This window comes from Brachybacterium sacelli (genome assembly GCF_017876545.1).
Lineage (GTDB): Bacteria > Actinomycetota > Actinomycetes > Actinomycetales > Dermabacteraceae > Brachybacterium > Brachybacterium sacelli.
On the sequence record NZ_JAGIOD010000002.1, the window covers coordinates 227897 to 285567 of the forward strand.

General features: G+C 71.3%; 49 protein-coding genes and 1 tRNA gene (1 of these 50 cut by a window edge). 24 read left to right on the plus strand and 26 right to left on the minus strand.

All coding sequences use genetic code 11. From position 1 onward, the window contains the following. Positions 1-664 precede the first annotated feature (664 nt). Positions 665-3475 (plus strand): ATP-binding protein, encoded by a 2811-nt coding sequence (locus JOF43_RS15180; protein ID WP_209903661.1) that lies wholly within the window; start codon positions 665-667, stop codon positions 3473-3475. 39 nt (positions 3476-3514) lie between these two features. Here the strand turns inward: JOF43_RS15180 and JOF43_RS15185 are convergent, their stop codons facing one another. From JOF43_RS15185 to JOF43_RS15195, 3 genes are all read right to left on the minus strand, one after another. Next, positions 3515-5077, minus strand: a complete 1563-nt coding sequence (locus JOF43_RS15185) for an MFS transporter (RefSeq protein ID WP_209903663.1) — start codon at positions 5075-5077, stop codon at positions 3515-3517. A gap of 37 nt (positions 5078-5114) precedes the next feature. Then, positions 5115-5759 carry an NADPH-dependent FMN reductase gene (locus tag JOF43_RS15190; RefSeq protein ID WP_209903665.1) on the minus strand — a complete coding sequence of 215 codons (645 nt, stop codon included), beginning with the start codon at positions 5757-5759 and terminating at the stop codon, positions 5115-5117. Between the two features lie 392 nt (positions 5760-6151). Further along, positions 6152-6766, minus strand: a complete 615-nt coding sequence (locus tag JOF43_RS15195) for a TetR/AcrR family transcriptional regulator (RefSeq protein WP_209903666.1) — start codon at positions 6764-6766, stop codon at positions 6152-6154. A 129-nt stretch (positions 6767-6895) separates the two neighbouring features. Here JOF43_RS15195 and JOF43_RS15200 point away from each other — a divergent pair, with 129 nt between their 5' ends. Continuing rightward, positions 6896-9313, plus strand: a complete 2418-nt coding sequence (locus tag JOF43_RS15200; protein WP_209903668.1) for a PEP/pyruvate-binding domain-containing protein — start codon at positions 6896-6898, stop codon at positions 9311-9313. Next, positions 9310-10686, plus strand: a complete 1377-nt coding sequence (locus JOF43_RS15205; protein WP_209903670.1) for an MFS transporter — start codon at positions 9310-9312, stop codon at positions 10684-10686. Before JOF43_RS15200 ends, JOF43_RS15205 begins: the two co-directional genes overlap by 4 nt. Positions 10687-10887: 201 nt before the next feature. Here JOF43_RS15205 and JOF43_RS15210 read toward each other — a convergent pair whose 3' ends face one another. Together JOF43_RS15210 and JOF43_RS15215 are read right to left on the minus strand one after the other, a co-directional pair. Further along, entirely contained in the window at positions 10888-11178 is a 291-nt protein-coding gene (locus JOF43_RS15210) for a DUF6036 family nucleotidyltransferase (RefSeq protein WP_209903672.1), read from the minus strand. 251 nt (positions 11179-11429) lie between these two features. Further along, positions 11430-11930, minus strand: a complete 501-nt coding sequence (locus JOF43_RS15215) for a helix-turn-helix domain-containing protein (protein ID WP_209903674.1) — start codon at positions 11928-11930, stop codon at positions 11430-11432. 337 nt (positions 11931-12267) lie between these two features. Between JOF43_RS15215 and JOF43_RS15220 the strand changes: the two genes are divergently transcribed. Beyond that, a complete protein-coding gene (locus JOF43_RS15220; protein WP_209903676.1) occupies positions 12268-13425 on the plus strand; it encodes an MFS transporter in 1158 nt (385 codons plus the stop codon). 55 nt (positions 13426-13480) lie between these two features. Here the strand turns inward: JOF43_RS15220 and JOF43_RS15225 are convergent, their stop codons facing one another. Beyond that, positions 13481-14827 carry a polysaccharide deacetylase family protein gene (locus tag JOF43_RS15225; protein ID WP_209903677.1) on the minus strand — a complete coding sequence of 449 codons (1347 nt, stop codon included), beginning with the start codon at positions 14825-14827 and terminating at the stop codon, positions 13481-13483. Between the two features lie 336 nt (positions 14828-15163). On the opposite strand from JOF43_RS15225, the gene JOF43_RS15230 reads away from it, so the two are divergent. The 8 genes from JOF43_RS15230 to JOF43_RS15265 all read left to right on the plus strand — a co-directional run bounded on the left by JOF43_RS15230 (position 15164) and on the right by JOF43_RS15265 (position 23380). Continuing rightward, entirely contained in the window at positions 15164-16381 is a 1218-nt protein-coding gene (locus JOF43_RS15230; RefSeq protein WP_209903679.1) for a sensor histidine kinase, read from the plus strand. Then, positions 16378-17049 (plus strand): response regulator, encoded by a 672-nt coding sequence (locus JOF43_RS15235; protein WP_209903681.1) that lies wholly within the window; start codon positions 16378-16380, stop codon positions 17047-17049. The genes JOF43_RS15230 and JOF43_RS15235 overlap by 4 nt, the downstream gene beginning before the upstream one ends. Positions 17050-17172: 123 nt before the next feature. Next, positions 17173-18537, plus strand: coding sequence for an acyltransferase family protein (locus JOF43_RS15240; RefSeq protein WP_209903682.1), 1365 nt, complete (start codon positions 17173-17175; stop codon positions 18535-18537). A 51-nt stretch (positions 18538-18588) separates the two neighbouring features. Further along, positions 18589-19719 carry an acyltransferase family protein gene (locus JOF43_RS15245; protein WP_209903683.1) on the plus strand — a complete coding sequence of 377 codons (1131 nt, stop codon included), beginning with the start codon at positions 18589-18591 and terminating at the stop codon, positions 19717-19719. A 184-nt stretch (positions 19720-19903) separates the two neighbouring features. Beyond that, positions 19904-20551 (plus strand): GntR family transcriptional regulator, encoded by a 648-nt coding sequence (locus JOF43_RS15250; protein ID WP_209903684.1) that lies wholly within the window; start codon positions 19904-19906, stop codon positions 20549-20551. A 159-nt stretch (positions 20552-20710) separates the two neighbouring features. Then, complete coding sequence (locus JOF43_RS15255) at positions 20711-22162, plus strand: MFS transporter (RefSeq protein ID WP_209903685.1); 1452 nt, start codon at positions 20711-20713, stop codon at positions 22160-22162. A 55-nt stretch (positions 22163-22217) separates the two neighbouring features. After that, entirely contained in the window at positions 22218-22397 is a 180-nt protein-coding gene (locus JOF43_RS15260; RefSeq protein ID WP_209903686.1) for a hypothetical protein, read from the plus strand. 50 nt (positions 22398-22447) lie between these two features. After that, complete coding sequence (locus JOF43_RS15265; protein WP_209903687.1) at positions 22448-23380, plus strand: aminoglycoside phosphotransferase family protein; 933 nt, start codon at positions 22448-22450, stop codon at positions 23378-23380. Positions 23381-23497: 117 nt separating this feature from the next. Here the strand turns inward: JOF43_RS15265 and JOF43_RS15270 are convergent, their stop codons facing one another. Both JOF43_RS15270 and JOF43_RS15275 read right to left on the minus strand, forming a co-directional pair. Beyond that, complete coding sequence (locus tag JOF43_RS15270) at positions 23498-23815, minus strand: hypothetical protein (protein WP_209903688.1); 318 nt, start codon at positions 23813-23815, stop codon at positions 23498-23500. A 100-nt stretch (positions 23816-23915) separates the two neighbouring features. Then, positions 23916-24377, minus strand: coding sequence for a VOC family protein (locus tag JOF43_RS15275; RefSeq protein ID WP_209903689.1), 462 nt, complete (start codon positions 24375-24377; stop codon positions 23916-23918). A 234-nt stretch (positions 24378-24611) separates the two neighbouring features. Here JOF43_RS15275 and JOF43_RS15280 point away from each other — a divergent pair, with 234 nt between their 5' ends. Further along, positions 24612-26150: an FGGY family carbohydrate kinase gene (locus JOF43_RS15280; RefSeq protein ID WP_209903690.1), complete on the plus strand. Its 1539-nt coding sequence runs from the start codon at positions 24612-24614 to the stop codon at positions 26148-26150. Between the two features lie 129 nt (positions 26151-26279). Here the strand turns inward: JOF43_RS15280 and JOF43_RS15285 are convergent, their stop codons facing one another. Further along, positions 26280-26696: a (R)-mandelonitrile lyase gene (locus JOF43_RS15285; protein WP_209903691.1), complete on the minus strand. Its 417-nt coding sequence runs from the start codon at positions 26694-26696 to the stop codon at positions 26280-26282. Between the two features lie 604 nt (positions 26697-27300). Between JOF43_RS15285 and JOF43_RS15290 the strand changes: the two genes are divergently transcribed. After that, positions 27301-28890, plus strand: a complete 1590-nt coding sequence (locus tag JOF43_RS15290) for an HNH endonuclease (RefSeq protein WP_209903693.1) — start codon at positions 27301-27303, stop codon at positions 28888-28890. 70 nt (positions 28891-28960) lie between these two features. Here JOF43_RS15290 and JOF43_RS15295 read toward each other — a convergent pair whose 3' ends face one another. Both JOF43_RS15295 and JOF43_RS15300 read right to left on the minus strand, forming a co-directional pair. Continuing rightward, positions 28961-29398, minus strand: a complete 438-nt coding sequence (locus tag JOF43_RS15295; RefSeq protein ID WP_209903695.1) for a hypothetical protein — start codon at positions 29396-29398, stop codon at positions 28961-28963. A 96-nt stretch (positions 29399-29494) separates the two neighbouring features. Continuing rightward, entirely contained in the window at positions 29495-30784 is a 1290-nt protein-coding gene (locus JOF43_RS15300; protein WP_209903697.1) for a multidrug effflux MFS transporter, read from the minus strand. Positions 30785-30875: 91 nt separating this feature from the next. On the opposite strand from JOF43_RS15300, the gene JOF43_RS15305 reads away from it, so the two are divergent. Beyond that, positions 30876-31352, plus strand: a complete 477-nt coding sequence (locus JOF43_RS15305) for a MarR family winged helix-turn-helix transcriptional regulator (protein WP_245354569.1) — start codon at positions 30876-30878, stop codon at positions 31350-31352. 178 nt (positions 31353-31530) lie between these two features. Here the strand turns inward: JOF43_RS15305 and JOF43_RS15310 are convergent, their stop codons facing one another. The 4 genes from JOF43_RS15310 to JOF43_RS15325 are packed head-to-tail and all read right to left on the minus strand — an operon-like array spanning position 31531 to position 33932. After that, positions 31531-32079 (minus strand): hypothetical protein, encoded by a 549-nt coding sequence (locus JOF43_RS15310; RefSeq protein WP_209903698.1) that lies wholly within the window; start codon positions 32077-32079, stop codon positions 31531-31533. Continuing rightward, positions 32076-32657, minus strand: a complete 582-nt coding sequence (locus JOF43_RS15315; RefSeq protein WP_245354570.1) for a signal peptidase I — start codon at positions 32655-32657, stop codon at positions 32076-32078. Before JOF43_RS15315 ends, JOF43_RS15310 begins: the two co-directional genes overlap by 4 nt. After that, entirely contained in the window at positions 32654-33319 is a 666-nt protein-coding gene (locus JOF43_RS15320; RefSeq protein ID WP_209903700.1) for a hypothetical protein, read from the minus strand. Before JOF43_RS15320 ends, JOF43_RS15315 begins: the two co-directional genes overlap by 4 nt. 7 nt (positions 33320-33326) lie before the next feature. Continuing rightward, on the minus strand, positions 33327-33932 hold the full coding sequence (locus JOF43_RS15325; RefSeq protein ID WP_209903702.1) for a SipW-dependent-type signal peptide-containing protein: 606 nt from the start codon (positions 33930-33932) through the stop codon (positions 33327-33329). 223 nt (positions 33933-34155) lie between these two features. Here JOF43_RS15325 and JOF43_RS15330 point away from each other — a divergent pair, with 223 nt between their 5' ends. Next, on the plus strand, positions 34156-35253 hold the full coding sequence (locus JOF43_RS15330; protein ID WP_209903704.1) for a Gfo/Idh/MocA family protein: 1098 nt from the start codon (positions 34156-34158) through the stop codon (positions 35251-35253). A gap of 18 nt (positions 35254-35271) precedes the next feature. Here JOF43_RS15330 and JOF43_RS15335 read toward each other — a convergent pair whose 3' ends face one another. From JOF43_RS15335 to JOF43_RS15360, 6 genes are all read right to left on the minus strand, one after another. Beyond that, positions 35272-36153, minus strand: a complete 882-nt coding sequence (locus JOF43_RS15335) for a glycine betaine ABC transporter substrate-binding protein (RefSeq protein ID WP_209903706.1) — start codon at positions 36151-36153, stop codon at positions 35272-35274. Between the two features lie 261 nt (positions 36154-36414). Further along, positions 36415-37371: a glycine betaine ABC transporter substrate-binding protein gene (locus JOF43_RS15340; protein ID WP_209903708.1), complete on the minus strand. Its 957-nt coding sequence runs from the start codon at positions 37369-37371 to the stop codon at positions 36415-36417. A 49-nt stretch (positions 37372-37420) separates the two neighbouring features. Further along, positions 37421-38329: an ABC transporter permease gene (locus tag JOF43_RS15345; RefSeq protein ID WP_209903710.1), complete on the minus strand. Its 909-nt coding sequence runs from the start codon at positions 38327-38329 to the stop codon at positions 37421-37423. Then, a complete protein-coding gene (locus JOF43_RS15350) occupies positions 38326-39642 on the minus strand; it encodes a quaternary amine ABC transporter ATP-binding protein (protein ID WP_342592202.1) in 1317 nt (438 codons plus the stop codon). The genes JOF43_RS15345 and JOF43_RS15350 overlap by 4 nt, the downstream gene beginning before the upstream one ends. A 387-nt stretch (positions 39643-40029) precedes the next feature. Further along, positions 40030-40770: a dienelactone hydrolase family protein gene (locus tag JOF43_RS15355; protein WP_245354695.1), complete on the minus strand. Its 741-nt coding sequence runs from the start codon at positions 40768-40770 to the stop codon at positions 40030-40032. Between the two features lie 45 nt (positions 40771-40815). Next, on the minus strand, positions 40816-42081 hold the full coding sequence (locus JOF43_RS15360) for a calcium:cation antiporter (protein ID WP_377783755.1): 1266 nt from the start codon (positions 42079-42081) through the stop codon (positions 40816-40818). Between the two features lie 502 nt (positions 42082-42583). On the opposite strand from JOF43_RS15360, the gene thiM reads away from it, so the two are divergent. The 3 genes from thiM (at position 42584) to thiD (ending at position 45217) form a co-directional block, all read left to right on the plus strand. Then, a complete protein-coding gene (thiM, locus tag JOF43_RS15365; RefSeq protein WP_209903715.1) occupies positions 42584-43429 on the plus strand; it encodes a hydroxyethylthiazole kinase in 846 nt (281 codons plus the stop codon). After that, the gene (locus JOF43_RS15370; RefSeq protein ID WP_209903717.1) at positions 43426-44181 is read left to right on the plus strand and encodes a thiamine phosphate synthase; all 756 of its coding nucleotides are present in this window, start codon (positions 43426-43428) and stop codon (positions 44179-44181) included. Before thiM ends, JOF43_RS15370 begins: the two co-directional genes overlap by 4 nt. A gap of 106 nt (positions 44182-44287) precedes the next feature. Next, on the plus strand, positions 44288-45217 hold the full coding sequence (thiD, locus tag JOF43_RS15375; RefSeq protein ID WP_209903719.1) for a bifunctional hydroxymethylpyrimidine kinase/phosphomethylpyrimidine kinase: 930 nt from the start codon (positions 44288-44290) through the stop codon (positions 45215-45217). A 134-nt stretch (positions 45218-45351) separates the two neighbouring features. On the opposite strand, the gene JOF43_RS15380 is transcribed toward thiD, so the two are convergent. Both JOF43_RS15380 and JOF43_RS15385 read right to left on the minus strand, forming a co-directional pair. Further along, complete coding sequence (locus JOF43_RS15380) at positions 45352-45531, minus strand: hypothetical protein (protein WP_209903721.1); 180 nt, start codon at positions 45529-45531, stop codon at positions 45352-45354. A 157-nt stretch (positions 45532-45688) separates the two neighbouring features. Beyond that, positions 45689-45958, minus strand: coding sequence for a hypothetical protein (locus JOF43_RS15385; RefSeq protein ID WP_209903723.1), 270 nt, complete (start codon positions 45956-45958; stop codon positions 45689-45691). A gap of 150 nt (positions 45959-46108) precedes the next feature. Between JOF43_RS15385 and JOF43_RS15390 the strand changes: the two genes are divergently transcribed. Beyond that, entirely contained in the window at positions 46109-47572 is a 1464-nt protein-coding gene (locus tag JOF43_RS15390) for a SulP family inorganic anion transporter (RefSeq protein ID WP_209903725.1), read from the plus strand. A gap of 19 nt (positions 47573-47591) precedes the next feature. Here the strand turns inward: JOF43_RS15390 and JOF43_RS23195 are convergent, their stop codons facing one another. Together JOF43_RS23195 and JOF43_RS15400 are read right to left on the minus strand one after the other, a co-directional pair. After that, positions 47592-49676: a S9 family peptidase gene (locus tag JOF43_RS23195; RefSeq protein ID WP_342592203.1), complete on the minus strand. Its 2085-nt coding sequence runs from the start codon at positions 49674-49676 to the stop codon at positions 47592-47594. Between the two features lie 51 nt (positions 49677-49727). After that, positions 49728-49800, minus strand: a tRNA-Arg gene (locus JOF43_RS15400). 76 nt (positions 49801-49876) lie between these two features. On the opposite strand from JOF43_RS15400, the gene JOF43_RS15405 reads away from it, so the two are divergent. Beyond that, positions 49877-51319 (plus strand): nitrilase-related carbon-nitrogen hydrolase, encoded by a 1443-nt coding sequence (locus tag JOF43_RS15405; protein ID WP_209903727.1) that lies wholly within the window; start codon positions 49877-49879, stop codon positions 51317-51319. A gap of 193 nt (positions 51320-51512) precedes the next feature. Next, positions 51513-52160: a copper resistance CopC family protein gene (locus JOF43_RS23020; protein ID WP_209903729.1), complete on the plus strand. Its 648-nt coding sequence runs from the start codon at positions 51513-51515 to the stop codon at positions 52158-52160. A 138-nt stretch (positions 52161-52298) separates the two neighbouring features. Here JOF43_RS23020 and JOF43_RS15415 read toward each other — a convergent pair whose 3' ends face one another. After that, on the minus strand, positions 52299-52502 hold the full coding sequence (locus tag JOF43_RS15415; RefSeq protein WP_209903731.1) for an antitoxin: 204 nt from the start codon (positions 52500-52502) through the stop codon (positions 52299-52301). 163 nt (positions 52503-52665) lie between these two features. Here JOF43_RS15415 and JOF43_RS15420 point away from each other — a divergent pair, with 163 nt between their 5' ends. Beyond that, positions 52666-53523, plus strand: a complete 858-nt coding sequence (locus JOF43_RS15420) for a DeoR/GlpR family DNA-binding transcription regulator (RefSeq protein ID WP_342592204.1) — start codon at positions 52666-52668, stop codon at positions 53521-53523. 107 nt (positions 53524-53630) lie between these two features. After that, positions 53631-57671 carry the 5' portion of a DUF4011 domain-containing protein gene (locus JOF43_RS15425; RefSeq protein WP_209903733.1) on the plus strand. It continues 759 nt past the right edge of the window, so the window shows 4041 of its 4800 coding nt (coding positions 1-4041); the start codon lies at positions 53631-53633; its stop codon lies beyond the right edge, outside the window.

A 57671-nucleotide genomic window follows, 5' to 3' on the forward strand; every position in this document is an offset into this window, starting at 1 on the left:
CGCCTACTGGTACCTCGATCGCCCGATCGGTGTCGACGGGCAGAGTGGTGATGCCGAGGACCGCAGGCCACGTTGACCCGGCCGGGCCAGTGGATGCCATGAGCCATGGCCCCTGGTCACCGCAATACGTTCGTGGCGCGCGCAGTGCCGCGTCTTCACGAAGCTCCGGCCTGTCGGGGAGCATCCGCGTGATTCCACTTCGCACGGGTTCGGAATGTCCGACAACATCCATCCCTCTCGCTCGTCGCGATCCCAGGGCGTGTCCCGTCACGCTGGCTAGCCTCGGGGTCGAGACCGTTCGACTGGAAGGGTCCCTTTCGGGATCATCGTCGGCCCCGGCGAGGGTTCGGTCCAAGGCATCCTCGACGCGATGGGAGCCCCCGGCACTCCGACTCGATTCTGACGGCCTGATACGAGGAGAGTGCCCCAACACCCTGTGGTGTCGGGGCGCTCTTGCGTGTCAGGCGTGCGTCACGGAGACGCTGCCGAGGTCTGCGGCGACTACGCGACCGGAGCCGACGAACATTCTCGGTGTCGGCGCGGAAAGGTCTCTCACGCGGTAGTCGTCGAACCGGATCGACGTGGAACCCGATGTGCCGCCCGCGTTTCTGCATCCCGCGATGCCGACCGGGCAGGGACCCGCCCCGCGGCTTACGATGGGGCCATGCTGATCGAGGTGCTGGGCCCGGTTCGGCTCACCACGGCCGAGGGGGTCCCGGTCAAGGTTGCGGAGCGCAAGCTGCGTCTTCTGCTGGCCGCTCTGGTCACCGCTGAGGGGGAACCGGTCTCCGCCGATGTGCTGATCGACCGTCTCTGGGGTGAGAGCCCTCCGCAAAACCCCCGGAGCGTGCTCCGGGCGAAGCTCTCCCACCTGCGCACGCTCCTCGATTCGGCGCTGCCTGGTGCGCGTGAGCTGCTGGAACGCACGCCCGCCGGATACCGGCTCGCCGTCGAGCCTGATGTCGTCGATGAAGCATGCTTCAGAGTCGCTGTCAGGCGTGCACGGAATCTGAACACTCCCGCGCAGACGGCTGAGGCGCTGCGGAAGGCCTTGAGCATGTGGCGGGGAGAGCCCTACGGTGATGTCCGTGACGAGGTGTGGCTGGAACCGGCCATCGCGGCGTCGACGGAGGCCCGCGGCGACGCGATCGAACTGCTCGTCGAGACGCATGTCGAGGTGGGGGAACCCCAGCAGGTGATCGACCTCGCCAACGGTGCGGTGCACTCATATATCTCCCGGGAGCGGCTGGTCGGGGGAGTGATGCTGAGCCTGTATCAGGTGGGACGGCAGCACGAAGCCCTGCAGCTGTTCGAGGCCTTGCGGTACCACCTCGCCGATGATCTCGGAGCCGATCCGGGCCCCCGGGTTCGCGAACTCCACGCCCAGATCCTTCGCCAGGATCCCGCCCTGAGCCTCTCCGAATCACCGGAGTTTCCCGCCAGCGCCCTGGCCCGCACGAACCTGCCGGCCGAGACGGCACCCCTGATCGGCCGCCGTGACGAGCTCGACCAGCTGGACACACTGCTGGCCTCATCCCGCCTGGTGACGGTGACCGGCATCGGGGGCGTCGGCAAGACCCACCTCGCGCAGCACCTCGCCCGCGCGCGGGCACACGAGTTCGAACGCGGGGTCTGGTTCATCGACCTGACCGAGCTGACCCCCACGCCCTCGGAGCAGCTCGGGTCCGGTGAGCGCATCGCTCTGTTGACGGCATCCGTCCTGAGCCTGCCCCGACGATTCTCCGAGGGCAGCGCTCGTGGCCAGGTCGGTGAGGCGCTGGGGTCGCGAGCGGCGCTGCTGGTGCTGGACAACTGCGAGCACGTCATCACCGAGGTCGCGGCGTTCGTGGCCGAACTCCTCCGTCACGCCGCCGGCGCGCGGGTGCTGGCCACCAGCCGCGAACCGCTCGGGCTGCCGGAGGAGCAGCGGGACGACGTCGGCACCCTCAGCACGGAACCAGGTGATGACGACGAACCTGCGGAGGCGGTGGAGTTCTTCGTCGCGCGCGCTCGCGCCTCGGACCCGGGATTCGTGCTCGACGGGGGCAGCACGGCGACTGTGACCGAGCTGTGCCGGAGGCTGGACGGGCTGCCCCTGGCACTGGAACTGGCGGCCGCACGCCTCCGCGGGCTCACCGTCGACGCCCTCCTGGAACGCCTCAGCGATCGGCTCAACCTCCTGCGCCGTCCCGGCCACGGAGTGCCGCGGCGCCGGCAGACCCTGCGCGGCATGATCGACTGGAGCTGGTCGCTGCTCAGCGAGACCGAGCGCGCAGTGCTGCGTCGCCTCGCGGTCCATCCTGGCGCGATGGGGCTGGAGGCGGCCGAGACGATCTGCGCTCACCCGTCCGAGAACCGCGACAGCACGTCGGCGGAGCGAGCAGAGGTCGTCGACGCTCTCACCAGCCTCGTCGACCGCAGCATGGTCACGATGATCTCCACCCCGGCCGGTGCTCGCTACGGTCTCCTGGAATCGATCGCCGCCTACGCGGGCGAGAAGCTCACGGAGGCCGGTGAACGTGACGCCGTCGCAGGTCGCCACCTGGATCACTATCTCGATCTGGCCCGGCGAGCCGATCGCGGCCTTCGAGGATCTGCTCAGCGCGACTGGCTGATGCGGATGGAGGCCGAACGCGTCCCCGTGCGCCATGCCTTCCACGAGTCCGTCGGCTCCCAGGACGGAGAGCGTGCGGTGGCGCTGGTCCTGGGGACGTTCTGGTACTCCTGGATGAGCGGCAGACAGGCCGACCTCCACGGCGACCTCGCCGCTGCGACCGCGCTTCCCGGCCCCCGGGACAGAGCCTTCGCCTCGGCGACGACCTTGGCCGCGGCGCTCGACCTCGGCGCCGGCGGCGAGGAGGCCCGCGCTCGGGTCACTGCTGCACTGGCACAGTTCGGCGACGATGCGGCGGCACGTGCCGAGGTGCAGTGGTTCGCGGGCATGGCGTACCTCGCGGCGGATCTGCATGACGAGGGCGAGCGACTCGTCGACGACGCCGTGGATCTCCTGATCCGACGCGGTATGGACTGGGAGGCGGCCGTGGCCGCGTGCCAGCGCGACTGGGTCATCGTGATGGACCGCGGCGAGCCGCCCCGGGGACTGCCGGACGGCCGTGACCCCGAAAGCGTGCTGCGCGCCGTCGGCGATCGCGGGTACGGCCTGGCGCTCGTGGTCGGCGTGCAGTACTGCGTCGCCGAGGTCGAGGGCCACGCCGAACGGGCCGCCGACGCGGCGGAACGGGCACTGGAGATCTGCCAGGACATGGGGTTCTGGTCCGAGGCGGCCTACTGGAGGATCGTCGGGGCGATCAGCTCCCTGCGTTCCGGCGACCTGCCGTCGGCGCGCCGCCGGCTGGAGGAGGGCCGCGCCCTGGCCCAGCAGGTCGCGTCCCAGCACGGACTGGGCTTCGCCGACCAGGTCGAGTCGATGATCGCCCGCCCCGAGGGCGACGTCGATCCGCGCCGCAGGCGGTGAGCTCGCGGCCGTGACGGGGTCCTCCGGACGGGGCGATGCCTACGACCGGCGCCGAGCCGTCGTCCCGTCCTCGGCGGGAAGGTCGACGCCCCGCAGTCCCCGCAGGATCACCATGGTGGCCAGGCCGACGACCAGGGCGCCGAGGTAGGCGACGATCGTTCCCCTGGTCAGAGCCACCTGTGTCGCCAGGAGCAGCTCCTGCCCGACCGTGCCGCCGAGGCTCTCGGCGAGCGCCACCGCCCCGCCGGGGCTCTCGCCGGCTGCGTCCACGGCGGGGCGCTCGACCGCGTCGGGGGCGGCGGCTCGCAGCATCCGATGGAAGACGGACATGGTGAGACTGCCCAGGAGCACGATCCCCACCGCCGCCCCGAGGCTCGCCGCGATGTCCTGGATCGCGGCGGCCGGACCGGCCTGCCTCTGCGTCACCGAGGTGACCATGAGCTGCGCGCCCACCACCATCGGCGGGCTCACCCCGAAGGAGACGAACGTCATCCCTACGGCGAGCAGAGGCGTCACCGCCGACGCCACGAGGCAGACCAGGAGGAAGGCAGTTCCCAGCACGGCGATGCCCGTTCCTGCCGTCATCACGGTCGACGGGGCGAACCTGCGCGACAGGGCCGGGGTCAGCGCGGTGGCGATGATCGCGCCGGTCGCCGGGACCGCCAGCACCAGTCCGAGCGTCGCCGTCGGGATGCCCGCGACCACCTGGAGATACTGCACGAGCACGAAATCCACAGCCATGAAGGCGACCTGCGAGGTGACGAAGACGATGGCCAGGACGCGCAGGACGCCTAGGGAGAACAGGTTCAGGTCCAGCAGCGGGTTGTCGATGCGCCGCTGCCGCCGGAGGAACCACCACCCCAGGGCGATGCCGCTGAGCACGGCCAGAGCGTCGGGGACCGAGAGCCCGCGGTCCGCGATGTTCTGCAGCCCGTAGACCCCCAGCATGACCGAGGTCATCGAGATCACCACGCTGGTCATGTCGATCCGATCGGTGGTCCGTTCACCGGTGCGGGGGAACAGCCGCAGCCCTGCGACCAGCGCCACGGCGGCCACCGGGACGTTGACCAGGAAGACAGCACCCCACCAGAAGTGTTCCAGGAGCAGACCGGACAAGGGTGGGCCGAGCGCTCCGCCGACGGAGAAGGCTCCCATCACCACGGCGAAGCCGATGCCGAAATGCTCGGAGCTGCGGAACAGCGAGCGCAGCAGCGCGATCCCTGCGGGGGAGGCGGCCGCTGTGGCCAGTCCGATCAGCACCCGGGCGGCCAGCAGGGTCTCGGCATCGGGGGCGAAGGCGGCCAGTGCCGACGCCACCGCGTACAGGGCCATCGCGCACAGCAGCAGCGCGCGCGGGCCGATGCGGCCGGTGAGCCACCCCATCGTGATCACGAGACCGGCGGCGATCAGCTCTCCGATGTGCACGATCCACAGCAGTTGCGGCGTCGAGGGGGCCAGGTCCGCGGCGATCGAGGGCATCGCGAGGAAGATCGCGGTGAAATCGGTGGCCATCATGAACAACGGCAGTGCGAGCACCAGCAGTGCCGTCCATTCACGCCATGTCGGTGGCGACGTGCTGTGGGGGGAACCGTTCGTCGTCATGCGGGTCAGCTCCTGGAGATCCTCGTACGGAGGGTGGTCACTCGGACTCGACGAAGGGGTACGGGCGGTCGGTGCGGGCCTGCCATAGGGTCTGTGCCCACCAGATGAGCTGGCGGAGGAAGCCGTCGGCGCGAGAGGAGGTGCGTTCGACGTCGAGGGGTCGCCCGTCGTGGTCGAAGCTCTGCCAGAAGTTGGCGAACATGATCGAGTCACGCAGTGGAACGCTGTGGAACTCGGTGAACACACTGCGCAACGCGTCGATGGATTGCAGGCCACCGGTGATCCCGCCGTAGGAGATGAAACCGACCGGCTTGAGCTGCCATTCGGTGTAATACCAGTCGATGGCGTTCTTCAACGACGCCGGGTAGGAGCGGTTGTAGATCGGAGTGACCACCACGAAGGCATCAGCGGGCGCGAGGCGACGCCCGAGGTCGATCACGGATTCCGGTTGCGGTGCGTTCTCGTCGTTGCCGCCTAGCACCACGGGCAGGTCGTAGTCGGCCAGATCGATCAGATCGACCTCGACGTCCTCGTGCGTGCGGGCCTGCTCGGCGATCCACGACGACGGTGTCGGGCAGAAGCGGTCAGCGCGGATGCTGCCCACGATCACTGCGATCCGTACGGGAACGCCCACGGCTCGGTCGGCGGAGGTCTGCTCGGCGGGAAGGGCGCGGGAGGTCATCTGTGGTGACTCCTTCTCAAGATGTCAACGGTCGATACCGATGGTGCGTGCGGTGCGCTGTGCCGACGTACTGGAAACGTTGCGGTCCCGCCGATGGCTGCCTCTCATGCCGTCCGGCCCAGGGCCTGGGCCTGGGAATCGCGGAACGACCACCAGGGCGCTTCGGCGTCGAGCTGCCCCCGTGATGTGCACGGCTCGAGAGGGGGTCGACCACCCTCCGGAGCTCGACGACGAGCCTGCTGCCGACCCGGTGCAGGCTCGGGTCCTGGGGGCCGCGGGTCTGCCGATCCGGGCGCTACCTTTCGAAGACCTGCTGGGTCAGCCGCGCGTGGGTCGGCGACGAGTTCGTCGGCCGGCTGAACGGCGACGGACGGTTGCTGGACCGCACATCGTCATGGCGTCGTGCCGGCGAGGTAGTACTGGATCACCGGTCCGATCCATGACGCGAGAGTCTCCGGGGTCGCGGACGCGAGGGGCTCGAGACCGAGGACGTATCGGCTGAGGGCCAGACCCATGAGATGGCTGCCGATGAGCTCGGCGCGAAGCTCCGGGTCCTCGCCCGAGATCGCAGGGATCAGGTGGGCCGCGATCTCGCGTCGGATGTACTCGGAGAACATCGTCTCCGAGCGCACGTCGCCGGGGGAGCGCAGCAATGCCGCCAGCGGACCCGCGCCCGGCGACGCGTCCCAGCTCTCGACGAAGCGCCTCACGATCCGGCCACCGAGCTCCTCGGGATCGGCGTCCAGAGCCTCGGCGATCTCGTCCAGCGGATTGAGGGGGAACTCCATCGCGGTCACGAACAGCCGCGATTTGCTCCCGAAGAAGTAGTGGACCATCGCAGGATCCACCCCGGCCGCACCGGCGATCTCCCGCACGGTCGCACGGTCGTAGCCGCGCTGCGCGAAGCAGGATCTCGCCGCCTCCAGGATCCGTTCACGGCTCTGAGCGCCGGTGCGCCACCGGCCGCGCCGTCGCGCGGGTCCGCTGTGCTCGGCCGAGGTCTCCATCGCGACGAATCTACCCGGCCGGCGAGGTTCCCACGGCCCGATCCGGCGGGACGTCTTCCGAGGCCCCGGCGGCGTGCTGTACGTTAACTTCACTGTTCGATGAAGTTAACCTCCTGGAAAGGATGTCGCGTGTCCTCCCACACTGTGCAGCTCGGAGCCGGAGCCGCCGATCACGATCTCGTCGGCGGGAAGGCATCGGGGCTCGGGGCGCTGATCGGCCACGGATTCCCGGTGCCCCCCGGATTCGTCGTGACCACCGCCGCCTACCGCGACTCCGTCTCTGCGGCCGGCCTGTCCCACCTCCCCCCGGAGGAGAAGCACCGGCGCATCGCGCAGATGGAGATGGACGAAGGACTCGCCGAGGAGATCCGCGCCGCGTACGCCGCTCTGGGGAGTCCCGCGGTCGCCGTGCGCTCCTCCGGAACGTCCGAGGACCTGGCCGACCTCTCGTTCGCGGGCCAGCACGACACCTATCTCGGGATCACCGGGGAGGACGCGTTGATCGCCGCGGTCCGGGACTGCTGGGCATCGCTGTGGACGCCGCGAGCCGTCTCCTACCGGGAGCGGAGCGGTCACGTGGACGACGATCTCGCTCTGGCCGTCGTGGTCCAGCAGATGGTCGACGCCGAGAAGGCGGGGGTGATGTTCACGGTCGACCCCGTCACCGGCGACCGTCGGCATCTGCTCGTCGAGTCGGTCGACGGGCTGGGAGAAGCCCTCGTGTCGGGAGAGGAGACGGGTGAGCGTCGCACCATCGCCAAGCGCACCCTGCGGCAGGTCGACGGCGCGCCCGCCCTTCCGCGGCAGCGGAGCCTGGTGCGCCTCGGCAAAGCGGTCGAGAAGGCCTTCGACTCCCCGCAGGACATCGAATGGACGTACACCCCGCAGGGCTACCAGCTGGTGCAGGCCCGACCGCTGACGGCCGTGCCCCCGGAGCCGGCGAGGACCTCGCGAGGACGCGGGCGCGGCCCGGACTGGGAGATGGCCATGGACCACATGCCCTACCCTCCCTTCCCGATAGATCAGGACCTGCTGGTGCGGCCCGTCTTCGCAGCGATCCTGCGGGCCCTGCGGTCGGCGGGCCTGTCCACCGTGCATCCCGAGGACGTGCTCACGGAGATCGACGACGGGGTGGTGCAGATCCGACCGCCCGCCCTGCGGCCCCGGGTCCGCGCCGTGCTCGGAGTTCCCCGGGCGATGCCCGCCGTCCTGAGGCATCTGTGCGCGCCGGTCGCGGGGTACCGGGAATGGGTGACGGCCGAGCTGCTCCCCCTGGTGGAGCGCATCGATCGGGAGGACACCAGCCGCCTGGAGGACTCCGACCTGCTGGGCCGGATGGACGTGCTGCTGAGCGCCATCGGAGGCAGGCTGTTCAGCCGATTCGCGCTCCTGCCGCGCGGGGCGATCGCCGAGGCCCTCGCGCTGAGCGGCCTTCGGCGGATCATCGGGCCCGACGAGGCACGACGCCTCCTCGATGACCTGCTCACGGCCGTTCCGTGCGTGACGACACGGTCGAACACGGCGCTCGCCGAGATCGCCGCCATGGTCCGCCGCTCACCCGCCCTGCGCACCATCTACCGGGACAGCAGCACGGACGAGATCCCGAGCCGGCTGCGTGCGTGCGAGGAGGGGCGTGAGCTCGGGGCGCGCATCGAGGAGTTCCTGGCCTCCTACGGGTTCCGGGAGATGTCGATCTTCAGCCTCGGCGTCGCCCCGCTGCGGGAGCGGCCCGACGTCGTCCATGCCATGATCGCCGGGCTCATCGCGGACCACCCGGACCCGGAGTGCTCGGAGACGGAGGACCGCGCGTCAGCTGCTCGGGCCGAGCTCGAGCGGTTCGACTCGCCGGCCGCCCGTCTCCTCCGCGGCCCGATCCTGGCCCTGGTCGGCGTCACGCGCTCCACGATCGCCTTCCGCGAGGACTCCCACTTCCAGCTGGTGATGGTGCTGGCCGTGGCCCGGCGAGTGCTGCTGGAACTGGGCAGACGCGCAGCCGCTCGCGGTGGGCTCGACAGCGCGGAGGACGTGGCGTACCTCAGGAGGAAGGAGCTGGCCCTGCCCCCGCAGGAGATGAGAACCCTCGTCGGGCACCGCCGTGCCGCACGCGAGCGGTCGCTGGAGGGGTACACGATCATCCCCGCCGAGCTGGTGCGACGACGCGGACGCGAGGACGCCGTGGTCGGGGCCACCGCCAGCCGCGGCATCGCCGTCGGGACGGTCCGCATCATCCGCGGCGAGGACGACTTCGCCGCCCTGCGTCGCGGCGAGATCATGGTGTGTCCGTACACCAATCCGACCTGGACGCCCCTTTTCGACCTCGCCGCGGCGGTGGTCGTCGACACCGGCGGGGTGGCGTCGCATGCCGCGATCGTCGCGCGAGAACGCGGCATCCCGGCGGTGATGGGCACCGGCAACGGCACCAAGGCGCTGTCCGACGGTCAGCGCGTCGTGGTCGATGCCGACGAGGGGACGGTGACGCTGGTCCCTACGACGAGCGTCGAGGAACCGGGCGCCGTCCCCTCACCACGCGAGGAACCCACCGGATGACCACGGCCGACGCCGCTGCACCCGCCCCGGTGGGTCGGCCGCGGCTGATCGTCGCGGTGGTCCTGTGCGGCACCGTCGTCGGACCGCTGAACTCGACCATGATCGCGGTGGCGCTGCCGGGGATGGCAGAGCATTTCGCGGTCTCGAGCGCCTCGATGAGCTGGCTGGTCACGGCCTACCTCATCGCGACAGCCGCCCTGCAGCCGGTGGCCGGCAAACTCGGGGACCGCGTCGGTCGACGGCCCATCATGCTGCTGGGATTCGCCCTGGCGTTCGTGGCCTCCGCGCTGGCGGTGATCGCCCCCGCCCTGTGGATGCTGATCATCTGCCGGGTCGGCCAGGCCGTCGCCGGTGCGCTGGTCGCCCCCAATGCCATGGCGCTGATGCGAGCGACGGCATCTCCGGACCGGGTCGGCCGCGCGTTCGGCATCGTGGGCGCCGTGCTGCCGCTGGCGGCGGCCGTCGGCCCGGTCATCGGGGGCGGCCTGGTCGCTTTGGGGAGCTGGCCGGCCATCTTCCTCATCAACCTTCCCCTGACCGGCGCGGCTCTCCTCCTGGGCTGGTGGGTGATCCCTCGCGGCGCCGATCGTGGGAACGCCCCACGGTTCGACGTGCTGGGCGGGGTATGGCTGTCGGCGCTGCTGGTGGGCCTCACCCTGATGCTCGATCTCGGGCCGCACGGCGTGTCCGCGATCCTGGCATGGGTCGTCCTGGCCGCCGCAGCCGCCGGGTTCGTCCTGTACGAGTCGCGACGCGCGGATCCCGTGCTCCAGCCGCGCTTGTTCGCCGTGCGCAGCTTCGCCTCGGCCTCGGCGGGGATCGCGCTGTCGAACCTCGCCTTCTACGTGACGCTGCTGGCCCTGCCGCTGCTCCTGCACGCCGAGGGCCGGACGGAACTCACCATCGGGCTCGTCCTGGGTGCGCTGACCGTGGCCTCGGCGCCGGTGGCGGTGCTGGGCGGTCGCCTGGTGGACAAGGTGGGCCCCCGACGCCCGGCAGCAGCAGGACTCGGGGTGATGACCGCAGGGCTCGTGCTGCTGGCCGTGGGGGCAGGCAGCTGGCCACCGGTGGCCCTCGCGGTGTGTCTGGCCGTCCTGGGCGCCGGTGTCGGACTGTCGATGACGCCGCTCCAGCTGGGTGCCCTGCACGACGTCGCGGACTCCGACACCGGAACGGCGACGGGCGTGTTCTTCGCGAGCCGCTACCTCGGCAGCATCCTCGGGTCCGCGCTGCTGGCCGGCCCGCTGGCGCCGTCACCTCCGGACGGCTTCCTCGTGCTGTTCGTCGTGCTGATCGCCGTGGCGGTTCTCGGTGCCCTCGTATCCCTGCTGCTCCCTGGCACCCCACCCCGAGATGTCTGTGCTCGGCGCTGACGCCCTGTTCTGTCTGCCGGGCGACGGATCGGCAACGTGCGCCACCCGTCGGCATCCGCTCAGCGCGCGGTCGCCGTCTTCACCTTCCACGAAAATGCTGCGGCGTAGACGTAGGGGAGTACTGCTCGGAGAGATGACGGCCTGGCCCGGTCTCACGGCGCGACAGCATCTCTTTTCCTGCTCCGCCCACAGCAACGGCATTCACCAATGGCGGCAGCTCCGTAGAAAACTGGTGACCCGACGTCGGACCTCGGCGTGCTCATCCGGCAGCAGAGCGACTCGCTCCTGCAGAACATCGAGCACGAGAAGATCCTGACTGATGAGCGCCGCCACGAACTCCACGTCCTTCTCGCGTGCGACTCCGAGCTTGGATATCGCGAGATCATACGGATCCAGGAAGCGCGGGTCGGCCGGCTCGGACGATCTGAGCGGCCAGCTGATCAAGCGGTCTCGCCACCCTTTCGGCAGGTAGATCGCCGTGTCGATGTGCACACCTTCGGCGTAGACGCCGTTCTGGCGATGACACAGTGACATCTCACCGATGGCCCCTTCGACGTCGTCGGCTTTGGTGCGGTCCGGATCGTGGAGGAATGCGATGTCCGCCTCGATCTATGCTGTCGCCAGTGGGGGAAGCTCGTCCTCGTCGAAGATGCCCAGGATGGACTGTGAACCGATGACGAGGATGTCTTTATCTCCTGTGATGTCACAGGCGGCCCGCAAAATGTGCGCGAGCTCTTGCCGTTTCATGCCGCCGTGTGCTCGTGGTCCCAGTGCTCGCGGAATGACCGCAGGGCCTGGCGACGCTCGACATCGGAGAGCACACCAGCGAACGGGCTGTTCTGGCGCAGGTCGCTGGAGACCTCGTCCAATCCGGTGAGGACGTCGACGACGACGTCGACGCCGCCGGAGAGTACCTGCTCCCACTGCTCCAGGGAACGCATCGCTATGCCATCGGCGCGGTGCTTCGGCTTCCAGCGCGTGATGTTCTCCGTCGCCATCTGCAGCACCTTCTGAGGGTCGAGCATGAGGTGACCCATGAGCGCGCGGTGCAGCCACAGGCTCTTCTCCTGCTCGCGGGTGAGCTGCGGGTTGAACAGTCGCTGGACCTCGGAGCGTCGGATCCGGCGGTGGGTGCCGGCCTTCGTGCAGACGAGCTCGCCGCGGTCGCAGAGGTCTACGACATGCTGACGCGAGACGCCGAGCAACGTCGCCGTCTCGCCTGTGGTCAGCCAGATGTCGTTCATGGCATCCATCGTATCCTCAAACACCACAAACACAACGGGAGGTGCCGCGGAACGAGGCAAACCATCGGCGAACTGAATGACGTCGTCAGTCAGATCCACATCGGGCCCAGCGAACTCTGTCGCTGACTGACCGCGCTTGGTGCGCACGACCGCACAACGGCCTGACAATGCCGGCGCTCCGGGGTACGTTTGAACCGATCGCGAGCGCCGCCCGGCGCCTCGTCAGTCAAGGGAGTACGGCTCCCGGGTGGGTGGGCATCCTCTCTGGAGGCATGCCGTGTTCGGTGCCTATTCACCTGTCCTGCAGACCCGTCGGGTTCGTCCTCGACTGGTCGCCATGTTCCTCAGCGCAGTGCCGCTGGGCATGCTCTCGCTCACGATCGTCCTCAGTGTCCAGGAGTGGACGGGGACGCTGAGTACCGCAGGATCGATCAGTGCCCTCTTCGGTGCGGGCAATGCGATCGGCCTGAGCGTCCAAGGCCCGCTGATGGACCGAGTCGGCTCACGACGGGTCGTCATCGCGGCAGGCGGCACCTGTACGGCGTCGCTGCTCGGGTTCGGCGTGGCCGGTGCCTTCGGGGGCCCATTGTGGGTCGTGGCCGTCATGGCCGGGGTCGCCGGCGTCTCCGTCCCGGCCATCACGACAGCCGTGCGAGCCTGGCTCTCGCACGCCTTCGTCGACGACACGCTACGGGGTACGTCCTACGCTCTCCTCTCGGCGCTGTTCCAGGGTGCGGTCACGATCGGCCCGGTCCTGGTCTCGCTGTCGCTGCTCCTGCATGGACCCGAGATCGCGGTAGGCCTCGGAGCGCTCATGATCCTGTCGGCGACGATCGTCTTCGCCCTCGTGAGCGACCGGCAGGCACCGCCCGCGGTCATCCGGCCGTTCGTCGCCCCGGACGCACGGGTGGTTCGCTCGCCGGGTCTGTGGACGATCTTCGGTGCCGCGGCCCTGGAGGGTCTGGCGGTCGGGGTGACCGCCGTGGCCATCCCGGGTGTCATGACCGAGGCCGGGATCGCAGCTGTCGCGGGTGTCGCATTCGCGGCCCTGGCGCTGGGGGAGGTGATCGGCGCCCTGGCGTTCGGCGCGCGCACCTGGCCCGGCCGCCGCAGCGCCCAGCTGCCCATCGTGCAGGCCGCCGTTGCCGTGGTCGCTGTGCTCGTCCACTTCGCGTCCGCCCAGCCGTGGCTGCTCGTGCTGGTCATGGTCGGCGCGGGAGTGATCGGCGCACCGGGGTCGATCCTCAGGTCGACGATGCTGGATGACGTCGCTCCTGCTTCGGCCATTGCCCGCAGCTTCGCCCTTCTCGTGGCCATCGGGCTGGTGTCGGGGGCGGCCGGCAACGCGCTCGCCGGGCAGCTGGTCAGCCATACCGGCGTCAGAGACCTGCTGCTCATCCCGCCCATCTTCATCGGGCTGGCAGCCGCGTTGGTCACGACGCGACGCAGCACTTTGGAGGCCGGCCAGACCGCACTTCAGCGAGATCCGGGATGATGCTCCACCTCGCGAGAACCGGTTGATTGCTCTCCGTGTCTCCGCCGCCACGAGCTCACATTCCCGGTCGGGCGTGGTCGATCACCGCGGAGGAGTCGAAGAACGGCTCGAGACTGTGCTCCTCGCCCCGGGCGTTCGCGCGCAGGCGGATCCCGTCGACGTTCATCCGGGACTGGCGTAGGCAGCCGTCGTGCAGCTGCGCCCAGTACTCGGCGGTGCCGTCGACTGTGAAGACGTAGTCGAAGCCGTGGTCGCGCACTAGCCGATAGCGCGGGTCCTCGGGGTCGTAGGGCTCCACACCGCTGAGGTCGGCGCCGAAGGGCAGGATCAGCAGGTCGGTCTCGCCGGTCAGGGGCCGTACCTCCTCGTCCCAGCGGTCGAAGTCCGCCGTCAGCTTCTCGAAGGGGACCTCCGCGATGTCCAGGTGCCCCCAGCTGTGGCTGGCGAGCTCCCAGCCGTCCTCCTTCAGCGCGTCCGCCACCGTCCGCGCCTGCTCCTTCGCCGTTTCCAGAGCCTGCGGATCATCCCCGTACTCGCGTGCCGAGCTGCGATAGCCGAGGATCCCGTTGTACCCGGTCAGGGCCAGGATGCCCTTGCGACCGTGGTAGCTGAAGTCGGGATGATCGGCCAGGAAGTCGTCCAGGAGCGGCACGAGGTCGTAGGAGCCCTCCTGCGTGGTGCCCTCCGCGTCTGTGTACGAGTTGACGATCCGCCCGTCGGCGTCGAGGTGGAGGTCGTCGGCGAAGCCGTCGCCGCTCATGTACTCGTAGTAGCAGACGTCGTCCTGCGAGAGCACGAGCGGCATGCGTCCCTCGGGCAGTGCGAGAACCCGCTGATCCATCGAGCGGTCGCCGGTGCGCTCGCACAGGTCGTGCGGGCTGACCAGCACGTACCCGTCGTCGTAGACGTTCTGGAGAATCTCGGTGAACTCGTCGACCGTGCACATGTAGTCGTCATAGCCCTGCTGCTGCTCGTCACCGCTGAAGGCGCGGGCCGCATCGACGATGAGGCTGTGGAAGAACAGGTGCGAGACCTGCAGGTTGTCCGGCCAGTCGACGAGAGCCTCGCGCGCGGCACGGAGGTCGGTGCGCAGCTCCTCGATGTCCTCGCCCTCGAGGCCCTCGAGGGTCGCCTCGGCGGCATCGGGATCGTGCTGGGCGAGCTGGAGCCGTGCCTGGGTGACTTTCTGCTCGCGGAGCTCCTCGGGGGAGGGGCCCGAGGTCTCCGCGCCGCCGTCGCTCTGGCCCGACCCCTGGCCCGACCCCGGGGACGAGCCGTCGCTCTGCCCCGACCCCTGGGACGAGCCGTCGCCCCTCGTGCAGCCGGCGAGGGCCGTGGCGGCCAGAGCCACCGTCATCGTCCGACGCGGCAGGATCGTCGTCGTGGTCGGTCGTCGTGTCATGGGCTGACTCCCGTCGTGAGAAGGGATCGTCGGAACCGGTGACCCCCTGTCCCGGCGCACTGTTCGTGTCCACGCTGCCGCAGCAATCGACACGACAGATGGCGGACGGGTGAACGATCCGTGTCACGACGTCGTGCGATCCTGAGCGGCCGCTGCTGGGCACCGCGCTGCGAGGTCCAGTGTGTCTCTCCCAGCCCGTGATCAGGTGCCGACGCGCCGTGGGGGAGTGGATGCCCCGTCGGCGCGGCGAGCAGCCGTCCGCTCACTCGGAAGTACCACCGTGCCCCCTACCCGGGGGTGATGCGCCCGCGATCCTCGGCTCCCTAGAGTCATGGGGTGGACCGCACCAGCACTCCTCCCCGGCGACCGCCCTACCGGCGCACCTGGGTGCTCATCGTCCTCATGAGCGTGGCCGTCGCGCTGTTCACGGTGCTGGTGGCGATCCACGCCGCCGGCTACGGGACCCCGGTCCCGTTCGCCATCCCCCTCGGGGCCGCCCTGTGCGCCGCGCCCCTGCTGTCCCTGACCCGGCCTCACCTGGCGATCGCCGTCTTCTGCGTCGCGGCCGTCGTGCTCCCTCTGCTGGGCGCTGCGGATCGTGACATGTCCTGGCCGTGGCCGTGGTCCGTCCCCGCCATGATCGCGTTCCTGGTGCTGGTCCTCGTGGCCACGTCGCTGCACGGGTGGCGCACGGGCCTGGTGGCCTGGTCGGTGATCTCCGCCGGATCGCTGGTGACCGCCTCCCTGGCCCCGGCAGCAGTCGGCCGTGGGGCGACCGGCGTGGACCTGCTGGTGACGGTCTCGCTCGCTGCCACCGCGCTCCTCGTCGGCGTGCTGATCGCCGGCCGCCTCCAGGTGGGCGAGGAGCTCGATCGGGAGCGCGAGAACACCGCTGCGGAGCAGGCACGCCGCCTCTTGGTCGAGGAGCGCACGCGTATCGCCCGCGAGCTCCACGACATCATCGCCCACAGCACCTCGCTCATCCAGGTCCAGGCCTCCACGGCCCGATACCGGATCCCCGCCCTGCCGGGGGAGGCGACCGAGGAGTTCGACGACATCGCCGAGATCGCCCGGGGCTCGCTGACCGAGATGCGGCGCCTGCTCGGCGTGCTCCGCACCGAGGACCACGCCCCGGAGCTCACGCCCCAGCAGGGCATCGACGACATCCCCGAGCTGGTCGAGGGCACCCGTCGGGCCGGGGCCGAGGTCGGACTCTCCATGCCGGTGACCTCCCGCTCCCTGCCGCTCGGTGTGCAGGTCACCGCCTTCCGGATCACGCAGGAAGCGCTGAGCAACGCCGTACGCCACGCCCCCGCCGCAGCGATCGAGGTCCTCCTCGACGCCCCCCAGGACTCCCTGACGATCAGGGTCCACAACGAGGCGGCCGACGGCGCAACGGCGCCGGCGACGACCGGCGGCGGCCACGGACTGCCCGGAATGCGGGAGCGCGCCGGCCTGCTCGGCGGGAGCCTTGAGGCCGGGCCCGACCCGGACGGCGGGTGGACCGTGACGGCCGTGCTGCCGATCACCGGGACCCCGGAGGAGACACCGTGAGCATCACCGTGCTGATCGCCGACGACGCTGCGATGGTCCGTGCCGGGTTCGCGGCGCTGCTGGATGCGCAGGAGGACCTGCGGGTGGTGGGCCAGGCCGCGAACGGCGCGGAGGCCATCACCCGCTCGGCGCGGCTCGAGCCCGACGTGATCCTCATGGACGTGCGGATGCCGGAGATGGACGGGATCGAGGCGACCCGGCGTCTGCTGGGACCCGGGTACCCGGCCGCTCGGGCGCCGCGCGTCCTCATGCTCACCACCTTCGACATCGACGACTACGTCTACGACGCCCTCCAGGCGGGGGCCAGCGGTTTCCTGCTCAAGGACGCCTCGGCGCAGGAGCTCGCCCACGCGGTCCGCGTGGTCGCCGCCGGCGATGCGCTCCTGTCCCCGGGCATCACCCGTCGGATGATCGCGCAGTTCGCCGCGCAGAAGCCCCGACCTCCGCGCGGGGCCGCGGTGATCGCCCGCCTCACGGAGCGCGAGCGCGAGGTGCTCGTGCTGCTGGGGCGGGGGCTGTCGAACCGGGAGATCGGCCAGGAGCTGTTCATCTCCGACCACACCGTGAAGACCCACGTGGGCAGGCTGCTGACGAAGATCGATGCCCGTGACCGGGTGCAGGCCGTGATCCTCGCCTTCGACAACGGACTCGTCGAGCCCGCCCCGTGACTCCCGGTACCGCCGGTCCGGGTCGGCTCACTCCGCGGTAGGGGTCCCGAACCGCTCCTGCGGGCGACGTGCCCTCGGGTTCCGTGCTCCTAACCTCCTCGAGATCACCCCGAGGAGACCCCCATGACCGTCAGCACGACTCTGCCGTCCCGGCCGTCCGGGCCGCCCGCCGCCTCAGCCGCTCCGCCGCCGACGGCCCGCAGCGCCCCGCTGCCCGCCACCCGGGACACCGGCATCGACCTGGTCCGCGCGCTCTGCCTGCTCGCGATCCTCGTGCTGCACGGCCTGCAGGTCAGCGTCACGCTCGGGACGTCGGGGCCGATCCTCGAGTACGCCACACGCGGTGCGTCCTGGTACCCGCCGCTCACCTGGATCCTGCAGGTGATGCCGGTGTTCTTCGTGATCGGCGGCTTCGCGGGTCTGGTGGCGCACCGCCGTTCCCTCGCCAGGGGCGGCACCTCGACCGGATTCGTGGCCGGACGGGTCCACCGGCTCCTGCTGCCCGCGGTGGTGACGATCGGTGCCGTCGGACTCGTTCTCGCGCTCCTGCTCGGCGCCGGGGCCCCGGCCGAGCTGATCGGACAGGTCGGCATGCGCTACAGCGAACCGCTGTGGTTCCTCGGAGTGTTCCTCGCCTGCCAGGCCCTGCTGCCCGCGCAGCTCGCCCTCCACGAGCGGGCACCCTGGGCACTGCTCGCCGCGCTGGCCACGGCGGCCGTGGGGGTGGACGTACTGCGCAGCGCGACCGGACTCGACGCGCTCGGCTACGCGAACCTGGCATTCGTCTGGCTCGCACTGCAGCAGCTGGGGTTCTTCCTCGCCGAGGGACGCCTCGACCGTCTCCCCGTCGCGGTGCGGTCAGCGGCGGGGGTGGCGGCCGTGGCGGCCCTCGTCCTCGCCGTCGCGACCGGTGCCTGGTCCGCCGACCTGATCGCGCACATGAATCCACCGACGACGGCGCTGCTGCTGGTCGGCCTTGCCCAGACCTTGCTGATCTCCCTGCTGCGAGCACCGCTCGTGGCTCTCAGCATCCGTCCGCGCCTCGCCGCCCTCACCCGCTTCGTCACGGCGCACTCGATGACGATCTATCTGTGGAACCTGCCGATGCTGCTGCTCGCGGCGGGAGTCTCCGCGCAGCTCGCGATGCTCGGAGCCGGGGTGCTCCCCGCTCCGCCGAGCCTCGGATGGTGGACGACCCGACCGGCCTGGCTGGTCGTGACCGTACTGCTCACCGCGGGTGCGGGATGGCTGCTCGGCGGGATCGAGCGCCGACGCATGCCGAACACGACGGGCTCCTCCCAGCACGTGCTGCAGGCCGTGCTGCTGGCCCTGGTCGCCGTGCTGCTGATCCTGCTGGCCGGCGCCACCCCTGTCACGGCGGCCGTGGCCGTGGGGCTGGGCATGATCGCACTGCGTCGGATCCGGGCCGGCGGGCACCGGGAGGACAGCTCGAGGACACCGAACCGTCATCCGATGTTCCTCCGATGACCCTCTCGAGGTCCGGCGCGACCGTGCGGCCCCCGTCTACGCTCGTGCGCCATGAGCGGTATCGAGCCGGATCCTTCGCAGGGACGGCACCATTGGATGGATCTGCTGCGGGGCATGGCGATCCTGCTGGTGATCCTCCACCACGTCAGCCTGGTCCAGCAGATCTGGGACGGCGGCACCCCGCACGCGGGAGTGGTGCTGTCGGAGGCCGCGAAGCCGTTCCGCATGCCGGCGCTGCTGTTCGCCTCGGGCATGCTGCTGCCGAGGTCCCTGCGCCGACCAGGCCCCCGCTTCCTCTCCGGCAAGGCCCGCGGTCTGCTGTGGCCATGGCTGCTCTGGTCGGCGATCATGCTGCCCATCATGGGCTGGGAATTCGGCAGGGATCCGCTGTGGTGGATCAACGGCATGTACACCTGGTTCCTGCTGGCACTCTTCCTCTACTACGTCCTCGGCCTCCTGACCCGCTCGATCCCGCCCGGCTGGGTGGCGCTGGCGTGCCTCGTCGCCTGGACCGTGATGCAGATGCTCGGCTCCGCGCTCGAGGACCCGGCCTACCGGCCCGACAAATTCGTGTACTTCGCCGTGTTCTTCTTCGCAGGGGCCGCGCTGCGCCGGGTCGTGCTGGCCCGGACGATGCCGATCGCGCTCCTGGCCCCCGGCGTCCTCCTCGCCCTGGGCTGGGCGGCCTATGCCGCACGGATCGACCGTGCACCGGAGCCCCCGGTCCTCTCGCACCTCGTGGTGCTGATCTCCGTGCTGGTGGCGATCGGGCTCGCCCAGCGCGTCCCGCGGCTGCGCATCGTGCGTGCCCTGGAATGGCTCGGACGTCACTCGATCGTGCTGTACGTCGTGCATCTCCCGGTGATCGAGCTCCTCGCCCGGCACCTGGATCTGCCCCCAGGACGCGCCTCGTTCGCGCTCTATGCGCTGGTGACGTTCGGTGTCTGCGTGCTGGCGGTGCTCCTGCGTCCGATCACCGGCTTCCTCTACACGTTCCCCGCCCTGCGCGCAGCCGAACCGGTCGCGAAGGATCGTCATCCCGGACCGCCGGTGCCCGCTGCTGACCCCCAGATGTCCGAGGCCCCTGTCGCCGCCCCGCTCGGTTCGCCCGCCCCGCTCAGTTCGCCCGCTCCGCTCGGATCGCCCGCTCCGCAGGGCGCCGAGACCGTGCCGCGCCGCTGACGCTCGAGAAGTCCGCAGGCCCGGCCTCGAGTCCGCTGGCCCGGCCCCGACGCCGCCGCCAGAGCGAAGCCTTCCCGGATCGAGCTGCGAGAGCAGCGCCCGGCCATCCAGCAGTGCTGGGTACCCTGGCACCTGCAGCGCCGTCCCCCGCGGCGCGGGAGAGCATGGGCAGGGAGAGCCGTCGATGACGCAGGAGCACCACGCGCCGAGCGCCGCCGACCGGGCATACCGGCAGGTGCGCGAGCGGATACTCGACGGGGAGATCCTGCCGGGCACCATGCTCGGCGAATCCGGTCTGGCGACCCAGCTCGGGATGAGCCGCACACCGGTGCGGGCCGCCTTGTCGAGGCTGCAGGACGAGGGCTGGATCGTCATCTACCCCAAGCGCGGTGCGCTCGTGCGCGGATTGGGTCCGCGCGAGGTCACCGAGCTCGCGCAGACGCGCGTCCTGCTGGAGATCGCAGGCGTCGAACAGGCCCCGTCGGCGGACCGCCCGCGGATCGCGGACCGGCTCGAGGAGATCATCGCGGCACAGCGGTCCGCGCTGGCGGCCCGGGACCTGCGACCCTACGTACGGCTGCTGCTGGCCTTCCATCGCGGCTTCGTCGAGGCCGGCGGCAACCGGGTCCAGCTGGAGCTCTACGACCGGCTGGCCGATCGTCATCGCTTCGCGCTCTCGGCCGATGGGGAGAAGCAGCTGGAGCGGGGCGAGGTGGGCATCGCCGAGCACGAACTGCTGGTCCAGCACTTCCGAGCAGCGGACACCGCGAAGTTCCTGAGCGCGCTGCGAGCTCACGTCTCCGAGACGGGGTCGCCCCGCGAGGCGGACTGAGGGTTCTCACGCACGCGTGATCCCCGTCCGAGAAGGCGACATCGGCTCGAGGTCGGGGGTCGACGACGGCCGTGATCACATCAAGGATACAAGCTGTGTCCGAGTTGCTGCGGCGCCGGACGTGGACAGCGTGGGACGCGACGGCAGACGGGATGACATATGGCACCGATGAAGACCTCGGCCCGGGTGGCGGCGACGGTCCCGGCACGGGACGCTGCGCAGCGACGCACCCTCGCGGTGCTCGTGACCTCGCAGATCCTGGGCACCATCGGCCTCGGCGTCGCCCCGTCGATCGGGATCCTGCTGGCCGGGGAGGTGACCGACAACGAAGCGTGGGCCGGCCTGGCCCGAACCTCCTCCACCCTCGGTGCGGCGCTGCTGGGGCTCCCGCTGGGCAACCTGGCCGCGCGACGGGGTCGGCGCACTGCCCTGGCCACGGGCTGGTGGATCGCCGCGGCAGGCGCCACCCTGCTCGTCGCGGCCGCGCAGTGGCAGCTCGTCCTCCCCCTGTTCCTCGGCCTCCTGATGACCGGCGCCGGCTCCGCGGCGAGCCTGCAGTCCCGCTTCGCCGCGACGGATCTCGCCGCGCCCTCGACGCGAGCCCGCTCGCTCTCCCTCGTGGTGTGGATGGGCGCGATCGGGAACGTCCTGGGCCCGAACCTCGGGGTGCCGGGGGAGGCGCTCGGTGAGGCGACCGGCCTCTCGGTCTATGCGGCCGCCTTCCTCATCGCCGCGATCGCCTCCCTGCTCGCCGGCGGAGTCATCCTCGTGCTCCTGCGGCCCGATCCGCTGCTCGTGCTCCTGCGTCGCCAGGCCGTCACCGGGCGGGACTCGGCAGGACCCGGACCCGACGGTCCTTTTGACGACGTCCTTGATGACGCCGTCGCCGGCATCGCTCCTGGCGCTCCCCCCGCCGTCGCCTCTGGCGCTGATCCCGCCGTCGCCTCCGCCGTCGCCTCCGGCGCCTCTTCCGCCGTCGTCGCGGACACGGTGGTCACCGCCGCCGTGCATCGTCGACGTGGTGAGCGCTTCCGTCGCATGGTCGCGGAGATCCGTACGGACCGCCGGGCCCGCACGGCACTGGTGGCGCTGCTGACCTCCCAGGTCGTCATGGTCTCGCTGATGACCATGACCCCGGTGCACGTCGAGCATCAGGGTGGATCGCTCACGATCGTCGGCCTCACCATCAGCCTCCACGTGGCCGGAATGTTCGGCCTCGCGCCGGTGGTCGGCCTCCTGGTGGACCGCATCGGGCACCGCGCCACCATCTCCCTCGGCATCGCGATCTTCGCCGGCTCGCTGGCCACGGCGATCTTCGCCTCGAACTCCCTGGGCGGCGTCATCGTCGCGCTCATCCTGCTGGGGCTGGGCTGGTCCTTCATGAACGTCACCGCCTCGGCCCTGTTCAGCACGGTCATCGCCGACACCTCACGCGCCTCGGCGCAGGGCGGGGCGGATGCTCTGTCGAACCTCCTCGGGGCCACTGCCTCCTTCGCGGCCGGTCCGCTCATGGTCGCCACCAGCTTCTCGGTCCTCGGGATCGTCGCCGCCGTGTTCATGGTGCCGGTGGTGCTCCTCGTGCTCGACCCGGAGAACTGGCGGCTGGCGTAGCTGCCCCGGACCCATCGTCCAGGGCGAGCCCAGCGGCGCATGGTCGAATCACAGGATGAAGCTGAGCCGATTGCTCTTCGCCGCACGAGCTGCGCTGCGGACCGAGAAGGGACGCCAGGTCGCCGGGCGCCTGACCGACACGGCGGCCGACACCGCCCGCCGGGCTTCCCCGCGCCACAGCTCGAAGATCGACCAGGCGCAGCACTCGGCGCGGAAGTATCTCGACCGCCGCTGAGCTCGCGCCGGGGACTTCGGTCGACGGTGGGTGCCTGCGAGGATGGCGCGATGGGGACCAGCGTCGAGATCGACCCCGCCTTCGGGGACCGGCTGCTGCGCCAGGACGCGAGCGTGCGGCCCTGGCTCGACACGCTGCCGCAGCGGGTCGCGGAGAGCTGCCGTGCCTGGCGGCTGCGACCTGACGGGGAGGCCCGCTTCGGCGGGACCAGCCTCGTGATCCCGGTGCGCACGGCGGGGGACGCAGAGGCGGCGCTGAAGCTCGTCTCCCCGCTCGCGGATGCCGGCTACGAGAGCCGGGCACTCGCCGCCTTCGCCGGTCACGGCGTCGTCGGACTCCTGAGGGCCGACGAGGACGCCGGTGCCCTGCTGCTCGAGAGGCTCGCACCGCCGGCGCTCGCCGCGCACGGCAGCAGCCCTCTGGAGGCTGCTCGCGTGGCCGGCAGCGTGGCGGACCGGCTCGCCGTCGTCCCCGCGCCGCCGGAGGCCCCGCGTCTCCGCGATCTCGCCGAGGACTGGCTCGAGCAGCTCCACGGCCAGCACGCGGAGGCGACCGCCGTCGGCAGCGCCGTTCCTGAGGAGGTGTTCGCCCGTGCGGCCCGCGCGGTCGAGTCGCTCGCGACCGACGACTCCTCCATGCTGACCCATGGCGATCTTAGCCTGGAGAACATCCTGCGACGTCGCGACGGTTCGTGGTGCGCCATCGATCCCGTCCTCCTCCGCGGCCCCGTCGAGTACGAGGCGCACACCGTCGTGCGCAGCATGCTCGCCCGGCTCCTCGCCGTCCCTGCACCTCTGGCCGCCCTGCGTGACATGCATCAGGAGTTCTGTCGTGCGGCGCGGGCCGATGCCGCGACGGCGTGGGAGCTGTCCCTGGCCCGCTTCGTCGCCTCGGCCTACTGGGAGTCCCAGCATGGAGGGGAGGTCGCCGACGTCGGGCGCCTGTGGCGGACAGTCACGCTCCTGACCCCGGAGCGCTGGTGACCGCTCCGGGCACCCTGGCCGTCACGCGTCCGCGACCAGGCGGGTCAACGTCTCCAGGGCCTGCTCGCGGTCCACGCGCTTGCCGAAGGCGTGGACGTCGGCCTCGACCACGCCACGCTACTCGGCGACGTACGCCCTCACCTTCGCCTCGAGCGCATCTGGCGTCGGCGCGTGCACCGAGACCGGTGGTTCCAGCACCGCTCCGACGAGCGTCGCGCCTTCAGGGAAGTAGACGTACAGGACCCGCTGGACGCCGGCGCCGAACAGGTCGCTCTCGGCGGCATCCGGCAATCGGCCGAGCACCGTGAACAGCATCGTGTGCGTGTCCGCCCGTGCTTCCGGTCCTCGGCGGAACGCCCCGCGGGTGACCGTGAGCTCACCCTGCTCCGCGCGCAGCGCGAGCGCGGCGAGCCGGGCATCGTCGTCCTCGACCATGTCTGCCTCCTGGCGGGTGCGGTGGTTCCCAGTATCCGCGTCCGCCCCCGCGGGGTCGAGGGGATGCCGACAACTTCCGTGACGAGGGAGCGCCGGATCTTCAATCCAAGCAGAACTCGTTGCCCTCCGGGTCCGCCATGACGAGGAATCCGAGGCTGACCGGGGCTTCCGGCTCATGGCGGACGAGGCGGCTGCCGCCGAGAGCGACCAGACGGGCGCTCTCGTTCTCGAGCGCCTCCATCCGCGCGTCGTCACGGAGGTCGGAGGCCGTGCGCACGTCGAGATGCAGCCGGTTCTTGGCGACCTTGTCCTCAGGCACCTTCTGGAAGAACAGCCGTGGGCCCCGTCCGTCCGGGTCCTCGAGCGCGGAGACGTCGTTGCGCTTCTCCTCCGGCACGCCGCTGCGCTCGAGGAACGTCTCCCAGGCCTCGAGCGGGTCCTCGTCCGCGGCGAGCTCGACCCCGGGCGGGCCGGGATGCACGTAGCCGAGCACCTCCTTCCAGAACTGCGAGAGCGAGCGGGGGTCGTGGGCGTCGAACGTGACCTGGATGGTGCTGGACATGAGGTTCCTCCGTGGTCGGGTGGGTGGGTGATCCGGGGCGGGCGAGCAGGTCCGTGCAGAACCGCTCTATGGGATCGGCCCTGTGGGATCGGTCCTGCTGGGGCGGTCCCCGCGGGCTCGGTCCCGAGGGGACTGTCCTGCGGGCCCGCAGCACCGACAGTTCCACGCCGCGCGGACAGGAACTGTCCGCGGACCGCGAGGAAGGTCGCCGCGTCGCCCGCCTACTCTGGCTGCATGCCGTCTCTGCTGTGCCTGGACCTCGGGACCTCTGCCGCCAAAGCGGCCCTTCTCGACCTCGACGGCGCCGTTCACGGCCGGGCGAGCTGCACCTACTCGATTCGCACCGATCCCGGCGGGACGGCGGAGCAGGACCCGCAGGACTGGCTGCACGCCGCCCGTGTCGCGATCACCGACCTGCTGCGGGATCACCCCACGCCCGGTGGCCTCCTCGCCCTCGGCCTCACCGGCCAGATGCAGGACCTCGTGCTCCTGCCCGAGACCGAGCCGACCCCGCCCGCGATCCTGTACAGCGACACCCGCGCGGTGCAGGACGCCGAGGAGATCCACGATTGGCTCCGGCAGGAGGGCATCTCGTGGGAGGAGGTGACCGGGAACCTGCAGGACGCCACGAGCTGCGCCGCGATGTTCCGTCGCCTCACCCGCACCGCTCCCGAGCTCGTCGGCCGCGCCCGCGCCGTGGTGTTCGGCCCGGCCGGTCACCTCGCCCGCGCGCTCGGCTGCGGAAACTGGTGCGACCCGACGACCGCGGCCGCGACCGGGTTGCTCGATGCGCGCACGGGGGCATGGTCGGCGCCGGTCGCGCGCGCCGCCGGCCTCGAGGAGGAGCAGCTGCCGGCCCTGATCACCGCGACCGGCCAGGTCGTCGGCCTCACCGGGACCTCGGCGCAGGAGCTGCTCGGTCTGCCGCCCGGGCTGCCGATCGTGCTGGCCCCGGGCGATGCGGGCGCGACGACGCTCGGGATCATCGGGCTCGAGGTCGGGGACGACTATGCCTACCTCGGCACCAGCGGCTGGATCGCCGACGTGACTCCGCGGGAAGGCGCCGAGGACGGCCCGGTGGGTGCCACGCAGTCCCGGGCCGCGCATCGCCTCGCCCTGGCGAGCGGTGGAGATCACGAGCGGGACCTGCGGATCTCGGCGCTCCTGGCCGCCGGGGCCGCCGCGGACTGGGCTCGGGCGGCGCTGTTGGACGGGGCGAGCCCGGCCGTGGCCGATGCCCAGCTCGCCGCGCGCGAAGCGAGGGAGGGACGCGGGCCGACGGGGCTGCTCGCGCTGCCCTCGATCCTCGGGGAGCGCTACCCGGTGCGGGACGCCGAGCTGCGCGCCGCCATCATCGGGATGGGCCCGCACACCCGCGGCATCGACATGTACGCTGCCGTGCTCGAGGGCGTCGCACAGGCGCTGGCCCAGGCCGCCGGGGCCTCGGCCCCGGCCCCTGAGGCAGTGGGGGAGGCCCCGAGCCCGCTCGCCGTCACCGGAGGAGGCGCCGCCTCCGAGCCCTGGCTGCGGATCCTCGCCGACGTCACCGGACGGGCCGTGCGCGCGATCGACGGGACGGACGCCGCCCTGGTCGGCTGTGCGATCGCCGCGGCCGACGCCCTCGGGCTCGACCATCGAATCCATCCGCTGGCTTCCCGCCCGGGTGGGCTCACGGTGGCGCCGGATCCGTCGGCAGCCCGTGCGCACGCCGCTCTGCGGGCCCCTCACCGTGCGCTCTACACGGCGGTGGCAGAGGTGCGGGCACTGGGCTGAGGCCGGGTGGAGGCCCGTGGCGGTGGTCAGTGAGTGCTGGTCAGTCGGCGGTTGCCGGTCGGCGGTTGCCGGTGGGCGTTGCTGGAAGTCGGGTGTCGGCGGGCGAAAGCCGACACGGGCTCGGGGTGGTTAGAGCTCGCGTGCCACCGCGTTCGCGCGGGCGAACTCCTCGTCGCTGACCGGCTCGAGCCAGGTCACCGTCTCGTCGTCCTCGTCACTCTCCTGGATCGCGATGTGCGCCATGAGCTGGTTGTCCAGTGCCCCGTGCCAGTGCTCCTCGAGCGGGGGGATCCACACGGTGCGACCGGGCTCCAGGGTGACGACAGTGCCGTCCCGGGAGACGACCAGTCCGACCCCGTCGGTGCCGTAGAGGGTCTGGCCGACGGGATGGGTGTGCCAGTAGGTACGGGCGCCGGGGCTGAAGTGGACGTGGGCCATGTTGACCTGTGAGCCGTCCATCGCACCGCGGATGCCGTCGACCAGCACCGTTCCGGTGAACGACACGGAGGGCCCGGTCGCGGTCGGCGTCCTGGGGAGCTTCTTCATCGATGCCTCCTGCGGCAGAGCGTGCGGACTCGGTCCCCTCATGAGATACCCGATCGTGCGCAGGGGCAAGGGGTGTGGACGAGCGGCATGGGGTGAGGGCAAGGCGCAAGGAAGGCGGGCTCTGAGGGTCGAGCTGGAGCGACGGGCGCGGTGGGTCGAGCTCAGGTGTCGGCTCAGGTGTCGGGCCCGGCGGACTGCCCCGCGGGTCCGGCCAGGGAGCCGGACTCGGCGTCGGGCCCGCGGGTTCGGCCAGGGAGTCGGACTCGGCGGTCTGCCCCGCGGGTCTGGCCCGGGAGCCGGGCTCGGCTGTCGGGCGCCGTTGGTCGGGTTCGCGTGTCGGGAGTAGCCATTCCGCCCCGTAGGACGGGCACGACCCCGCAGCGGTTCTCCACGAGAATCCTCCCCAAGCGTCGGCCCTCCCCAATATTTTTCGGCGCCGATTGGGGAGGAGAGATGATTCTATACACAGTGTGCAGGTCGAGCGCGAAAAGTGTGGTGACGTGCGGCCTCTGTGCCGCGGGCGCCGTCGAGAGGGCTGAGTAGGAGTTATCCACACTGTGCGAAGGGGCTTTCGATACCGCACGGTAGTAAGGAGACTGGATGCATGTTGATGTCGACGCCGCCACCGGTCCCGGACGAGGAGCCCGCCGCCTCCTCGTCGCGGCTCCGTGCGCTGCGTGACGGCGGCCCGGGAGCGGTCGCGGAGATGATCGATGAGGCCGGCGCCCTCCTTGCCGCGATCGCCACGGAGCCGGAGAACATGTTCGAGGTGTCCGGCCGCGATCGCGCCGCCTATGCGCAGCTCCTGACCGGGATCCAGAGATCTCGGAGTCTGATCGATGCACTGGAGACCCGGGCCGTCGTCGCCCTCGACGATGCCACGCGTCGGGACCGCCTGTCGGCATCGCGGGACGCGGCCGGTCACGAGGTCGACGAGCAGCCGCTGGACCAGATCGCCGAGAGCGCCCACCGCATCGCCTCCCGCGACCTGTCCCTGCTCTCGCGTCGTGCCCCGGCGGACGCTGGCCGCACCGTGACCTCCGCGCGCCGCCTCGTGGAGTCCATGCCACACCTGCTGACGGCGATGATCTCCGGCAAAGCCGCGGCGAACTCCCTCTACGCGGCGGCCGATGCGACCAGTGTCCTCGACGCCGAGCAGCGCGCGGCGGTCGACGCCCTGCTGCACGAGCGGCTGCCCTCCTTGGACGGCGCCGGGACCAGGAAGTGGAAAGCGGCTGTTGCCGCAGCGATCGGTGAGCTCGACCCCGATGGCGAAGCGATCAGGCATCGCCGATCCCGGGGCAAGCGCCACCTCTCGCTCACCCAGGGCGACCACGGGATGGCGACCTTCACCGCCTACATGCCCGCCGCCGACGCCAAGCTCGTCCACAAGCGACTCTCCCTGGAGGCCGAACGTCGCCGGAGCAACGGCGCGCGCACCGGGCACAGCGTCCTCATGGTCGATGCCCTGACCGATACGGTGCTCGGGCGGAAGGAGGGGATGGACCCTGTCCAGATCGACCTCGGGGTCATGATCACCGATCGCGCGTTGTTCCATCCCGGCGTCGGCGACGTCGCGCATATCGAGGGTTACGGACCGGTTCCGGCCGAAGCCGTCCGCGATCAGCTGCGCGCCATCACCGCCGAGCCCGCCGACGGTCAGCGCGATCCTTTCGAGGGTGACGGTCCTGCCATCCGGGCGGTGATCCGTCGGTTGTACACCCACCCGACGACCGGGGAGCTGGTGCAGATGGACTCCCGGGCGCGTGCCTTCCCACCTGCGATGGCCCGGTTCCTCAGCTGGCGGGACGGATCCTGTCGTGGACCCTTCTGCAACGCCTCGACCAGGCAGCGCGACCACATCGTCCCGCATGGGCTGGGCGGATCCACTTCCCTCGACAACGGGCAGGACACCTGCGCGCACTGCAACCAGAAGGAGCTCGACACGCTCAGCGTCGAGCGTCTCGACGACCCTGCACACCCCGGGCACCAGGTCGCCTGGACCGGATTCGCCGGGACCACACGCATCACCTCCCCGAGCCCGCTCGTCCGTCCCACGGGAGGGGCCGAGACCGTCGAGCAGGCTCGGAACGGCATCGGGCGCCACGGCTCTCCGGAGGGGCCACGTGGCCGACCATCCGGGGTCGGGCGACGGCGGGTGCCGCCCGAAGACACCTCGTCATCCGGACCGTGACGAGACGAAGGTGATCCGGCCGTGACGACGCGTGTCGTCGGCACGCCTCGAGCTCAGGCGCACCTCGAGCTCAGGTGCAGGACGTCGCCTGCAACGTCTCGATGCTCTCGTTGATCATGTCCGTATCCAGCATGGACATCCCAGTGACCAGGTCGCTGCCGGAAGCCCAGAGTTCGTCGTCGGCCCCACCCGCGCCGGCGGCCATGAACAGGTTTCCGGCCGCGCCGAGCTCGAAGAGCAGCGGCTCCTCCAGGCTCAGCGAGTCCTCCGAGACGGGCAGCTGGTCCTCGGCCCGCTCCAGGATCGCGCAGCCTTCGGCGATGTCCTGGTCCGTGTCCGACCCTCCTGCGCTACCGGAGGAGAGGAGGACGCCGCCGAGCCCACCGAGGCCCAGCCCGACGAGCCCCGCGATCACGGCGGCGGCCACGGCGATGAGCACGACGGTGCGGGTGCGAGGGGTGCCGGCGGACGGGCCGGTCGCGGTGGGATCGACAGGTCGCGAGGTCATGAGCCCACACTAGAGGCGTGGATCGAGGCGCGGAATGCTTCGGCGAGGTCGTGCCCCCGTGCGTCGTCTTCCCGAAGGATTGCGCACGGAGCGGACTCATGCCACCGCGGCACCCTCGCGGTGGGATGCGTGCTCCTCGTCGTCGCCCTGCGAGGTCCTGCCGTCACGGCGGGGCAGCACGAGGAACGAGGCAACGGCCAGACCCATCGCGATGACCATGACGATGCCCATCGGTACGGCGGTGGCCTCCCCGGCCAGCCCCACCAGCGGGGAGACGAGCGCGGCCAGCATGAACTGGAGGAAGCCGAGGAACGCCGATCCTGTGCCCGCGTTCCTTCCCGTCTCCTGCAGCGCGAGCGCGGTCGCATTGGCGAAGACGAAGCCGAGCGAGCCCTGGAACAGTGCGAAGAGCACGAGCGTCGGGAGCATCGGCACGCCGCTGAGCGCGCACACCAGCAGGCCGACGGCGGCGACCGCCCCGGCGCTGAGCCCCCAACCGGTCATCCGACGGTAGGCGATCTTTCCGGCCAGCGCCGCGGCGACAGCGCTGGTCACGGTGATCGCCACCGCGTTGACGGCGAACAGCAGCGAGAACGTGGTCGTGGAGAAGCCGAGGATGTTCTGGATGACGAACGGGGAGGCCGAGATGTAGGCGAACAGGGCAGCGAACGACAGGCAGAACGTCAGCAGGTACCCGGTGTAGGTGCGGTTCGAGAGCACTTCGCGCGCGGCCCGGAAGGTGGCGGGGACGCCTCCGGAGGTGCGCTCCCGGGTCGGCAGCGACTCGGTGGCGACCACCGCCGCGGCCAGGAACATCAGCAGCACGAGCCCGGCCACCACCCAGAACACCCCGCGCCAGCCGATGCCGGCTATGAGCGCACCGCCGGCCAGGGGTGCGGCGACAGGGGCGATGACGCTGACGATCATCAGGGCTCCCAATAGCTTCGCCGCTAGAGCGCCGCGGGCGGTGTCCGAGACGATCGCCCGGGCGAGCACGACCCCCGCGGCACCGCCGAGACCCTGCAGGAAACGTGCCCCGATGAGGATCTCGATGCTCGGGGCGATCGCGCAGACGACACTCGCGACGAAACAGACGAAGGTGCCCGCGAGCAGCGGAGCTCGGCGACCGATCCCGTCGGACAACGGGCCGACGAACAGTTGGCCGAGGGCCATGCCGACCAGGAAGGCGGTCATCGACAGTTGCACCCCGGTGGCGGTGGAGCCGAGCTCCTCGGCAAGTGTGGGGAAGGCCGGGAGGTACATGTCGATCGAGAGCGGTGCGACGGCGGTGAGCAGGACCAGGACGGCGACGAACAACCGGCGCGGTGGCACGACGACACGTTCTGCGGTCCCGGAGGAAGCGGGTGGAGTAGGGGAGGAGGTCACGGCAGCACACCTTCCAGGAACGAGGGGAGAGGGCCGACACCACAAGATGTCTCAACATATATATTAAGACATATCCAGTAGGATGAGGTGCATGAGCCTCGACACGGACCCGGCACCGCGGCCTCGCGACGTCGCGATGGTGCTGCGAGATCTGGCCTGGACCATCCACCGCCGGGTTCCTGAGGGCGCGACGGCCGAGCCGCTGCCGACCACGGAGCTCGCGCTGCTCAAGCACGTCCTCGACAGTCCGGGACTCACGGTGGGGGAGCTCGCGCGTCGGCTCGGCCTGCGCCAGCCCAACACCAGCGCGGCGCTGCGCACGCTGCTCGAGCGCGGTCTCGTGGTGCGTGAGCCGAGCCCGGAGGACCGGCGGACGTTCCACATCGTGCCCACGCAGGAGGCGCTCGCCGAGGACGAGGCGATCGCCGCCGCCTGGAGCGGACCGCTGCGTGCCGCGCAGCAGCACCTGACGGCGGAACAGGCTGCTGCCCTGGAGAACGCGCACGATGCGCTCGCCGCCCTGGACGAGCTCATCCGCAGCGAGCAGGGGGAGGGCTCCCGGCGGTAGCGCGCAGTGCAGGCCTCAGCCTGCAGGCCCCAGCCCTCGTGGGGTGTGGACGACACCCTGATGCGGAAGCGCGCGGCGGGTCCTGTCGGGGCTCGGGGCTCGGGGCTCGTGGTTCGAAGCTCGGGGTTCGAAGCGAGATCTGTGACGATCAGGAGAGGCCAGGCGAGGTCCGCCGCGATTACGTGAGGTTCCGGCAGCTGCCGCCGATGCCTCCGATGAGGCCCGCGTTGCTGGCGATGGAGACCGGTTGAGAATCCCAGCCGCTGTCGTCCTGGACCACGAGGGCGATCTCGAGCTCGCTGCCCAGCCCCAGCAGGCCACCCAGCAGATTGGCGGGGACGTCGGTCCGGAAGGAGCCATCGGGCAAGGTCACGGTGCTGCCCTGCACGCTGAAGCCGGTCAACGGCGCGAGCACCGAGCCGAGTCCGCTCGTCGAGGCCTGGACCTGGACGTCGTCCACCGTGTACCCCTCGGGTAGGGCCCAGAAGATCTCGACCCGCGCCCTGAGGCCCAGGAGGCCGGGCTCGAAATCGCACTCCTGGGTCAGGATCGCGGCCGGGATCACCGCGGCATGGGCCTCGGCCGAGGTCACCGTCTCGTCGGTCCAGCCCGCTTCCGTCCGCTCGATCACCGTCGGCAGCAAGGTGCCGAGCAGGAGGGTCAGCGGCACCATGACCCCCGCGACGACGGCGGTGAGGCGTGGATGTCGGCGGAGCCCGCGCGTCATGACGGTCCCGCCGGTTCGTCGGATCCTTCTGCGTCTGCGTCTGCGTCCGCGGCCGACGCGGACCGCGGCCACAGTGCCCAGACCACCAGAGCCGCCACGGCGAGAGTGACGCCGCCGAGCACCCACGGGGAGTTCAGCGCGGCCACCGGCTTCGCCAGTCCCGGGATCGAGAACATCACCGTACGCACGGTCAGCACGGTGTACGGCGCGGGATCCGCCGAATCGTTCGCGTCGCCCTTCATGGTGAGCTGCCACTGCCCGTCCCCGAGCTGCTCGATCGAGGTCACGCGGTGCGTGACCGGCAGATCGTCGTCGCGGTCCACGGTCACCACCTCGCCCACCTCAACCTGCGACGCGGGGACCTCCCTCACCACGGCGAGCGAGCCCTGCGGAATCGCGGGGTCCATCGACCCGGTGCGGAACAGGATCAGCGTGATGTCGAAGACGAGGGCCAGGAGCACCAGCACGATGCAGATCGCCCCACCGACCGCGGCGAGGTTCAGCACCGCGTTCATCACCCGGTCCCCGAGGGACCGCTTCCCGCGCTGGGCGGTGCCCGTGCCTGCGGCCGCGCTCATGTCGTCTCCGAGGTGGAGATGATCTGCCAGCGGGCCGTCGCGGATTCTCCCTGCAGCGCGGAGTCCGCGTCCGAGGGCAGCGAGAGCTCGACGCACAGGTGGACAGGGCCGCCGGGGTCGGTGTCGCTCGCGGCGGGCAGCTCCAGCGGGTGGTGGGCATCCTGTCCCGTGGTCAGCGGCACGGGCGCGGTGCCATCACCGACAACGGCCTCCGCGCCGCCGGCGAAATCATCGCCCCCGCACTCCCCGGCGGGGGGATCGTAGGTCGTGACCCGGTAGCGCAAGGCAGGGCCGAGCGGGGTGCCCGTCACCTCGGCTCCGCCGAGCACTGCGGTGCCGCCGAGCGACCCCGTCGTGGTCCGCAGGGCGAGCGGGGCGTAGCGCGTTGATCCCGGCGTGAGATCGGTGGCCTCGAGCTGCAGCACGGCCGCCTCCTCGGTGTGTGGACTCCATGGCCCGCTCGCCGCATACGGTGCCGAGGGGTTCGCCTCGACCACGAAGGTCGAGGCCTCGAACTCGCCCTTCGCCTCCGTCCCGTCGGTCCAGGCGGCGAGGGTGGTGGTCGCTCCGGTGCCCAGCGTCAGCCCGCAGGCGAGCAGGACTTTCAGGCGGACCTGCCAGGACCGTCGGAACGGGGAATCGGGCGCGTCACGAGCGGGCATCGAGACCTCAGGCCTCGGAAGTGCCCAGGAACTCCCAGGTCGCGGTGCCGCTCTGTCCCTGCTGGAGTGCATCGCCGGCAGTCACCGTGAAGCAGAGGAACACGGGCTCGCCCGCAGAGCCGTCACCGGCGGCGAGGTCGAAGGCGGCGGTGCCGGCCTCGGTGCCGAACGCGGTGCCGGCGGAGACCAGGTCCGCGGAGGCGGGATCCTCGCACCCGAAGGCGGAGGTCGTGCTCAGCGAGTAGGTCAGGCCGGTGACGTCGCCCGTGGTGGTCGAGGGCTGGACCACGACGTTCGCCCCGTAGGTGGTGGCCTCGTCGAGCCGGACCGCGAAGGGGGCGGAGACCGTGTCGCCGGGGGAGAGGTTCGAGGCGTCGACGCTGAACTCGAGATCCGCGGCGCTCGCGGCCGTGTCGTGCCCGGCATAGGTCGAGCCGTCGGCGCTGCCTTCGAGGTGGAAGGAACCGGATTCGAAAGTGCCGGTGCTGAACACGGAGTCGTTCCACGCGGCGAGCGTGACGGCGGCGCCGACGCCGAGGACGAGACCCCCGGCGAGCAGGGCACGGATCTTGCGAGCACGAGTTGACGGACCGGACGACGAGACCTCGGACATGATTCCCCCTGGGCGCGATATGACTGTTGTGATGCGGCGGCGTGCTGAGCACCGGGGCCGCGAGACAGAGTCTATTACCTCACACGAGAAGTTGAAAAGTGAAAGAGATGCGCATCTCCTCGTCACGACGAATCGCGCTCTCGCCGTGGCTCCCCACCCGGGACCGCAGCGCACATAGGCTTGCCCCTGCTCCAATGCACACCGACGAAGGGACTCACCGACGATGACCACCGCACCCCAGGAGACCGTGCGTCGACTGCGCGCCGGCGTGATCGGCCTGGGCTGGGCCGGCCAGCAGCACGTGGCCGCCTACGCCGCCGACCCCACTGTCGACCTGGTCGCGCTCTCCGCGATGGAGGATCACCTCCTGGCCCGATTCGGCGACGCGCACGACGTGCCGGGCCGCTTCCAGGACTGGCAGCAGATGCTCGCCGAGGCCGAGCTCGACGTCGTTTCCATCGCCACCCCGACCTTCCTGCACGCGACGATGGCCGCCGCTGCGCTCGAGGCCGGGCTGCACGTGATCACCGAGAAGCCGATGGCCCAGAACGCCGAGGCCGCCTCCGGGATGGTGGAGGCCGCGCGGAGTGCGGGACGCGTGCTGGACGTGTCCTTCAACCATCGCCAGCGCGGGGACGTCACCGCGCTCAAGGACGTCGTCGACTCCGGGGTGCTCGGCACCCTGTACTACGCCAAGACCGGCTGGATCCGCCGTCAGGGCATCCCGGGGCTGGGCACCTGGTTCACCAAGGCCGAGAGCTCCGGCGGCGGCGCCATGATGGACATCGGCATCCACATGCTCGATATGACCTTGCACCTGATGGGCGAACCGGCCGTCACCGCGGCCTCCGCCTCCACCCATGCCGAGTTCGGGCCGCTGGGCCGCGGCGGCTCCGGCTTCGGCGTCTCCCAGGTCGAGGAGGGCACCCCCTTCGAGGTCGAGGACCTCGCGACCGCCTTCCTGCGCCTGGACGGCGGAGGCACCATGCTGCTGGAGTCCAGCTGGGCGCAGTGGATCCCCGAGGACCTCTGCTATGTCACGCTCTACGGGGCCGACGGCGGGGCCACCATCGAATGGGGCGGCAGCCCCGGGAACCACAAGATCACGGTGTGGACCGAGGTCGCGGGCATCCCCGCCGAGCTGCAGCCCGTCGTCGGCGAGGACGGCCGTCACGCCGCCGCCGTGGCGAACTTCCTGCAGAAGGTCCGCTCCGGGGACTGGGCCGCGCACGACGGCTCCCTCGCCCTGCGCCGCGCCGAGGTCATCGACGCCTGCTACGCCTCCGCTCGGGCAGGCGCCGAGGTGAGGGTCGGGGGCTGAGGGGGCCCGCGGCGGAGGTCAGCTCTCGACGGCCGGGAGAATATCGGGGTTCTTCTCGAGCCAGGCCGCCACGGCCTCGGCCTCCTCGCCGTCGCCGTAATCGTTGACCAGGAGGTTCTCGAGGGACTCGTACTCCTGGTCGCTCAGGGCGATGCCGGCGATGTACTCGGCGGCGTCGGCGAAGTCCTCCTGGAAACCTGCACGTGCGAGGACATGCATCGTCTCCGGTTCCCCGAAGGCGAGCTGCGGATCCTCGAGGGCCTTCACCGGGTAGGTCTGGTTCGCCCAGAACGGACGCCAGAGGGTGACCACGATGTCCTCCTGCTCCGAGATCGCGCTCTCGAGCTCCGTGAGCATGGCGGCGGTCGAGGAGGTGAGGAACTCGAAGCCCTCCTCCAGCCCGTAGGCGGGCATGACGGAGTCCTCCACGGCGGCGGTGAGACCCGCGCCGGATTCGATGCCGACGAGGCGACCCTCGAACCGTGCCGGATCCGGGGCGAGCTCCGTGATCGAGGCGATGTCGGTGTATTCGGGCACCGCGAGCATGTTCATCGCCCCGGAGTTGTAGGTCACGAGGTCCTCGATGTCCTCGCCGTACTCCTCCATGTAGGCGGCGTGGGTGACGTCGGGCCAGGCCGAGGAATAGATGTCGACGTCACCGTTGGCCAGCGCGGTGAACAGGAGCGCGGCATCCGAGAGGTTCTCGAACTCGATCTCGTGGCCGAGCGCCTCGAGCCGGTTCGCCAGCAGGTGCGCCATCGCGACGGTGTCCGACCAGGACTCCATGTACCCGATGGTGATCGGGTCGCCGGCGCCCCCGCCATCGGCGCTCGAGCAGCCCGCGAGGCCGAGGGCGGCCAGGCCGCTGCCGAGCAGTGCGCTTCGTCGTGTGATCGTCATGTCTCTCCTTGAAGGGGTTCGTGCCGGGTGGTGAGGTGCGACCGGTCGGACCCTGCGGGGCCGGTCACCTCGGCCGCGCGTGCGCAGTGCACGCGAAGAGACCGGAGCCCCGCCGTCATGGCGGGACACCGGTCTCAGGTCGGGCGGCGCGGTGGGACCTCGGCCGTCGGCCGAGTCAGCGAGCGCTCATGCGCTCACGCACCTCCCGACCGCGGGGGTCAGGGATGGTCCGCGCGGGTCCCCGAGTTCATCACGAGTAAATCAGGCCTCCGGGGGCTCCGGGATGACGTCCGGGTTCTCCTCGAGCCAGGCCTCCACGGCCTCGGCTTCCTTGCCCTCGCCGAACTCGTTGACGACCTTGTCCTCCAGCGCGTTGTACTGCTCGTCGGAGATCTTGATCTGACTGAGGTAGTCGGCGACCTCGGGGAAGTCCTCCTGGAATCCACTGCGACCCAGGATGTGCAGCGCCTCGGCCTCGCCGAACGCCCCCTTGGGGTCCTCGAGGGCCGTGACGTCATAGGTGGAGTTCGCCCAGAACGGCGTCCACAGGGTCACCACGATGTCCTCCTCCGCGTCGATCGCGCTGCCCAGCTCGGTGAGCATCGCCGGGGTGGAGGAGGTGACCAGCTCGAAGTCCTCGTCGAGCCCGTACTCGGGCATGACCGAGTCCTGGGTCGCGCTGGTCAGACCGGCTCCGGACTCGATGCCGACGATACGGCCGCCGAAGCGATCGCCCTGTCCGACGAGCTCCTCGATCGAGGAGATGTCGACATAGCCCGGGACCGAGAGATTGAGCTTGGCACCCTCGTACCAGGCATCCAGATCCTCGATCTTGTCCCCGTACTCGTCCATGTAGGCCTTGTGGGTGACCTCGGGCCATCCCGACGGGTTGATGTCGACGTCGCCCTCGGAGAGGCCTGCGTAGAGCAGACCGGCGTCGCTGATCTCGGTGTGTTCGATCTTGAAGCCCATCGCGGTCAGACGGTTCTCCAGCAGGTAGGCCATGCTCAGGCCGTCCGACCAGGAGGAGATGTAGCCGAGCTTGATGGTGTCGCCGGCGCCGCCGCCGCTGTCGCTGCCCGAGCCGCCGCCGCTGCCGCCGTCGCCGCTGCCGCCGCAGGCGGCGAGGCCGAGGCCCATCAGGCCGGCGCCGCCGCCCAGCATCGCGGCGCGACGGGAGACGCTGCTGCGGGGGAGTGTGAGTCGTCGGTACGTCATGATCGGTGTTCCTTTCACGGGGTGGTCGTGCATGGATTCGAGGAGGTGCTCAGGCCGTGGCCCTGCGACGGCGAGCGGCGCTGATCACTCCGACCAGCGAGGACGGGTACTCCTTGGGGTTCCCGAGAGCCGCCGTCATGCGGTCGAGGAAGACCGCCAGGATCACGACGGAGAGGCCGGCCTCGACGCCCTGCGGGAGGTTCTGCGTGGAGACGGCGTCGGTGACCTCCTTGCCCAGGCCCTCGGCGCCGACCATGCCCGCGATGACGGCCATGGACAGCGAGAGCATGATGACCTGGTTGACGCCGGCCATGATCGTCGGCACTGCCAGGGGCAGCTGGATGCCGCGCAGGATCTGCCACGGCGTGGCGCCGAAGGACTCGCCGGCCTCGACCGTCTCGGGGTCGACCTGCCGGATGCCGAGCTCCGTCATGCGCACGCCCGGGGGCAGCGCGAAGATCACCGTGGCGAACAGTCCCGGGGCGTAGCCCAGGGAGAAGAACAGCACCGCGGGGATCAGGTAGACGAAGGCGGGCATCGTCTGCATGAAGTCCAGCACCGGGCGCACGATGGCGCTGACCACCTTGTTCGAGCCGGCGAGGATGCCGACGGGTATCGCGATGATCACCGCCACCAGCGTGGCGATGATGACCTGCGACATCAGCTGCAGCATCGCCTCCCACTGCTCCAGGGAGAGCACCAGCAGGAAGCCGACGATGGTCACCAGTGCGAACTGCCAGGAACGCACCACGTAGGCGAGCACCGCGAACACCACGATGGCCAGCAGCGCCGGCACGGCGATCAGCCACTCGGCGAAGTGCTCGATCGGGAGGGCCATGCCCGCCTTCGCCGCGTCGAAGAACTCGGCGAAGGTGCTCTTCAGCCAGCTGAGCCCCTCGTCGGCCCAGTCACCGATCGGGATGTGCGGGAGGATGCCGCTCTCGTCATCGGGATTCATCGGGCGTCACCTCCATCGGTGTGGTCGTCGGTACTGGGCTCGGCGGTTTCGGCACTCGGATCCGGGGAGGCAGCCGGATCCTGCGGTGGTTCGAGGTCCTCGGCCGGCGCGTCGGTGTCGCCGCGCTTGTCCTCGTTCGCCTCGCCGACGGCGGTGAGCAGGGTGACGCGCGGGATGACGCCCTCGAAGCGGCCCTCGTCGTCGACGACGACCAGTGGGCTGCGGTTCTGCGCCGAGGCGGCGAACAGCTCCGCCAGCGGGGTGTCCTGCGAGACGATCGGCATGCCGTGCTCGTCGGACCACGGGAGCTCGTTGCGGCCCTCGCTGACCGCGTGGGCGACGTCGTCCTCCCACAGCACTCCGGCCGGGGTGCGGTCGCGCCTCAGCACGATCAGCCAGGAGTTCTGGGTCTCCCGCAGCAGCTTGTGCGCGGTGCGGGGCCCCTGGGCGATGCCGAGGGTCTCCGGCGGCTGCTCCATGATCGAGGAGGCGGTGAGCACGCGGGAGCGGTCGACGTCCTGGATGAAGCGGGCGACGTAGTCGTTGGCGGGCTCGTTGAGGATCTCGTCGGAGGTGCCGACCTGCACGATGCGGCCGTCGCGCATCATGGCGATCCGGTCGCCGATGCGCATGGCCTCGTTGAGGTCGTGGGTGATGAACAGGACCGTCTTCTCCAGACGCTGCTGGAGCTCGATGAGCTGGTCCTGCATGTCACGACGGATCAGCGGGTCCAGCGCGGAGAAGGCCTCGTCCATCAGCATGATGTCGGTGCCGGCGGCCAGTGCACGGGCCAGGCCCACCCGCTGCTTCATGCCGCCGGAGAGGTTGTCGGGGTGGTAGCCGCCCCAGCCCTTCAGGCCGACCATCTCAAGGGCCTCGGCGGCCTTCTTCTCCCGCTCCGGGCGGCTCATGCCGCTGATCTTCAGGCCGTAGGCGGCGTTCTCGCCGACGGTGCGGTGGGGGAGGAGGGCGAAGTGCTGGAAGACCATGGAGATGCGCTGGCGGCGCACCGCGCGCACCTTCGCGGGGGACATGGACGAGAGCACCTCGTCGCCGATCCGCAGCTCACCCGCGGTCGCGGGCAGCAGCCCGTTGACCATGCGGATCAGCGTGGACTTGCCGGAGCCGGACAGACCCATGACGACGAAGATCTCGCCGGGGTCGACGCTGAAGCTCGCATCGATCACCGCTGCGGTGAGTCCTTCGTCGCGCAGTTCGGTGCGGGACCGCCCCTGCCGGAGCGCCTCCACTCCTCGAGCGGGCCGTCGACCGAAGACCTTGTACAGGCCGTCGGCGGTGATGACTGGTGGCACTGGGGCTCCTTCGTCGGTAGACGTTCGGCAGGTGCGGACCGGCTTCCCTCTGCCTGGTCCCCCTCCTGCAGGGCACCGGTCCGACATGTCATGATCGCGCCTCTTCAGAGGCTCGGCAAACGGTCCGCGCCCAGGAACAGGGCTTTCATCCCCGGTCAGGTGCGGTCCCGAACGGTGCGCCGGTGCGGCGGGAGCGTTCGGGAAGTCCGTATGGCCTGGGATGACGCGGCAGGCGCTCGGACCAGCGTCCGGGCATCCGGACTGTCGGACAATCCGGAGATAACTATTCGGTCACGTGCGCATTTCCGCGGCGCGCTGCGGCACCGGTGATGATCTGCGGCACGTTCCCCGACGGCCGGGCCGTGGGCCGACGGGACGCGGCGTGAGTCAGGATCGGGTCGGCAGGGTCTCGGCGAGGACGTCGCGAGTCTGCTGCCACGCGGCCTCGGCCGACGGTGCGTGATACAAGGACGGGTGCGGGTTGTCGAAGGCGTGGCCGCCACCCTCGTGCAGGGCGAAGCGCACCTGGTCCCGGGTGCCACCGGCGGTGACTGCCTCACGGATCTGCTCGACCGTCGCCGGCGGGATGAAGGCGTCGGCGGTGCCGAAGTGGTGCAGGCTCGGCACGGTGACGTGCTCCGCGAGGTCCAGCAGCGTCGGCAGCGCCGAGCCGTAGTAGCTCACCAGCACCGACGGTGCGCGCTCCTCGAGGGCCGCGGCAGCGGTGGTCGCGAAGGCGAGTCCCCCGCCGTAGCAGAAGCCGAGCAGGCCGACCCGTTCGGAGTCGACAGCGCCCTGCGCCCGCAGCGCGTTCAGGGCGGCGAGGGAGTCGGCCACGGCGCGGTCCCACGGCAGCTGCTGGGTCAGGTCCATTCCCTCGGCGAGCCAGGCCTCGGCGTTCTCCCCGTCCTCCAGGCCCACCACCGGCGGGTCCAGGCGAGCGAACAGCTGCGGGGCGAGCACCGCGTAGCCGAGGGCCGCGAGATCCGCGCATCGCTGCTGCACATAGGCGGACAGCCCGAAGATCTCCTGCAGCACCACCAGGCCGGGCACCGGCTGCTCGAGGTTCTCGGGCAGCCAGAGCAGCCCGGGCAGGTCACCGGCATCGGTCGGGATCTGAGACGTCATCGCACTCACAGCGCGACTGTACCTCGGGCTGCGGCGGACCCTGGGTCAGACGAACAGGGCGAGCGCGTAGACCGCGAACAGCACCAGGTGGATCACCCCGTGGATCGACCTCGTGCGGGGGGCGGCCGTGGTGACCGCGGAGACGACGAGGGTCGCACCGAGCAGGAGCAGGTTCACCCAGGACTCGGCGAGCACCACCTGCTGCCCGGTGAGGAGCCCGATCACCAGCACGGTCGGGATCGTGAGGCCGAAGGTGGAGACCAGGGCACCGTGGCAGAGATTGACCACCCGCTGGATCTCCCCGCCCAGCGCCGCACGGACTGCGGTGATCGACTCCGGGGTGAACACGATCATGGCGATGAGCACGCCGCCCAGCGCGCCGGGCGCACCGAGTCGGGCCAGACCGTCGTCGAGCAGGCCGGCCATGTCGTGGGAGAGGAGCACGATGGGCAGCACGGTGGCGACCAGGAGCAGGGCGCGGGCCAGCAGTTCGCGGTGATGGGTGCGGAGAACCGCCGCGAGGGGGACGGATCGCGCGTCCTCCTGGGCGGGGTTATCGTGCTCCGTCGCGACGCCGACCTCCTGGAAGTCCGCGGCGCGGACACCGGTCTGGCGCCACAGGAAGGCCCCGTAGAGCACGACGGTCGCCACGGCGACCACGGCAGCCTGCACCGGGGCGAAGGAGCCGTCGCCGCCGACAAGCGCGGGCAGCGCGAAGGTGAGGCCGCCGAGGGCCGTCAGCAGCACGAGGTAGGTCGCGGTACCCGCGCGGTTCGCGGTCAGGCCGCCGTGGCGGATCCCCGCCGCGAGCAGGCAGATCCCGAGCGCCAGGTTCATGATGATCATCGAGACCGCCATCACCGAGTCGCGGGCGATGGTGGCGTGCTCGCCCGGGCCGAGCATCACGGCCGCGATCAGCACCACCTCGATCACCACGATCGAGAGGGTCAGCACCAGAGTGCCGTAGGGGTCGCCCAGGCGGTGCGCGAGGGCCTCGGCCTGCTGCACGACGCCACCCGCGGCCACCACGATGACCGACACGATCGCCGCCAGCAGTAGGAGCAGGACGGGCCCGGACAGCGCGCCCGGGTCAGGGGCGGCCACGACCATGGCCGCGACGGACGCCCAGCCGAGCACGAGGCGCACGAGCGCGTCGGGGGTCAGGAGCGTGGGGAGCAGGCGACGGCCGGTGAGGGCGGGGGAGCGGTCGGGCGACGGCACGGTGTGCGCCTCCAGTTCCGAGGCCGTCCTCGCCGGAGTCCCGGCGACCGGGTCGTCCCGGCCGCGGCGCCGCCGATCCGCGGGCGACACAGCTCCCACGGTAGGTGACCGGGAGCGGGAGGTGAAGCGCTGGTGAGCGACCTGACCGCACCTCGGGGCGGGTCGGTCGCCGACCGGCCCGCCCCGAGGTCCCCTGACGGACGACTCCTGACGCGCACCGACCAGTACCGAGGAGCACTGACGAAGGCAGTCCCGCGGCGCGGTCTCCCGGCTCGGGCGATCCGGGAGACCGCGCACGGTGATCTCGCGCGGTCATCTCGTGCGGATCTCCTCCGCACGACGCCTCTCGTCGGTGGTCCGGGTTACCTGTCCCGGCCTCCGCACGAAAGGACGCACCGGAGACACCGTGCCAAAAAGTCAAGGAAAGGTCAAGGAAGCGTCATGGATCCATGGCGTCGGAAGGTGTGCGCCCGGACGTCGGATCGCCTGCTAGAGTCGCCGACCACTGACACGGGGTGCCGTCGACCGACGACGGCTGAGAACACACCCGTCGAACCTGCTCTGGTCTGCACCTGCGAAGGGATCGTCACTCATGACTGCCAGCACGCCCGGCATCCGACTCCGGCACGCCCTCGAGGTCCTGCGCGAGCGCAGCCCGCTCGTCCAGTGCCTCACCAACACCGTCGTCCAGCAGATCACCGCCGACGTCCTGCTGGCCGTCCGCGCAGCACCCGCGATGGTCGATCATCCGCGCGAGGCGCCCGTGTTCGCCGGTGTCGCCGATGCGCTCCTGGTCAACATCGGGACCGTGACCCCCGGCCAGGTCGAGGCCATGCCCGCTGCGGCCCGCGCGGCCGGAGAGGCAGGGGCGCCCTGGGTGCTCGACCCGGTCGCCGTCGGCTCGTTACCCGTACGCACTCCGCTCGCCCACGAGCTGCTCGCCCTCGGCCCCACCGCCGTCCGGGCCAACGCCTCCGAGATCGCGGCCCTGGCCGGCGAGGGCGCCGGCGGCCGCGGGGTCGACGCGACCGACTCCGTCGAGGCCGTCCTGCGCGCCGGCCGCGACCTGGCGCGCCGCAGCGGCGCGGTGGTCGCCGTCTCCGGCGAACGCGACGCGATCATCTCCGCCGATCGCACCACGGTGCTCACCAGCGGGGACGCCCTGATGCCCCGGGTCATCGGCACCGGCTGCTCCCTCGGTGCCGTGTGCGCCGCCGTGCTCGGTGCCACTCGTGGCAGCGACCTCACCGCGCACGACGCGGTGCTGGCCGCCCACGCCCTGCTGGGTGCCGCGGGCACGGTCGCGGCCCGGTCGGCGCAGGGCGTCGGCTCCTTCGCGGTCGCCTGGCTCGACGCGCTGGACACCCTCACCCCCGAGGACGTCGTGACGCTGGTGGGGATCCAGGAGGATCCCGAGACGGCGGGGGTCATGGCGTGAGTCGGGCGTCGCTGCGCGTCGCGCACGCCGTCGACCTGCGCCTCTACCACGTCACCGACTCCGTGCTCTCCGGCGGTATCGACGCCGTGCCCGCCGTGGTCCTCGCCGCCGTGCGGGGTGGGGCAGGCATCATCCAGCTGCGGGACAAGCACGCTTCCGACGCCGATCTCACCGAACTGGTCCAGGAGTGCCGGCGCCTGCTGCGCGGGGGACTCGGCCCCCGCGCGGCGCAGATCCCGTTGGTCGTCGACGACCGGCTCGCCGTCGCCGAACGGATCCGCTGCCACCTGCACGTGGGCCAGGGCGACGTGCCGGCGCGACGGGCCCGCGAGGTTCTCGGTGACGAGCTGATGATCGGGTTGTCCACCGGTACCCCTGACCAGGTGCGCGAGGCCCTCTCCGAGGGATCGGCCGATGTGCTGGGCATCGGCCCGGTCCGCGCCACCGACACCAAGGCCGACGCCGCCTCGCCCCTGGGCCTCGAGGGTCTGGACGCCTGCCTCACTCCCTGGGTCGCGGCTCGCCGTGCGGCGGGAGGAGCAGGGTGGGGCCTGCCGCGCACGGTGGCCATCGGGGGGATCGACGCTCCGCTCGCTGTGCAGCTGGCGGCGAGGGGCGTCGAGGGCGTCTGCGTCGTCTCCCGGATCGCGGCGGCGGAGGAGCCCGAGCGGGCGGCCTCCGAACTTCTCGCCGCTTTCGACCGTGGGGCGGTCGACCGTGGGATCGTGGCCCGTGGGACTCCAGGACCATGACTCGCCCGGTGCGCGAGGGGCCGCGGGGCCGCCCAGCGTGCGCGCAGCTGGCGGCCCGTGCCGGTCGCGACCCGTCGTGCACTCACCCGAACAGGAGCTTCCCGCCATGCGGCCACCGACCTCGATGACGATCGCCGGCTCCGATTCCGGCGGGGGCGCCGGCATCCAGGCCGACCTCAAGACCTTCACCGCTCTCGGCGTCTACGGCACTTCTGCGATCACGGCGCTGACAGCGCAGAACACCCGCGGTGTCCAGGCCGTGATCCCGATCGACCCGCAGGACGTGATCCGGCAGGTCACCAGCGTGCTCGACGACATCCCGCTGGACGCGACGAAGATCGGGATGCTCGCCTCGGCCGAGGTGATCGCGGCTCTCGCGGAGACCATCGGGAGCCGACGGGTCGCCTTCGGCCACCTCGTGCTCGACCCCGTCATGGTCGCCACCAGCGGGGACGTGCTGCTGCCCGATACCGCGACCGAGCTGCTGCGCGAGCGGCTGCTGCCGCTGACGCACGTGATCACGCCCAACCTGCCCGAGGCGGCGCGGCTGCTGGACGTCCCCGTCGCCGCCGATCTCGACGCCATGGCGGACCAGGCGGAGCAGCTGCGCGACCTCGGCGCCGAGGTCGTGGTCCTCAAGGGTGGGCACCGTGAGGCGGAGGAGGAGGTGGTCGACGTCGTCGCCCACCCCGGGGGCGTCGACCTGCTGCGGGCCGAGCGCGTGCACACCCGGGGAACGCACGGCACCGGGTGCACCCTGGCCGCGGCGATCGCTGCTCAGTACGCCCGGATCGCCCGGGCTCGGACGCCCGGGAACGGAGGGCTTCGCTTCCTGGCGACCACGCCCGACGCGGCCGACGAGATCGGAGGTGCGCAGGCACCCGGTGACGACCTCGCAGCGATCGGGGCCGGACGCGACTTCCTGCAGCGCGCGCTCCGCGGCGGAGCCGAGCAGCAGCTCTCGGTCGCCCCGCAGGACGGGCACGGGCCGGTCGATCACCTGATCACGATCGCCCGCCGCGAGGCGGAGGACTGAGCGCACCGCAGGATGCGCCGCGGACCGTGGTCGGCGGCCTCGCGGTCGACGCCTCTGAGAGGTGGTGAGAGCCCCGGGCAGGCGGCGCCGCCCCCACGGGGGGGGGTGGCGACGCCGCCGGTCCGGGGCGTGATTCAGGCGCTGCGGGCCGTGAGGTGCTCGCCCGCCTCGGGGCCCGGGACGGAGGCCGAGACCAGATCGACCAGGTCCCGGGTGTTGTCGTGCCCCTCATCGGGCACGACGGTGCCCAGGGGCCCGGCGTCGAGGTAGTCGAAGTGCCCAGCAGCGGTGTCGTGCGTGTCGGTGACCTTCATCGGATCCTCCTGGACAAGTAAGGCGATGTTCACTGGTCGTTCATGACCAGATGGTGACCACCATGGCACCACAAACTCGGACTCCGCCGTGTGACACCTGGAAAAAAAGTGGATGCGAAGGGTGGGGAGGAAGGACGACGCGGAGGTCCGGGCTCGGTCAGTGCTCCTCGTCGTTCCGGCGGGGGTCGGAATCGCCGTGGGAGGCGCGGTAGCGGTCGTCCTCGGCATCCTCGTCCGATGTCGAGATGTGGCGGGGGCGCAGCCCGAGGACGATTCCGAGGGCCGCTCCGACCAGGAATCCGGCCCCGGCGCCGATCAGCAGGTTGTCGGTGACCGTCAGGGCGGCCCCGATCCCCACCACGAAGCCGATCATCATGCCGAAGGGCAGCCATGTGGCATCGAAGGAGCGGCGCTTCTGCGGAGTCATGCATCCTCTGTCCGGTCGGGCCCGCGCGCGGTGCGCTGTGGAGCAGGAGGTTTCCAGGGTAGTCCCGGTGCGCGGCGGCGCGCCCGCCGAGCGGTCGGCTCCAGTCCCACGCCACCGCCGCGGACCTGGACCCTCCCGTAAAATCCCTGCGTGACCGCTACCCCCACGACTCTCCAGGCTCTGCGCCGGCCCCGTCTGCTCACGACCGAGGTGCTCGCGGGTGCCGTGACCACCTTGGCCCTCATCCCCGAGGTGATCTCCTTCTCGGTGATCGCCGGGGTGGACCCGAGGGTCAGCCTCATCGCCTCGGTCGTGCTCGCCGTGTCGATGTCGATCCTCGGCGGTCGGCCCGCCATGATCACGGCGGCCGCCGGCGCCGTCGCGCTCGTCGTGGCTCCGCTGGTGCACACGCATGGCGTCGAGTACCTGCTGCCCACCGTGTTCCTCGCCGGGATCGTCCAGATCGTCTTCGGGGTCACAGGGCTGGCCCGCATCATGCGCTTCATCCCGCGCTCGGTGATGATCGGTTTCGTCAACTCCCTGGGCATCCTCATCTTCACCGCGCAGCTGCAGCACGTGCTCGACGTGCCGACGGCGGTCTACCCGCTCTTCGCGCTCACCCTGGTGATCGTTCTCCTGCTGCCGCGACTGACCAAGGCCGTGCCCGCGCCGCTGGTGGCGATCGTGGTGGTCACCGCCATCGCGATGATCGCCCACCTCGCCGTCCCGGACGTCGGCGACCAGGGGGAGATGTCCGGCGGCCTGCCCGGCCTCACTCAGCTCCAGGTGCCGTTGGATCTCGAGACCCTGGGAATCATCGGGCCGACGGCGCTCAGCGTCGCCTTCGTGGGGCTCATGGAGACGCTGCTGACGGCGAAGCTCGTGGACGACATCACCGACACGAAGTCCTCCAAGAGTCGCGAGTCCTGGGCCCTGGGCACCGCGAACATCCTCGCCGGATTCTGGGGCGGCATCGCCGGTTGCGCCATGATCGGCCAGACCGTCGTGAACGTGAAGCTCGGCCGGGCCCGTACCCGCCTCTCCACCTTCATCGCCGGCGTGCTGCTGCTGGTCCTGGTCACTGTGCTCTCGGACCTCATGGCCCAGATCCCGATGGCAGCGCTCGCCGCGGTGATGATGGTGGTCGCCCTGTCCACCGTCGACTTCCACAGTGTCCGTCCCTCGACGCTGAAGCGGATGCCGGTGTCCGAGACCTGCGTGATGGTCGTGACCGTCGCCGTCGTCGTGATCACCCACAATCTCGCGATCGGCGTCGCGGCCGGCGCCGTGCTGGCGATCCTGCTCTTCGCCCGGCGCGTGGCGCACGTGACCACCGTCGACCGGATCGTCGCGGAAGGGACCGCCCAGTACACGGTGCGCGGCCCGCTGTTCTTCGGCAGCAGCAACGACCTGGTCGAGCAGTTCTCCTACGCCGAGGACCCGCCGCAGGTCACCGTCGACTTCTCCGCAGCCCAGATCTGGGACGCCTCCACCGTCGCCGTGCTCGATTCGGTGCAGACCAAGTACGCCGAGCACGACATCGACGTGCGCTTCCTCGGACTCGACGAGCACTCCACCCGCTTCCACGGCCGTCTCACCGGCACCCTGAACTGAGACCGGGCCGGCGAGCGGGTCACCAGGGCAGGACCTCGGGGACCGGCTCGGCGCCGAGCACGTGCTGATCGCAGAACGCGAGCACGGTCTGGTTCCAGGCCAGCGCGTTCGACGGCGTGAGCACCCAGTGGTTCTCGCTGGTCAGCTGCAGGAAGCGGTGAGGCATCGTCTCCGGCGGGCCGTCCCAGGTGGAGACCAGATCCCACCACAGCCGCAGAGCCTCGCTGATCGGCACCCGGTAGTCGCGGTTGCCGTGCGTGACCAGCATCGGGGTGGTGATCGCGCCGACTGCGCGGTGCGGGGAGGAGGTGCGATACCAGTCCGGGTCCTCGTCCTCGTGGCGGTGCACCCGCATCTTCGAGGCCGCGGCGTCGGTGGTGCGGTGCTGCTGCTCGAGCGCCCACAGCCCGGCGTGGGTGACGATCGCGTCGAAGCGGTCCGTGTGCCCGGCGATCCAGTTCGCCATGAACCCGCCGAAGGAGGCTCCGAGCATCGCGGTGCGGCTGCCGTCGAGCTCCGGCCGGGCCAGCACGGTATCGAAGAGCCTCTCGCACTCGTGGAAGACGACGTCGGGCCGACGCGGCCAGCCACGATTCAACCCGGCGTCGCCGTAACCGGTGGACATGGCCGGATCCGGCATCAGCACCGCATATCCGCGCTCGACCGCGAGCCACGGGCACCAGCGCCAGCTCCAGGCGTTGTAGGAGCCGTGCGGCCCGCCGTGGACCCAGAGCATGACCGGGGCCGGCTCCTCGGCGGTGGCACCCCGCGGCAGGCACAGCCACCCGCCGACGACCACGCCGTCCACGTCGGCCCCCACCCATTCCAGGGTGCCGGGCAGGTCCGTGACAGTCCCCGGGGCGGGCAGCTCGCGCGCTGCGCCGTCCATCGCGATCCGCACCGGGCGGGCCGGAGTCGCCACGTCGCTGCGCAGGGCGAGCACCGACCCGTCGGGAGCCGGGGCGAGAGCGCTGAAGACTGCGCCGTCCGCCACGGTGCGCACGGCGCCGGTGTCCGGGTCGACCGTGAGGATCGCCCCGGAGGAGTGCAGGTCACCAGCGACCAGCAGGGTGCCGTCGTCCGCCCACTCCACGTCGCCGATGCTGAGATCGCCGAGCCGCGCCGTCACCGGGTCCCCGCCGCCGATCGGGTGGATCTCCAGGCGGCTGTAGCTGGTGTCGGTCGGGGTCGAGGTGGTCGAGCGGATCACGGCCAGACGCTGCCCGTCGCGGGAGAACAGAGGGCTGCCGTACTGGGCGTCGTCGTCCGCGACGAGCAGCGCGCTGCGGCGTAGCGTCGCGGTGTCGATCAGCGCGATCGAGCTGCGGGTCTCCCCGCCGCGCACGCGCTGGGTCCACGAGGTGGCGACCGTGGCGCCGTCGGGGGAGAGGTCCGCCGAGGCGGAGTAGAGGGTGACGGTGCCGACGTCCGGGGTGAGGTCGGTGAGGTCCCCCTCGGGTGTGACCAGCACCAGGCGGCGGCTCCGGTCGCCGATCTCGTGATCCCACTGCCGGATCGGCATGCCCGTGTGCCAGATGGTGGTCTGCTCGGCGTCCTTGCGAGCCTTCCGACGCTCGGCATCGTCCTCGAGCGTGCCGCCGGGCAGCACCTCGGTCGCGCCGAGCAGCATGCCGTCATCGGCCACCGCCAGCAGACTGAGCCCGCCTGGTGCTGAGGCGACGACCTGGGCCTCACCCGTGCGCGGCAGGCGCCAGATCGCGGAGGTGTCCTCGTCGCCCTCGTTCTGCGGATCCGGGCGCGCCGAGCTGAACAGCAGCGAGCCGTCCGGGGCGAAGACGGGGGAGCTCTCGCCCTTCTGCGAGAAGGTCAGGCGCCGCGCGGGCCGCTCGCCGGCGGTGTCGAGCTCCCAGAGCGAGGAGACCAGCTTCGCGCCGGGCTCGTCGGCCTCCTGGATCGCCGCCACCGCCCGGCCGTCGGGACCGGCGGCCAACGAGGCCAGGCGCGGGATGCGCAGGAAACCGTCGACGTCCGAGAAGTCGGTGAACCCGGCGGGGTCCGGGGCCCCTGAGGGGCCCGACGAAGGAGTCGGTGCAGCCGATCCGGAGGACGTGGGGGACTCAGGCACGGGGGTGGGGTGAGACACGCGTGTCACGGTACCGCGATCGCCGCGTCGCGGACCGTGGTCGGTCCTCAGTGCCCCCGGCAGGATTCGAACCTGCGACACCCGCTTTAGGAGAGCGGTGCTCTATCCCCTGAGCTACGGGGGCCGATCGGCCCGTGGGCGGCGACATCCGTCGTCACGCAGGCCGCAGACATCGTAGCGCCCCATGGGAGGATCGCCCTATGCCGAGCCAGGAGCACGAGACGACCGCCACGACCACAGCGATCATCTTGGCGGGTGGGGCCGCTTCCCGCCTGGGTGGCACCGACAAGACGCGTCTGCGCATCGCGGGGGCCACGGCGCTCGAGCGTGTGCTGCGCGCCGCCCCCGAGGGGCAGCGGATCGTGGTCGGACCCGACCGGGACGACGGTGCCGCACTCTCCGCACGTCACGGTGCCCGCTTCGTGCTCGAGGACCCGCCGCGCTCCGGTCCGCTGGCGGCGCTCGCCCGCGGGGTCTCTGCCCTCGACGAGGCCGCGCCCGGGACCACCGTTCTGGTGCTCGGCGGGGACATGCCGCTGCTGCGCTCCGAGACCCTCGCGGGGCTCGCCGCGACGAGCCGGTCCGAGCAGGCCGTGACGGCGCTCGCCGCGGCCGACGGTCGGGTCCAGTTCCTCTGCGCCGCGTGGCCGCTGGAACGCCTGCGCCACGCCCTCGCCGAGGTCGAGCACTCCGGCGGCGGCTGGGCGGATCTCAGCCTGCGCCGCCTCTACGGCCGGTTGGGTGAGGACGAGATGGTCACCCGGCGGGCCAGCGGCGCCGAAGGAGCTGACATCGACACCCCGGAGGCCCTCGAGGACGTGCGCCGATCCGCGGGGCCCCGCATCGCCCTGGCGCAGATCGAGGTCAGCGAGGACTACGAGGTCACGGCCGAGACCGTGCGCCGAGCGGTCGCCGAGGCCGCGGGTGCCGGCGCTCACCTGGTCGTGCTGCCCGAGGCGACCCTGACCCCCTTCGGCACCGACCTGCGCGCCGCGGCCGAGACGCACCATCCGGACTTCGCCCGACTGATCCAGGAGCTCGCGACCCGCCACGACCTGGTCGTGGTCGCGGGGTCCTTCACTCCGGCCGACGCCGGACGCGTGCACAACACCCTGATCGTGCGCGCTCCCGAAGGAGCGCCCGGGGGCGAGGCTCTCGAGTACCGCAAGATCCATCTGTTCGACGCCTACGGGACGCGCGAGTCCGACACCGTCGCGCCCGGCGACCAGCTCGTCACCCTCGAGCTCGGCGGCGCCCGGCTCGGCCTCGCCACTTGTTACGACGTGCGCTTCCCCGAACAGTTCACGGCGCTGGCCCGGCGCGGCGCCCATGCCGTCCTGCTGCCCCTGGCCTGGGCCGATGGTCCCACCAAGAGCGAACAGCTGCGGCTGCTGCTGCAGGCCCGCGCACTGGATTCCACCACCGTGGTCCTCGCCGCGGATCAGGCCCCACCGCCCGAGCATCGGGGCCGTGCCCCGCGCGGGATCGGCCAGAGCTCCGTCATCGGCCCTCTCGGGCAGATCCGCCAGGAGCTCGGTCGGGAGCCCGGGATGCTCCTGCTCGATCTCGATCTCGCCGAGCTCGAGGCGGCTCGCGAAGCCCTGCCGGTCCTCACGCACACGGTCGCCCTGCCCGAGGAGTGAGCACGCCGCCCGGGGGTGTCGGGGCCGCTCGACCGGGCGAGTGGCCGCGACCAGTCCGGGCCTGCCGTGCACCGGGGGCTCGCCATCTACCTGGGACGAGCCATTCCCCTGCGCTCGCCGTGCTCTCCGGGGCCGTCTGCGACCTCCCTCCCCCTCCAGGCCACCAGAAGAGGGGCTGGCGTAGCCTGCTGGCGTGATCGCTCTGACCAGCCGCCCCACCTCAGTCCGCCCCACGGCGCTGCTCGCGCTCGCCGCAGCCCTGGCGCTCACCGTCGTGGCGCTGCTCCCGCTGCCGGCTCAAGCCCACGACACCCTGATCGAGTCCGATCCGGTCGACGGCGAGACGCTCGCGACCTCCCCCGAGGCGATCACCCTGACCTATTCCGCGGACGTCCTCGAGGTGAGCCCGGTGGTGCGGATCGCCGATGCGGACGGCGAGACCGTCGCCGAGGTGACCCCCACCGTCGACGGACCTGCCGTGACCGCCGAGCTCGAGGAGCCGCTGCCGGCGGGCGACTACTCCGTGCAGTGGCGTGTCGTCTCCAGCGACGGCCACCCGATCGAGGGATCCTTCGCGTTCACCGTCGAGCAGGACACCGCCGGTGCGGCGGGGCCGAGCGACGGCGGGGGAGCCGCTCCGAGCGATGCCGGAGGTGGCGACGAATCCGCCGCGAGCGATGCTGGGGGCTCGGACGCCTCCGACGATGGTGCCTCCGAGGAGAGTGCGCCCGCGGAGTCCGAGGGCGGGGGCTCCTCGATGCCGCTGCTGCTCGGCATCGTCGGCGTGGCGGTCCTCGGCGTCGCGATCGCAGCCTTCTTCGCCCTGCGCAAGCGCGGCTGAGAGCGGGCCGGCACGTCGTCGGCGCCTGGCTCTCTCGCGGTACCCCGTGACCCCAGAACGTACGGAGCGCCGCGGGACATGGAGAAGCCCCCGATGCCGGAGCGTCGGGGGCTTCTCGCCGTTATTGGGGAGAGGGGGTCAGTTGCCCTTCTCCTCGTCGCCACCGCCACCGAGACCGAACTTGTCGCGGGCGGCGTCGGCACCGGAGTCCACGTGCTCGTCGACCTGATCCGGAGTGCGCTCCTTGATCTGCTCGGTCGCCGCGTCGATGCCCTGCTCGACCTGGTCGGAGTTCTCTCCGGCGAAGCCCTTGGCCTTGTTCAGCGCGTCATCGAAACCCATGATCGGTGTCCTCTCTTTCGCGGAACCGCCCCGTGCAGGGCGACGCGGTCAACATACGACGCCCGCGCGCGGTGACTCAAACGTGACCTCGACATCAGCTCGGATCTGACGATTGCTGCCCGCTTTCGCTGCATATCGTGATCAGCCGCGCAATACTGGGTGCGTGACTGTGCATAATTCCGATGTTGACGAGAAGTCCGGGATCTCCGAGGAGGTCGGTGCCCGCGTCCCGCGGGACCGTTCGGCGCGCTGGGACCATGTGCTCACGCTGCTGTCGACCACCAAGCGGCTGAGCGTCGCGGAGGTCGCCCGTGAACTCGGCATCAGCGAGTCCACCGTTCGGCGCGATTTCATGGAGATGGAGCGCGCCCAGCTCGCCCGCCGCACCCACGGCGGGATCGTCGCCGTCGACGTCGCCTACTCGCTGGCCACCGTGCCCCGCAGCACCGACGAGGGCTCCGCGCACCGCGAGCGCGTCGCCGACCGGGCCGCGGCCCTGGTGGAGCCGGGCCAGATCATCGGGTTCAACGGCGGACGCACCACCACCTCCACCGCGCGACGGGCGGTGGCGCGCGGGGACCTCGACTCCCGCGACGGTTCGCCCGGCCTGACGGTGGTGTGCGCCGCTCTCAACATCGCCACCGAGGCGGTGCTGCGTCCCTCCGTGCGCACGGTCGTGCTCGGCGGCGTCGCCGAGCCCTATTCCTTCGAGCTCACCGGACCGCTGGCGACGGCGACCATGCGCGACCTCTGGCTGGACACCATGTTCGTGGGAACCGTCGGGCTCGACATCAATGCGGGCCTGACCTGCAACTCCGACGCCGAGGCCGGGGTCACGCGCATCATGATCGGCCACGCCCGGCGGGTCGTCGGCCTCGCGACGCCGGACAAGCTCGGCCATCGCGCACTGGCCGGCATCTGCCCGGTCTCGGTGCTCACCGATCTGATCATCGCCGGGCCCGTCCCCGAGGATCTGCGGTCCCATCTCGCGGAGACCTCCGTGACCCTGCACGAGGTGTGAGCGCAGGGGCCGCACTCGAGGGCGGGAGCCAGGTGTGAGCAGGACGAGCGTGCGTGCGCGGCACGCCTGCACGAGGTCGGGCCGCGACGCCGGTAGCGTGAGGCACCATGTGGAGACTCCTGCGCGGCAAGAAGCGCCCAGACAGCACGGCGGAGGACGCCGATGCTCGTGGCGACGCCCTGTCGGCCCTGGCCAGCGAGCGTCGGGACACCTCGCAGCGCACCGCGCAGGACGAGGAGGGCGCCCCCGTCGCGCAGGACGAGGCTGAGGCACCGTCGTCCCCGGGCCGAGACAGCACCGCCACCGGCAGCTACGACGTCGTCGTGGACCGTCACCTCGAGGAGGTCGGGGCCGGGATCGCGCCCGAGCAGGACGAGGACGACTTCCCCGCCGAACCGCGCGAGCACCGTCCGCTCAGCCGCGAGGACCTCGTCGCCGACGCCCTGGACCGCTGGGCCCAGCAGATCACCGGCGGTGTCACCTCCCCGTCCTTCCTGACCCAGATCCGTGCGGGCTCGACCGTGCTGGACCTGACCCATTCGCATCCTTCGGGCCTCGCGCAGCTGCTCGCCGGGCGCGGTCCGACGCGACTGTCCTCCCTGGTCCGGGAGGTCGGAGCCCTCGCCGATGCACGCGCCCATGCCCGTACCATCCGCGAGATCGCCGAGCGGCACGCGGAGGAGGTCGGGCTGACCACGTGCCACCTCGGCATCGGCGAGGCGACCTGGTATCCCGAGGACGGCTCCGCCCCGATCCACGCCCCCGTCCTGGTGCGGCCGATCACGCTGCGCCTGCGCGGCAACGCCCGGGAGGACGTCGACCTCGAGGTCGACACCACCGCCGACCTCAACCCGGTGCTGCTGCGCTCCCTGCGCGAGGCCGGGGTCGCCGTCGATGCCCGGGCGCTGCTGGCGACCACCGACGGCTCCCACGGCTTCGATCCCACGCCCGTCCTCGACGCATTCCGCTCCCTCGGCCAGCCGCTGCCGGGCTTCCGCATCACCCACGCCCTCGTCGTGGGGAACCTGATGGATGCCGCCGGCTCCGTCGCCGAGGACCTCCGCGAGGACCGCGCCGACTGGGTCTCCTCCCCGCTGGTGGCCGCTCTCGCGGGAGACTGCGGAGCCCAGGCCGTCGTGCGCGGCGACGAGGCCGAGCAGGAGGTCCCGGAAGTGCCGGAGGACGAGCTCGTCTCGGCCGTGGACCCCGACCACCGCGCCGTCCTGGCCCGGGTGCTGGCCGGGCAGGACCTCGCCGTCGCCGCCCCTCCCGGCACCGGGAGTCTCGGCCTGGTCGTCGACCTCGCCGAGGAGCTCAACGCCCGCGGTCGCAGCGTCCTGATCGTCTCCCGGCGCCGCCGCAACCTCGCCCAGCTCCTCGAGACCGCGCAGCGCCGCGGTCTCGAGGAGCTCGTCTTCGACCTCTCCCCGGATCCGTCCCTGCAGCGCAACGCCTCCGCGGCCCTGCTGCGCAGCCTCCGTCGCGCCGGCTCCCACGGCCTCGGACCCGACGACACCGCCCCCGCGGAGCTCGGCGAGATGCGCGACATCCTCACCGGCCACGTCGAGGCCATGCACCGCACCCAGCAGCCGTGGAACGCCTCCGCGCACGATGCGATCTCCGCGCTGGCGGCCCTGACCCGTCTGCGCCAGGCCCCGCGCACCCAGGTGCGGCTGCGGGCCGACGTCGCCGCCCAGATGGTCGGCGAGGACCGGGAGCGCTTCACCGCGGCGCTGCGCGAGGCCGCCGAGGTCGGGCTGCTGACGACGGGGCCGGAGGAGACCGCCTGGTACGGCGCCCCGATCAGCTCCGACACCCAGGCCGCCCGGGCCGAGGAGCTCATCGACCAGCTGCGCGAGGAGACCCTTCCCCAGCTGCGCGCCGTGTACGCCGAGACCGGCGGCGACCTCGGGCTGTGCGAACCCACCACCCTCCACGGGCTGACCGAGCGGCTCGCCCTGCTGGATCGAGTGCGCGGCCTGCTGGGCACCTTCCAGTCGGCCGTGTTCTCGGCGCAGCTGGCCGATCTCGTCGCCGCCACCGCGGACAAGCGCTGGCGGGACGAGCACGGGGTGGCCATGGGCTTCGGCCTGCGCCGCCGGCTGCGCAGGGACGCGGCCGCGCTGCAGCGACCGGCGTCGCTGTCCCCGGATCTCCACCGCGATCTCACCGAGGCCCGCCGGGTCGCCGACGACTGGCGACGGGCGGCCGTGGGCCGGGAGACGGACCCCTCCGCGGAGGCGTCCTCCAAGCTGTCGAGCCCGGTGCTTCCCGCCGACCTCGACCGGGCTCACCGGGCCGCTGAGCGCGCGCAGCGGATCCTCGACGAGCTGGCCGTGCTGTTGGACGGGACCCCGGCCGGATCCGATCTCGCCCGCACCGACATCGACGAGCTCGAGCATCGCGTCGAGGCGCTCGCCGCCGACCGCGCCGACCTCGAATCCCTGCCGCGGCGCACCGAGCTGCTGCGCCGGCTCAGCTTCGACGGCCTCGGGGACCTGGTCGAGGACCTCCGCGCCCGCCGCGTGCCGCACGAGCAGGTGGGCCCCGAGCTCGAGCTGAGCTGGTGGCGCAGCGTCCTCGAGCTGATCGCCGGTGCCGAGCCCACCATCTCCCAGTACGACGGCACCTCCCTCTCGCAGGTCGCCGAGCGGTTCCGGCGCCTGGACGCCGAGGATCTGGCCGGGGCGTCGGCCCGGGTGCACGCCGCGGCCGACGAGACCCGCGTGGCGACCATGACCTCCTACCCGGACACCTCGCGCGCCGCGATCGCCGAGCTCGCGCGGTCCTCGACCGTGTCGATCCGGGACCTCGCTGCGAAGTACGAGGACATCCTGTTCGCCGCCCGCCCCGCCTGGCTCGCCTCCCCGTACCTGGTCCCGCAGGTGATCCCCCGCGGCCGACACTTCGACGTGCTGATCGTGGCCGACGGCGGACGCCTGCCGACCGCCGCCGCCCTGCCCTCGATCGTGCGGGCCGAGCAGACCGTCGTGGTCGGCGACCCGCTCGAATACGGCGGCGACGCCGCGCCCAGCCTGCTCGACGACATGCTGCGCATCGCCCCGCACGTCGAGCTGCGGCGCGACGCCCACCCCGCCACCGAGGGTCTGCGCACCTTCACCCAGCGCCGTGCGCTGGTGGGCGAGGTCGTCGCCGTCCCCAGCCCCGTCGTGCCCGAGCCCGACCGTCTGGTGCTGGTGGACGGCGGCCGGGGGCCGGTGACCGAGGGCATGGAGTACGTCGAGAGCACCGAGGCGGAGCTGCGCCGGGTCACCGACCTGGTCATCGAGCACGCCCGCTCCCGGCCCGAACGCTCCTTGGCCGTGCTGACCTTCACCGAGGAGCACGCGCGCCGGCTGATGGAGCGGATCATGAACACGGTCTCCGTGATCCCCGCGCTGCGTGAGTACTTCGACCCCGCGGCCCGCGAGGTGTTTACGGTGCTCTCCGCCGAGCAGGCCAGCTCGATCCTGCGCGACGACATCATCGTCTCGGTCGGGTTCGGCAAGACCCCGCACGGCCGGCTCCTGCACCGATTCGGCCCGCTGTCCGAGGTCGACGGCCGCAAGGCCCTGGCCACGGTGACCACGAGGGCCCGCGGACGCACCACCGTGGTCTCCTCGATCGACGTCGAGGACCTCGATCACGCGCGTCTGCGCAGCGACGGCGCCCGGGACCTGCGCGCCATGCTGTGGGTGCTGCGCGGTGGGCCCGACATCCCGGTGGTGCCGCATGTCGCGGCGCTGACCGGGCACGACGAGCCGATCGACCCGCCGCAGCCGGAGGCGCCGCGCCGCTCGCCCGTCGCCCCCGCCCCGCACGACCAGGGCTCCGAGCAGTCCGGGGACGGCACGAGCACGACGCCGACCCCGGCCGACCCCGTCCCGGGGTCCATCCCGGAGCCCACGACGGACCCCGCCTCACGGCCCGGCCCGGAGCTCGCCGGAGCGCCCGCCGCTGAACCCGCCGGGGAGCAGGACCTCTCCGACGAGGATCTCGATGCCGCGATCGAGGCCGCCCTGGCCCGCAAGGCCACCGGCACCCCGGCCAGCGCGGAGCCGGCGGAGGAGAGCGACGGCACCGGCGAGCCCGTCGGGGTCGTCTCCGACACCGGTGCGCCCGTCGACAAGGCCGTGGAGACCGACTCC

Bases quoted from the DNA above. Each gene is read 5' to 3' on its own strand.
- JOF43_RS15180 (WP_209903661.1), top strand. From the start codon at position 665: ATGCTGATCGAGGTGCTGGGCCCGGTTCGGCTCACCACGGCCGAGGGG.
- JOF43_RS15185 (WP_209903663.1), bottom strand. From the start codon at position 5,077: ATGACGACGAACGGTTCCCCCCACAGCACGTCGCCACCGACATGGCGT.
- JOF43_RS15190 (WP_209903665.1), bottom strand. From the start codon at position 5,759: ATGACCTCCCGCGCCCTTCCCGCCGAGCAGACCTCCGCCGACCGAGCC.
- JOF43_RS15195 (WP_209903666.1), bottom strand. From the start codon at position 6,766: ATGGAGACCTCGGCCGAGCACAGCGGACCCGCGCGACGGCGCGGCCGG.
- JOF43_RS15205 (WP_209903670.1), top strand. From the start codon at position 9,310: ATGACCACGGCCGACGCCGCTGCACCCGCCCCGGTGGGTCGGCCGCGG.
- JOF43_RS15215 (WP_209903674.1), bottom strand. From the start codon at position 11,930: ATGAACGACATCTGGCTGACCACAGGCGAGACGGCGACGTTGCTCGGC.
- JOF43_RS15220 (WP_209903676.1), top strand. From the start codon at position 12,268: ATGTTCCTCAGCGCAGTGCCGCTGGGCATGCTCTCGCTCACGATCGTC.
- JOF43_RS15225 (WP_209903677.1), bottom strand. From the start codon at position 14,827: ATGACACGACGACCGACCACGACGACGATCCTGCCGCGTCGGACGATG.
- JOF43_RS15240 (WP_209903682.1), top strand. From the start codon at position 17,173: ATGACCGTCAGCACGACTCTGCCGTCCCGGCCGTCCGGGCCGCCCGCC.
- JOF43_RS15245 (WP_209903683.1), top strand. From the start codon at position 18,589: ATGAGCGGTATCGAGCCGGATCCTTCGCAGGGACGGCACCATTGGATG.
- JOF43_RS15250 (WP_209903684.1), top strand. From the start codon at position 19,904: ATGACGCAGGAGCACCACGCGCCGAGCGCCGCCGACCGGGCATACCGG.
- JOF43_RS15255 (WP_209903685.1), top strand. From the start codon at position 20,711: ATGGCACCGATGAAGACCTCGGCCCGGGTGGCGGCGACGGTCCCGGCA.
- JOF43_RS15260 (WP_209903686.1), top strand. From the start codon at position 22,218: ATGAAGCTGAGCCGATTGCTCTTCGCCGCACGAGCTGCGCTGCGGACC.
- JOF43_RS15265 (WP_209903687.1), top strand. From the start codon at position 22,448: ATGGGGACCAGCGTCGAGATCGACCCCGCCTTCGGGGACCGGCTGCTG.
- JOF43_RS15270 (WP_209903688.1), bottom strand. From the start codon at position 23,815: ATGGTCGAGGACGACGATGCCCGGCTCGCCGCGCTCGCGCTGCGCGCG.
- JOF43_RS15275 (WP_209903689.1), bottom strand. From the start codon at position 24,377: ATGTCCAGCACCATCCAGGTCACGTTCGACGCCCACGACCCCCGCTCG.
- JOF43_RS15280 (WP_209903690.1), top strand. From the start codon at position 24,612: ATGCCGTCTCTGCTGTGCCTGGACCTCGGGACCTCTGCCGCCAAAGCG.
- JOF43_RS15285 (WP_209903691.1), bottom strand. From the start codon at position 26,696: ATGAAGAAGCTCCCCAGGACGCCGACCGCGACCGGGCCCTCCGTGTCG.
- JOF43_RS15290 (WP_209903693.1), top strand. From the start codon at position 27,301: ATGTTGATGTCGACGCCGCCACCGGTCCCGGACGAGGAGCCCGCCGCC.
- JOF43_RS15295 (WP_209903695.1), bottom strand. From the start codon at position 29,398: ATGACCTCGCGACCTGTCGATCCCACCGCGACCGGCCCGTCCGCCGGC.
- JOF43_RS15305 (WP_245354569.1), top strand. From the start codon at position 30,876: ATGAGCCTCGACACGGACCCGGCACCGCGGCCTCGCGACGTCGCGATG.
- JOF43_RS15310 (WP_209903698.1), bottom strand. From the start codon at position 32,079: ATGACGCGCGGGCTCCGCCGACATCCACGCCTCACCGCCGTCGTCGCG.
- JOF43_RS15315 (WP_245354570.1), bottom strand. From the start codon at position 32,657: ATGAGCGCGGCCGCAGGCACGGGCACCGCCCAGCGCGGGAAGCGGTCC.
- JOF43_RS15320 (WP_209903700.1), bottom strand. From the start codon at position 33,319: ATGCCCGCTCGTGACGCGCCCGATTCCCCGTTCCGACGGTCCTGGCAG.
- JOF43_RS15325 (WP_209903702.1), bottom strand. From the start codon at position 33,932: ATGTCCGAGGTCTCGTCGTCCGGTCCGTCAACTCGTGCTCGCAAGATC.
- JOF43_RS15330 (WP_209903704.1), top strand. From the start codon at position 34,156: ATGACCACCGCACCCCAGGAGACCGTGCGTCGACTGCGCGCCGGCGTG.
- JOF43_RS15335 (WP_209903706.1), bottom strand. From the start codon at position 36,153: ATGACGATCACACGACGAAGCGCACTGCTCGGCAGCGGCCTGGCCGCC.
- JOF43_RS15340 (WP_209903708.1), bottom strand. From the start codon at position 37,371: ATGACGTACCGACGACTCACACTCCCCCGCAGCAGCGTCTCCCGTCGC.
- JOF43_RS15345 (WP_209903710.1), bottom strand. From the start codon at position 38,329: ATGAATCCCGATGACGAGAGCGGCATCCTCCCGCACATCCCGATCGGT.
- JOF43_RS15355 (WP_245354695.1), bottom strand. From the start codon at position 40,770: ATGACGTCTCAGATCCCGACCGATGCCGGTGACCTGCCCGGGCTGCTC.
- thiM (WP_209903715.1), top strand. From the start codon at position 42,584: ATGACTGCCAGCACGCCCGGCATCCGACTCCGGCACGCCCTCGAGGTC.
- thiD (WP_209903719.1), top strand. From the start codon at position 44,288: ATGCGGCCACCGACCTCGATGACGATCGCCGGCTCCGATTCCGGCGGG.
- JOF43_RS15380 (WP_209903721.1), bottom strand. From the start codon at position 45,531: ATGAAGGTCACCGACACGCACGACACCGCTGCTGGGCACTTCGACTAC.
- JOF43_RS15385 (WP_209903723.1), bottom strand. From the start codon at position 45,958: ATGACTCCGCAGAAGCGCCGCTCCTTCGATGCCACATGGCTGCCCTTC.
- JOF43_RS15405 (WP_209903727.1), top strand. From the start codon at position 49,877: ATGCCGAGCCAGGAGCACGAGACGACCGCCACGACCACAGCGATCATC.
- JOF43_RS15415 (WP_209903731.1), bottom strand. From the start codon at position 52,502: ATGGGTTTCGATGACGCGCTGAACAAGGCCAAGGGCTTCGCCGGAGAG.